General features: G+C 62.6%; 51 protein-coding genes. 19 read left to right on the top strand and 32 right to left on the bottom strand.

Annotation, left to right across the window (positions count from 1 at the left end; genetic code table 11):
* The first annotated feature begins 86 nt into the window (after window positions 1–86).
* The 3 genes from ectA to ACJO3T_RS15900 all read left to right on the top strand — a co-directional run bounded on the left by ectA (window position 87) and on the right by ACJO3T_RS15900 (window position 3,523).
* Window positions 87–602, top strand: a complete 516-nt coding sequence (gene ectA / locus ACJO3T_RS15910; RefSeq protein ID WP_406962779.1) for a diaminobutyrate acetyltransferase — start codon at window positions 87–89, stop codon at window positions 600–602.
* A gap of 156 nt (window positions 603–758) precedes the next feature.
* On the top strand, window positions 759–2,027 hold the full coding sequence (gene ectB / locus ACJO3T_RS15905; protein WP_406979103.1) for a diaminobutyrate--2-oxoglutarate transaminase: 1,269 nt from the start codon (window positions 759–761) through the stop codon (window positions 2,025–2,027).
* A gap of 53 nt (window positions 2,028–2,080) precedes the next feature.
* Window positions 2,081–3,523 carry an aspartate kinase gene (locus ACJO3T_RS15900; RefSeq protein ID WP_406962783.1) on the top strand — a complete coding sequence of 481 codons (1,443 nt, stop codon included), beginning with the start codon at window positions 2,081–2,083 and terminating at the stop codon, window positions 3,521–3,523.
* A 221-nt stretch (window positions 3,524–3,744) separates the two neighbouring features.
* Here the strand turns inward: ACJO3T_RS15900 and ACJO3T_RS15895 are convergent, their stop codons facing one another.
* From ACJO3T_RS15895 to pdxH, 5 genes are all read right to left on the bottom strand, one after another.
* Window positions 3,745–4,191, bottom strand: coding sequence for a DUF3429 domain-containing protein (locus ACJO3T_RS15895; protein ID WP_406979102.1), 447 nt, complete (start codon window positions 4,189–4,191; stop codon window positions 3,745–3,747).
* Window positions 4,188–4,493: a DUF6482 family protein gene (locus ACJO3T_RS15890; RefSeq protein WP_406979101.1), complete on the bottom strand. Its 306-nt coding sequence runs from the start codon at window positions 4,491–4,493 to the stop codon at window positions 4,188–4,190. The genes ACJO3T_RS15895 and ACJO3T_RS15890 overlap by 4 nt, the downstream gene beginning before the upstream one ends.
* Window positions 4,494–4,573: 80 nt before the next feature.
* Window positions 4,574–5,179 carry a DNA-3-methyladenine glycosylase I gene (locus ACJO3T_RS15885; protein ID WP_406979100.1) on the bottom strand — a complete coding sequence of 202 codons (606 nt, stop codon included), beginning with the start codon at window positions 5,177–5,179 and terminating at the stop codon, window positions 4,574–4,576.
* Window positions 5,180–5,184: 5 nt separating this feature from the next.
* Window positions 5,185–5,967 (bottom strand): 4'-phosphopantetheinyl transferase family protein, encoded by a 783-nt coding sequence (locus tag ACJO3T_RS15880; RefSeq protein ID WP_406979098.1) that lies wholly within the window; start codon window positions 5,965–5,967, stop codon window positions 5,185–5,187.
* Window positions 5,936–6,571: a pyridoxamine 5'-phosphate oxidase gene (gene pdxH / locus ACJO3T_RS15875; protein WP_406979097.1), complete on the bottom strand. Its 636-nt coding sequence runs from the start codon at window positions 6,569–6,571 to the stop codon at window positions 5,936–5,938. Before pdxH ends, ACJO3T_RS15880 begins: the two co-directional genes overlap by 32 nt.
* A gap of 93 nt (window positions 6,572–6,664) precedes the next feature.
* Between pdxH and ACJO3T_RS15870 the strand changes: the two genes are divergently transcribed.
* Window positions 6,665–9,424: a DUF748 domain-containing protein gene (locus ACJO3T_RS15870; RefSeq protein WP_406979096.1), complete on the top strand. Its 2,760-nt coding sequence runs from the start codon at window positions 6,665–6,667 to the stop codon at window positions 9,422–9,424.
* Window positions 9,421–10,026 carry a 5'-deoxynucleotidase gene (gene yfbR, locus ACJO3T_RS15865; RefSeq protein WP_406962794.1) on the top strand — a complete coding sequence of 202 codons (606 nt, stop codon included), beginning with the start codon at window positions 9,421–9,423 and terminating at the stop codon, window positions 10,024–10,026. Before ACJO3T_RS15870 ends, yfbR begins: the two co-directional genes overlap by 4 nt.
* A 34-nt stretch (window positions 10,027–10,060) precedes the next feature.
* On the opposite strand, the gene ACJO3T_RS15860 is transcribed toward yfbR, so the two are convergent.
* The 7 genes from ACJO3T_RS15860 to ACJO3T_RS15830 all read right to left on the bottom strand — a co-directional run bounded on the left by ACJO3T_RS15860 (window position 10,061) and on the right by ACJO3T_RS15830 (window position 19,546).
* A complete protein-coding gene (locus ACJO3T_RS15860) occupies window positions 10,061–11,167 on the bottom strand; it encodes a GGDEF domain-containing protein (RefSeq protein WP_406962796.1) in 1,107 nt (368 codons plus the stop codon).
* 330 nt (window positions 11,168–11,497) lie between these two features.
* The gene (gene nirD / locus ACJO3T_RS15855) at window positions 11,498–11,866 is read right to left on the bottom strand and encodes a nitrite reductase small subunit NirD (protein ID WP_406962798.1); all 369 of its coding nucleotides are present in this window, start codon (window positions 11,864–11,866) and stop codon (window positions 11,498–11,500) included.
* Between the two features lie 170 nt (window positions 11,867–12,036).
* Window positions 12,037–14,544: a nitrite reductase large subunit NirB gene (gene nirB, locus ACJO3T_RS15850; RefSeq protein ID WP_406979095.1), complete on the bottom strand. Its 2,508-nt coding sequence runs from the start codon at window positions 14,542–14,544 to the stop codon at window positions 12,037–12,039.
* Window positions 14,545–14,580: 36 nt separating this feature from the next.
* Entirely contained in the window at window positions 14,581–15,804 is a 1,224-nt protein-coding gene (locus ACJO3T_RS15845; protein ID WP_406979093.1) for an NAD(P)/FAD-dependent oxidoreductase, read from the bottom strand.
* A gap of 332 nt (window positions 15,805–16,136) precedes the next feature.
* Window positions 16,137–16,973 carry an ABC transporter ATP-binding protein gene (locus ACJO3T_RS15840; RefSeq protein WP_406962814.1) on the bottom strand — a complete coding sequence of 279 codons (837 nt, stop codon included), beginning with the start codon at window positions 16,971–16,973 and terminating at the stop codon, window positions 16,137–16,139.
* A 192-nt stretch (window positions 16,974–17,165) separates the two neighbouring features.
* Entirely contained in the window at window positions 17,166–18,161 is a 996-nt protein-coding gene (locus ACJO3T_RS15835; protein WP_406962819.1) for an ABC transporter permease, read from the bottom strand.
* Window positions 18,162–18,190: 29 nt separating this feature from the next.
* Window positions 18,191–19,546 (bottom strand): CmpA/NrtA family ABC transporter substrate-binding protein, encoded by a 1,356-nt coding sequence (locus ACJO3T_RS15830; protein WP_406962821.1) that lies wholly within the window; start codon window positions 19,544–19,546, stop codon window positions 18,191–18,193.
* Between the two features lie 634 nt (window positions 19,547–20,180).
* Between ACJO3T_RS15830 and ACJO3T_RS15825 the strand changes: the two genes are divergently transcribed.
* Entirely contained in the window at window positions 20,181–22,874 is a 2,694-nt protein-coding gene (locus ACJO3T_RS15825; protein WP_406979092.1) for a nitrate reductase, read from the top strand.
* A 4-nt stretch (window positions 22,875–22,878) separates the two neighbouring features.
* On the opposite strand, the gene ACJO3T_RS15820 is transcribed toward ACJO3T_RS15825, so the two are convergent.
* Genes ACJO3T_RS15820 through ACJO3T_RS15800 form a run of 5 tightly spaced genes read right to left on the bottom strand, consistent with a single transcriptional unit; the run spans window position 22,879 to window position 25,984 of the window.
* Window positions 22,879–23,577: a hypothetical protein gene (locus ACJO3T_RS15820; RefSeq protein ID WP_406979091.1), complete on the bottom strand. Its 699-nt coding sequence runs from the start codon at window positions 23,575–23,577 to the stop codon at window positions 22,879–22,881.
* Between the two features lie 23 nt (window positions 23,578–23,600).
* Window positions 23,601–24,419 (bottom strand): energy transducer TonB, encoded by an 819-nt coding sequence (locus tag ACJO3T_RS15815; RefSeq protein WP_406962827.1) that lies wholly within the window; start codon window positions 24,417–24,419, stop codon window positions 23,601–23,603.
* Window positions 24,416–24,829, bottom strand: a complete 414-nt coding sequence (locus ACJO3T_RS15810) for an ExbD/TolR family protein (protein ID WP_406962829.1) — start codon at window positions 24,827–24,829, stop codon at window positions 24,416–24,418. Before ACJO3T_RS15810 ends, ACJO3T_RS15815 begins: the two co-directional genes overlap by 4 nt.
* Window positions 24,826–25,203, bottom strand: a complete 378-nt coding sequence (locus ACJO3T_RS15805; protein WP_406979090.1) for an ExbD/TolR family protein — start codon at window positions 25,201–25,203, stop codon at window positions 24,826–24,828. Before ACJO3T_RS15805 ends, ACJO3T_RS15810 begins: the two co-directional genes overlap by 4 nt.
* A gap of 19 nt (window positions 25,204–25,222) precedes the next feature.
* Window positions 25,223–25,984 (bottom strand): MotA/TolQ/ExbB proton channel family protein, encoded by a 762-nt coding sequence (locus ACJO3T_RS15800; protein ID WP_406979088.1) that lies wholly within the window; start codon window positions 25,982–25,984, stop codon window positions 25,223–25,225.
* Between the two features lie 198 nt (window positions 25,985–26,182).
* Here ACJO3T_RS15800 and ACJO3T_RS15795 point away from each other — a divergent pair, with 198 nt between their 5' ends.
* Window positions 26,183–28,147 (top strand): sensor domain-containing diguanylate cyclase, encoded by a 1,965-nt coding sequence (locus ACJO3T_RS15795; RefSeq protein ID WP_406979087.1) that lies wholly within the window; start codon window positions 26,183–26,185, stop codon window positions 28,145–28,147.
* Between the two features lie 13 nt (window positions 28,148–28,160).
* Here the strand turns inward: ACJO3T_RS15795 and ACJO3T_RS15790 are convergent, their stop codons facing one another.
* Window positions 28,161–28,868 (bottom strand): TSUP family transporter, encoded by a 708-nt coding sequence (locus ACJO3T_RS15790; protein ID WP_406962881.1) that lies wholly within the window; start codon window positions 28,866–28,868, stop codon window positions 28,161–28,163.
* Between the two features lie 69 nt (window positions 28,869–28,937).
* Window positions 28,938–30,059, bottom strand: a complete 1,122-nt coding sequence (locus tag ACJO3T_RS15785) for a lytic transglycosylase domain-containing protein (protein ID WP_406962837.1) — start codon at window positions 30,057–30,059, stop codon at window positions 28,938–28,940.
* Window positions 30,060–30,192: 133 nt separating this feature from the next.
* Here ACJO3T_RS15785 and ACJO3T_RS15780 point away from each other — a divergent pair, with 133 nt between their 5' ends.
* Window positions 30,193–31,689: an amidase gene (locus ACJO3T_RS15780; RefSeq protein WP_406979085.1), complete on the top strand. Its 1,497-nt coding sequence runs from the start codon at window positions 30,193–30,195 to the stop codon at window positions 31,687–31,689.
* A gap of 208 nt (window positions 31,690–31,897) precedes the next feature.
* Complete coding sequence (locus ACJO3T_RS15775) at window positions 31,898–32,485, top strand: hypothetical protein (RefSeq protein ID WP_406962841.1); 588 nt, start codon at window positions 31,898–31,900, stop codon at window positions 32,483–32,485.
* Between the two features lie 24 nt (window positions 32,486–32,509).
* On the opposite strand, the gene ACJO3T_RS15770 is transcribed toward ACJO3T_RS15775, so the two are convergent.
* Window positions 32,510–33,922 (bottom strand): HDOD domain-containing protein, encoded by a 1,413-nt coding sequence (locus ACJO3T_RS15770; protein ID WP_406979084.1) that lies wholly within the window; start codon window positions 33,920–33,922, stop codon window positions 32,510–32,512.
* A gap of 224 nt (window positions 33,923–34,146) precedes the next feature.
* On the opposite strand from ACJO3T_RS15770, the gene ACJO3T_RS15765 reads away from it, so the two are divergent.
* From ACJO3T_RS15765 to ACJO3T_RS15755, 3 genes are all read left to right on the top strand, one after another.
* Window positions 34,147–35,154: a methionine ABC transporter ATP-binding protein gene (locus tag ACJO3T_RS15765; protein WP_406962845.1), complete on the top strand. Its 1,008-nt coding sequence runs from the start codon at window positions 34,147–34,149 to the stop codon at window positions 35,152–35,154.
* Window positions 35,154–35,819, top strand: coding sequence for a methionine ABC transporter permease (locus ACJO3T_RS15760; RefSeq protein ID WP_406962883.1), 666 nt, complete (start codon window positions 35,154–35,156; stop codon window positions 35,817–35,819). Before ACJO3T_RS15765 ends, ACJO3T_RS15760 begins: the two co-directional genes overlap by 1 nt.
* A gap of 249 nt (window positions 35,820–36,068) precedes the next feature.
* A complete protein-coding gene (locus tag ACJO3T_RS15755) occupies window positions 36,069–36,851 on the top strand; it encodes a MetQ/NlpA family ABC transporter substrate-binding protein (RefSeq protein WP_406962847.1) in 783 nt (260 codons plus the stop codon).
* 134 nt (window positions 36,852–36,985) lie between these two features.
* Here ACJO3T_RS15755 and ACJO3T_RS15750 read toward each other — a convergent pair whose 3' ends face one another.
* Both ACJO3T_RS15750 and ACJO3T_RS15745 read right to left on the bottom strand, forming a co-directional pair.
* Entirely contained in the window at window positions 36,986–37,639 is a 654-nt protein-coding gene (locus ACJO3T_RS15750) for a peroxiredoxin (protein WP_406979082.1), read from the bottom strand.
* A gap of 221 nt (window positions 37,640–37,860) precedes the next feature.
* Complete coding sequence (locus ACJO3T_RS15745; RefSeq protein ID WP_406979081.1) at window positions 37,861–39,219, bottom strand: alanine/glycine:cation symporter family protein; 1,359 nt, start codon at window positions 39,217–39,219, stop codon at window positions 37,861–37,863.
* A 329-nt stretch (window positions 39,220–39,548) separates the two neighbouring features.
* On the opposite strand from ACJO3T_RS15745, the gene ACJO3T_RS15740 reads away from it, so the two are divergent.
* Complete coding sequence (locus ACJO3T_RS15740) at window positions 39,549–39,977, top strand: CBS domain-containing protein (RefSeq protein WP_406962885.1); 429 nt, start codon at window positions 39,549–39,551, stop codon at window positions 39,975–39,977.
* Window positions 39,978–40,092: 115 nt separating this feature from the next.
* On the opposite strand, the gene ACJO3T_RS15735 is transcribed toward ACJO3T_RS15740, so the two are convergent.
* The 3 genes from ACJO3T_RS15735 to ACJO3T_RS15725 are packed head-to-tail and all read right to left on the bottom strand — an operon-like array spanning window position 40,093 to window position 42,676.
* A complete protein-coding gene (locus tag ACJO3T_RS15735; RefSeq protein ID WP_406962853.1) occupies window positions 40,093–41,058 on the bottom strand; it encodes an NAD(P)H-quinone oxidoreductase in 966 nt (321 codons plus the stop codon).
* 27 nt (window positions 41,059–41,085) lie between these two features.
* Entirely contained in the window at window positions 41,086–42,246 is a 1,161-nt protein-coding gene (locus tag ACJO3T_RS15730) for an HD-GYP domain-containing protein (RefSeq protein ID WP_406962855.1), read from the bottom strand.
* Window positions 42,233–42,676, bottom strand: a complete 444-nt coding sequence (locus ACJO3T_RS15725) for an acyl-CoA thioesterase (RefSeq protein WP_406962857.1) — start codon at window positions 42,674–42,676, stop codon at window positions 42,233–42,235. Before ACJO3T_RS15725 ends, ACJO3T_RS15730 begins: the two co-directional genes overlap by 14 nt.
* Window positions 42,677–42,864: 188 nt before the next feature.
* Here ACJO3T_RS15725 and ACJO3T_RS15720 point away from each other — a divergent pair, with 188 nt between their 5' ends.
* Window positions 42,865–43,500 carry an HPP family protein gene (locus tag ACJO3T_RS15720; RefSeq protein ID WP_406962859.1) on the top strand — a complete coding sequence of 212 codons (636 nt, stop codon included), beginning with the start codon at window positions 42,865–42,867 and terminating at the stop codon, window positions 43,498–43,500.
* A 65-nt stretch (window positions 43,501–43,565) separates the two neighbouring features.
* Here the strand turns inward: ACJO3T_RS15720 and ACJO3T_RS15715 are convergent, their stop codons facing one another.
* From ACJO3T_RS15715 to ACJO3T_RS15705, 3 genes are all read right to left on the bottom strand, one after another.
* Window positions 43,566–44,327 (bottom strand): transporter substrate-binding domain-containing protein, encoded by a 762-nt coding sequence (locus ACJO3T_RS15715; protein ID WP_406979080.1) that lies wholly within the window; start codon window positions 44,325–44,327, stop codon window positions 43,566–43,568.
* 150 nt (window positions 44,328–44,477) lie between these two features.
* A complete protein-coding gene (locus ACJO3T_RS15710; RefSeq protein WP_406962887.1) occupies window positions 44,478–45,887 on the bottom strand; it encodes an MATE family efflux transporter in 1,410 nt (469 codons plus the stop codon).
* Between the two features lie 88 nt (window positions 45,888–45,975).
* Window positions 45,976–46,854 (bottom strand): DUF6279 family lipoprotein, encoded by an 879-nt coding sequence (locus tag ACJO3T_RS15705; protein WP_406979078.1) that lies wholly within the window; start codon window positions 46,852–46,854, stop codon window positions 45,976–45,978.
* 175 nt (window positions 46,855–47,029) lie between these two features.
* Here ACJO3T_RS15705 and ACJO3T_RS15700 point away from each other — a divergent pair, with 175 nt between their 5' ends.
* Together ACJO3T_RS15700 and ACJO3T_RS15695 are read left to right on the top strand one after the other, a co-directional pair.
* The gene (locus tag ACJO3T_RS15700) at window positions 47,030–47,272 is read left to right on the top strand and encodes a DUF2798 domain-containing protein (protein WP_406962865.1); all 243 of its coding nucleotides are present in this window, start codon (window positions 47,030–47,032) and stop codon (window positions 47,270–47,272) included.
* 247 nt (window positions 47,273–47,519) lie between these two features.
* Window positions 47,520–48,929 (top strand): DUF4397 domain-containing protein, encoded by a 1,410-nt coding sequence (locus ACJO3T_RS15695; RefSeq protein ID WP_406979077.1) that lies wholly within the window; start codon window positions 47,520–47,522, stop codon window positions 48,927–48,929.
* 45 nt (window positions 48,930–48,974) lie between these two features.
* Here the strand turns inward: ACJO3T_RS15695 and modC are convergent, their stop codons facing one another.
* From modC to ACJO3T_RS15675, 4 genes are all read right to left on the bottom strand, one after another.
* Window positions 48,975–50,057 carry a molybdenum ABC transporter ATP-binding protein gene (gene modC / locus ACJO3T_RS15690; RefSeq protein WP_406962868.1) on the bottom strand — a complete coding sequence of 361 codons (1,083 nt, stop codon included), beginning with the start codon at window positions 50,055–50,057 and terminating at the stop codon, window positions 48,975–48,977.
* Complete coding sequence (gene modB / locus ACJO3T_RS15685) at window positions 50,054–50,740, bottom strand: molybdate ABC transporter permease subunit (RefSeq protein WP_406962870.1); 687 nt, start codon at window positions 50,738–50,740, stop codon at window positions 50,054–50,056. Before modB ends, modC begins: the two co-directional genes overlap by 4 nt.
* 4 nt (window positions 50,741–50,744) lie before the next feature.
* Window positions 50,745–51,494 carry a molybdate ABC transporter substrate-binding protein gene (modA, locus tag ACJO3T_RS15680; protein ID WP_406979076.1) on the bottom strand — a complete coding sequence of 250 codons (750 nt, stop codon included), beginning with the start codon at window positions 51,492–51,494 and terminating at the stop codon, window positions 50,745–50,747.
* A gap of 68 nt (window positions 51,495–51,562) precedes the next feature.
* A complete protein-coding gene (locus ACJO3T_RS15675) occupies window positions 51,563–52,114 on the bottom strand; it encodes a DUF1415 domain-containing protein (protein WP_406962874.1) in 552 nt (183 codons plus the stop codon).
* Window positions 52,115–52,198: 84 nt separating this feature from the next.
* Between ACJO3T_RS15675 and ACJO3T_RS15670 the strand changes: the two genes are divergently transcribed.
* The 3 genes from ACJO3T_RS15670 to ACJO3T_RS15660 all read left to right on the top strand — a co-directional run bounded on the left by ACJO3T_RS15670 (window position 52,199) and on the right by ACJO3T_RS15660 (window position 56,442).
* On the top strand, window positions 52,199–53,071 hold the full coding sequence (locus tag ACJO3T_RS15670) for an EamA family transporter (protein WP_406979075.1): 873 nt from the start codon (window positions 52,199–52,201) through the stop codon (window positions 53,069–53,071).
* A gap of 190 nt (window positions 53,072–53,261) precedes the next feature.
* Window positions 53,262–54,833 carry a methyl-accepting chemotaxis protein gene (locus ACJO3T_RS15665; RefSeq protein ID WP_406962877.1) on the top strand — a complete coding sequence of 524 codons (1,572 nt, stop codon included), beginning with the start codon at window positions 53,262–53,264 and terminating at the stop codon, window positions 54,831–54,833.
* Between the two features lie 235 nt (window positions 54,834–55,068).
* Window positions 55,069–56,442 carry a sodium-dependent transporter gene (locus ACJO3T_RS15660; protein ID WP_406979074.1) on the top strand — a complete coding sequence of 458 codons (1,374 nt, stop codon included), beginning with the start codon at window positions 55,069–55,071 and terminating at the stop codon, window positions 56,440–56,442.
* Window positions 56,443–56,490: the final 48 nt, after the last annotated feature.

Below are 56,490 nucleotides of genomic sequence, written 5' to 3'. Positions count from 1 at the left end.
GGGTTTGTGGCCGCAGGGCATCCGGTTGATTTTTCTTTTGTGGTCTATATAATTCACCACTAACGTTTGCAGCGAAAAGGCTGAGCATGACAACCGAAGGTTCAAATACCACCGCCATCACCCTCCGCAAACCGGTGAAGGATGATGGCTACCGGCTTCACCGGCTGGTGGCGGAATGCCCCCCGCTGGACCCCAACTCGATTTACTGCAACCTCCTGCAGTGCAGCCACTTTGCCGACACCGGCGTGGCGGCGGAGATAAACGGCGAACTGGTCGGCTTCATCTCCGGTTATATTCCTCCCCAGCAGCCCGATACCGTTTTTGTCTGGCAGGTGGCCGTGCATGAGAAAGGTCGCGGCAAGGGGCTCGCCAAGAAAATGCTCAAGGAAATCGTGGGCCGCGACGAGTGTCGCCGGGTAACCCATATGGAAACCACGATTACCGAGGACAACGAAGCCTCCTGGGCGCTGTTCCGTTCCTTCGCCCGGGATATGGGTGCTGAAGTGAAGTATCACGAGCATTTCGAGAAGGAAATGCACTTCGGCGGCCAGCACGACTCCGAGTTCCTGCTTCGTATCGGGCCCTTTACCCAGAAGGGCTGAGTCGACCGCAACCACACCGTTTCAACGGGCCGGCAGAGGGTTAGAGGAACCTCTGCCAATGATGCCCCTGACACTGTGCGAACTGCCGGTCGCGACCGATCCCCGTCCGGCAGCCGCATTTCCACCTCGAACCTATACATGCTAAGAGGCAAGACAATGGAAATCTTCAAGTCTACTGAATCCGAAGTACGCGTTTATTCACGGGCTTTTCCGGTGATCTTCAACCGGGCCAAGAACGCGCACCTGTACACCGAAGACGGCAAGGAATACTTGGACTTCCTCGCCGGCGCCGGTTCCCTGAACTACGGCCACAACAACGACGTGCTCAAGAAGGCACTGCTCGAATATGTTGAATCCGACGGTGTGAGCCAGGGCCTGGATCTGTTTACCACCGCCAAGCACGACTTCATCGAGTCCTACAAGAAGCACATCCTTGAGCCTCGTGGCCTGAACTACAAAATGCAGTTCACCGGTCCCACCGGCACCAACTGCGTGGAAGCGGCCATGAAGCTGGCCCGCAAGGTGAAAGGCCGCACCGGCATCATCTCCTTCACCAACGGTTTCCACGGGGTGACCACCGGCGCCGTTGCTGCCACCGGTAACAAGCACCATCGCGGTGGCGTGGGTATGCCGCTTGGTAATGTGGATTTCATGTTCTACGACGGCTACCTGGGCGAAAATGTCGATACTCTGGCCATTATGGACAAGGTACTCTCCGACGGTTCCTCCGGTATCGAGACCCCGGCGGCGGTCATTGTGGAAGCGGTACAGGGCGAAGGTGGCCTGAATGTGGCCCGCGCCGAGTGGCTCCAGGGTCTTGAGAAGCTCTGCGAAAAGCACGACATGCTGCTGATCCTGGACGATATCCAGGCCGGTAACGGCCGTACCGGTGAGTTCTTCAGCTTTGAGTTTGCCGGCATCAAGCCGGATATGGTCACCGTGTCCAAGTCCCTGAGCGGCTACGGCCTGCCCATGGCGCTGGTGCTGTTCAAGCCGGAACTGGACATCTGGGCTTCCGGTGAGCACAACGGTACCTTCCGGGGTAACAACATGGCGTTTGTGACCGCCCGTGCCGCGGTGGAAACCTACTGGAAGGACGACGCTTTCGCCAACGAGGTGAAAGCCAAGACCCAGGTGCTGGGCGACGCCCTGCAGGCCATCTGCGACAAGTATCCGGGTGAGTTCCACGTCAAGGGCCGTGGCCTGATGCGGGGTATCGAGGCGAAGAACGCCGAGCTGACCGACGCGATCACCGGCCGCGCTTTCGAGAAGGGGCTGATCATCGAGACCAGCGGTCCCAACGATGAGGTCATCAAGTGCCTGATGCCCCTCACCACCAGTGAGGATGACCTGAAAAAAGGTGCTAAGATTCTGGCTGAGAGTGTGGACGAAATCATGCAGGAAGGGATCAGCGAGGCGTCGTAAGATACCTCCAACCTCCCTGGCCATTCATTCTGCAGGTTAATGACGGAAACACCATGACTAGCCAATTGCATACCGTTGAGAAGATCGGCGGTACCTCCATGAGCAACTACGAGGCGGTCCGCGATAACATCATCATCGGTGGCCGCAAGAAGGATGAGCTGTACCAGCGCATCTTCGTGGTGTCTGCCTACGGTGGCGTCACCAACGAGCTCCTGGAACACAAGAAGACCGGCGAGCCGGGCGTTTACGCCCTGTTTGCCGATGCCGAGTCCGACTGGGCCTGGGGCGACGATCTCACCAAGCTGGTGAAGTTCCTCACCGATATCAACGGCGAGCTGTTCGCCGATCCCATGCTCAAGCAGCAGGCGGACCAGTTCATCACCGATCGTATTGAAGGGGTCCGCGGCTGCCTGATCGATCTGCAGCGGCTGTGTTCCTACGGCCAGTTCCAGCTTGAGGAACACCTGCTGACTGTGCGCGAAATGCTGGCAGGTATCGGTGAGGCTCACAGCGCTTTCAACACCGCGCTGAAGCTTCAGCAGGAAGGCATCAACGCCCGCTTCGTGGATCTCACCGGCTGGCGCGACAACGAACTGCTGCCCCTGGATGAGAAGCTCAAGCAGGCTTTCGATGCGGTCGACCTGACCCGCGAACTGCCCATCGTGACCGGTTATGCCCAGTGCAAGGAAGGTCTGATGCGCACCTTCGACCGGGGCTACAGCGAGATGACCTTCAGCCGTGTTGCGGTGATCACCGAAGCCCGCGAAGCGGTTATCCACAAGGAATATCACCTGAGTTCCGCCGACCCCAACATCGTCGGTGCCGATAAGGTGGTCCCCCTGGGGCGCACCAACTACGACGTGGCGGACCAGTTGGCCAACCTGGGCATGGAGGCCATCCATCCCCGGGCCGGCAAGGGCATGCGCCAGAACGAAATTCCCCTGCGGGTAATGAACACTTTCGAGCCGGAGCATACCGGCACCCTGATCACCGGCGACTACGTCAGTGAGAAGGCCCGGGTGGAAATCATCGCCGGCGCCAAGGGCATCTTCGCCATCGAGGTGTTCGATCAGGACATGCAGGGGGAGCCGGGCTGTGATCGGCGGATCCTGGATATCCTGACCCGCTTCAAGGTGCGCTTCGTGTCCAAGGACACCAACGCCAACACCATCACCCACTACGTGGACAGCACCCTGAAACACGTCAAGCGTGTGGTGAAGGCCTTGGAGGAAGAGTTCCCCAATGCCGAACTCAGCACCCGCAAGGTGGCCCTGGTGTCCGCCATTGGCAGTGACATGAAGGTGCCGGGCATTCTGGCCCGCTCGGTGAAGGCGCTGGCCGATGAGGAAATCAGTGTGCTGGCCCTGCACCAGTGCATGCGCCAGGTGGATATCCAGTTCGTGGTGGACGAGGATCACTACGAGAAGGCCATCGTGGCCCTCCACGGTGTGCTGATCGAGCCCCATAATCACGAATACGCCATCGTGGCGGCCTGAGTGCCCCTCCTCGGGCGGACGGGTTATTGGCGGGTGGAACCGGTCGCTTCACCCGCTGGTAAGGGAGGATGTCTTGCCTCCTGACCAGGACACCCGGTACCAATGTGCCGGGTGTCCTCTGGTCCCTCTACCCTTCCCGCCATACCCTGACAGCACAGTCCTTTGACCCGCGCCCCCGTTGTGCCGCTTCGATAGAGTGCCCGAACGTCGTGATCCTGCTCTCAGAGAAGACGGGCCCCTGCCAGCACCATCAGTTGACAGATAACCACCACCGCCGTCAGCAACAGCCTTAGCTGGCGATACCATTGTGGCCAGTAGTTGTAGAGCCAGCGTACATCGATCAGGCACAGGGCGATGTAGAGCAGTGGGTAGATGATCGCCCGCCAGCCCAGGGGGAGCAGCAGCGTCAGGCTCCCGGTGAGGAACAGCACCTGGCTGATCATCAGCGTGACCATGGGCGACAGGGGGTAGCAGCGGTTTTCCAGTTGCATTGCCACCGGCCAGTAGACCCCCGACATGAAGGCCAGGATGCCGGCACTGTAGATGTAGAACCACTTCATCAGCCAGTCGCTGTAGGCCGGTACGAGGAACAGTCCGAAGGCGCCGATAAGGAACGGGATCAGGCCTGCCAGCCCCACCAGGATGGCCAGGCGCTTGACGGCAATCACCGGTCCTGCCTCTGCAACCGGATGCGCAGGGGAGCCACCGGGGACGGTGCCATACCCACCATTTCGTTGTAGGCCGAGGCGTGTACCACCTCGGTGCGGGCAATGGGGATCTCCCTCAGGGTATCCTGGACTTCCCAGCTACTGCGGAACAGCCGGGTGCGGCCTTTCGGGTCGGACAGTATCAGGGTCTGGTCTCCGATCCGCAGGCGAGCCATATAGCGCTGGCCCTCCAGGGACAGGATTTCCATTAGCGTGACCGGGCCGATATCGGCCCGGTAGAGTTCGGCGAGGGTAATACGCACAGGCAGATCCCCGGTGGTGAAGGAACGGTTCCATATGCGGGTTTGTACGGGAACGGGTCAGGTGGGGATCATCCGGCGGCTCAGAAAAGGGGTGCTTTCGTCCCCAGCTCGCGGCAGGGCCCGTGGGCCGGGCACTGCACCAGGTGATCGTTGACCATGCCGGTGGCCTGCATGAAGGCGTAGACAATGGTCGGCCCGACAAAATTGAACCCCTGTTTCTTCAGTGCCTTTGACATGGACTCGGCCTCGCCGGTGGTCACCGGAACCTCCTCGAATGCCCGCCACTGGTTCTGGATGGGACGGTAGTCCACGAAGGACCACAGAAATTCGGCGAAGGATTCGTCCCGTTCCCGGAATGCGAGGAAACCGCGGGCGTTACGGATGATGGACTCCACCTTGAGCCGGTTGCGGATAATGCCGGGATTGGCCAGCAGTTCCGCCACCTTTGCGTCATCGTAGCGAACGATCTTCTCGGGATCGAAGTGATCGTAGGCCTCCCGGTAGCCCTGCTGCTTGCGCAGGATGGTGATCCAGCTCAGGCCCGCCTGCTGGCCATCCAGGCACAGCTTCTCGAACAGGGCCAGGTCGTCGGTCTCCGGTCGGCCCCAGACGGTGTCGTGATAATCCACATAGAGCGGGTCGGTACCGCACCAGGGGCAGCGTTCATCGTCGTTTGTCTGATTCATGACCGTCACTGTCCGTTCTCCTTTGCCGCTGCTGTCTGCTGCAGCGGGCAGATCACCCAGGGCTGTTCCCCCACTCGCTCCAGTTCCGCCGGCTGCATGTGGGCTTCGTCGTTGTTGTGGACCAGGTGGAGCTGGGGCGCCGCCTCGGCGGATTCGTCTTGCCAGACTACCGCAATCATGAAGCCTTCCGCCTCGGTCAGGGCAGCGTGCCAGTTCTCTCCGGGCCGGTCTCCGGTCAGTTCCAGGTCCGCGGTGACCTCCAGGGTGCGAAGGTTGTTGGCAATGCCCCGCCCGGTGGCCTTCAGCCAGGCCTCCTTCAGGGTCCAGGCCTTGAGGAACGACTCCTGGCTGGACTGGGCCAGCAGCCAGTCCTGTTCCTTTTCCGTGAACCAGCGGCGTACGATCCGGCGCCAGTTGGAATCCCGGAACACGGGTTCGATGTCCACGCCGATACCCCGGTGGGAGGATATCCCGCAGGCGGACATGCCGTGACTGTGGCTGAGGGACAGGAACCAGCCCTCCGGGTCGGCAGAGGCCACCGGTCGGCCATGCACCGGCCGGCACAGATGGGGTGCCTTGCCACTGACGCCGTAGAGGGACTGGCGAATCAGCCATCGGCTGTGGACGTATTCCATGAGCCGCCCGGTGGCCATGCTGGAGGCCACCTCACGCTCATACTCGCCCAGCCAGTCGGGGAAGTCGTACGGCTCCAGGGGCTGGCGGCCCAGCCACACGGAAACGCTGGCGCGCACCGGCTCAGGGTTGGAGTCGTTGGATGTTCCAGCCATCGGGGCTCCTGAGGTATTCGAAACGGTCGTGCAGGCGGCTTGGTCGCCCCTGCCAGAATTCAATGCGGTGGGGAACGACCCGGTAGCCGCCCCAGAACGAGGGTAGCGGCACTTCCCCTTCTCCGAACCTGCGTTTGATTTCGGCCACCTTCTGTTCCAGCAACCCACGGGAACGAATCACCCGGCTCTGTTCGGAGACCCAGGCCCCGAGCTGACTGCCCCGGGGGCGGCTGGCGAAGTAACGCAGGGACTCCGCCTTGCTGACGCGACTGACCTCGCCCTGGACAATCACCTGCCGGTTGAGGCCGATCCACGGGAACAATAACGCAGCCTTCGGGTTTTCTTCCAGTTCCCTGGCCTTGCGGCTGCCGTAGTTGGTATAGAATACGAAGCCTTCGTGATCGAAGTATTTCAGCAGCACCGTGCGCAGGTCCGGCTGCAGGTCCGACCCGGTGGTGGCCAGGGACATGGCATTGGGTTCCAGGATGCCGGCTTTGCGGGCATCGTCGAACCAGTGCTCGAACTGGCGGACAGGATCGCTGTCCAGGTGCTCGCGATCAAGGCCTTCACTCTCGAAATCGCGGCGCATATCACCTATGTCCATCGGGCTTTCCTGCTATAAAGGTTGGGTTCGGATCGTCGGTTCTATATTCTTTCAGGATCAGGTGCACTTGAGAACCGCAAAGGAGTCGATGCATTGACCGAAACTGCCCAACGCAAGCCCGCCTACCGCCGGTGGTGGTTCTGGTTGCTGGTTCTGGGGCTGGTCTATCTGGTGACAGGCTTCGGCCTGATCCCCCTGTACCTTTCCTCGGCCCTTCCCGAGCGGTTGCAGCAGCACCTGGGCTGGACCGCCGGTTTCGACGAGGTGGGCTTCAATCCGTTTACCTTTTCCTTCTCGGTTCAGGAACTCTCCGCCACCGACCCGGAGGGTGAACGGGTACTGGCGGTTGAGGAACTCCAGCTCAACCTGGGGCTGATCGACCTGATACGGGGGACGATCCACGTGGAGCACCTGGAACTGGATAACCCGTTCCTGCGTGTGGACCTGTTGGAGGGCAACCGGCTCAACCTTATCGAGGACTGGCGTAATCAGCAACAGGCGACTGACGACGGTGACGGCGACGAGGACGCGGAACAGCCTGTGCCCTACCACGTGGTGCTGGATGAAGCCCTGATCAATGGGGGGCGCCTGCGGTTCCGGGACTTTACCGATGGCGCCAACGGCAGATCCCGGGAAATCGTCATCGAGTCCCTGGGGCTCACCCTGTCGGACGTGACCAGCCGCGAGCGTGAGGAGCAGGAGCCCGGAGAATACACCGTGCAGGCGGTCATGGGTGAGCAGGTGCTGGACTGGAGTGGCACTCTCAACCTGGTGCCGTTGTGGTCCAACGGTCGCCTGTCTCTCTCCAATGTGTCAGCGGAGACCCTGCAGCAGTGGCTTGGGCACCATCTGCCCTGGTCGTTGCAGGATGGGCGACTTTCCCTGTCCACCGCCTTCCAGTTCGCCTATGACGACCAGGGGGCGGCCCTTGCCACCCGCAATGGCCAGGTGACGGCCCGCCGACTGGCACTGGCGGACCCGGACACGCCGGAGGAGACCCTGGCGAGTGCCGGCCACCTGACCCTGGACAGCGTGGCCTTTAATCTGGAGGGCCCCGAGCTGGTGGTGTCCATGATCCAGGGGGAAGAGCTGCACCTGAACGCCGTCATGGACCAGGAAGGGCAGTTGAACCTCACCAGGCCATTACAGGTCATGTCCGGGGACGAGGACGATGGCGGACGTGCTGGCAGTGGCTTTCGCTGGTCGGTGGGCAACCTCGCCATCAGCAACAGCACCGTGGACTGGCGGGACAATCGTCCGGACTCGCCGGTGGAGCTGACCCTGCAGGAGCTGGAGCTCAACCTCGGCGCCATGACCGAACAACTGGAGGAACCCATCAGTTACCAACTCCGGACGGCGCTCGCCGGGGGTGGTAGTGCCTCAGCCAATGGCCAGTTCACCCTGCACCCGCTGACCTTCGAGGGCGGCGTCAACCTGGACCAGGTGGTGCTGGCTCCCTTCAACGGCTATATGCAACAGGGCAGTCAGCTGCAGATTAACGACGGCACCCTGAACCTGGCCGGCAATATCGATATCGATGTGCAGGATGACCCCCTGACAGGTACCTTCAGTGGCCGTGGCAGCATCAGCCATTTCAACGGCCAGTTCCCGGATGAGGACGAACCGGTGGTGGTGTGGCGGGAACTGCGCCTGGATCCCATCGAATACAACTTTGCACCGGCACGCCTGGAAATTGGCAGCGTCACGGTATCCGAACCGGAACTGAGCGTGATCAACTATCGCGACAGACCTCACAATGTCACCCGTCTGCTGCAGCCGGTGGTCCCTGACAATGGTGTTGCCGCGGATGGGGAAGCTGCGGCTGACGGGACCGACGCCCCCGATGCGGGGCTGATATTCCGGCTGGGGCAACTGGAACTGGCCAATGCCGAGATCCGGTACACCGACTACGTTTCGCAGCCGGCGTTCAGTGGCAGGGTCCATGACCTGGAAGCGTCGGTCTCCAATCTCAGCAACATCACCCCCCAGGAAGGGCAATTCAACCTCAGGGCCACCGTCAGCGACTCCGGCGAGTTGCAGGCGGACGGCACTATAGCCACCCTGGGTACCGACAACCCCTCACGCCTGTCCGTGACCATGGACGGCCTGTCCATGCCGGTGCTGAACCCCTACTTTGCCTTCTATCTGGGTTATCGGGTCGACGGTGGCAAGCTGTCCTCGGACGGTAACTACACACTCCGGGGAACCCGGCTTGAATCCGATACCACCCTGACCCTCGATCGGCTGGAGTTGGGAGAGGCCGTGCAGAGTGACAGCTCGGTAACGGCCCCGGTCAAGCTGGGCCTGACCTTGCTGCGTGATGACGATAACCGGGTCACCCTGGATCTGCCGGTCAACGGCGACCTGGCGGACCCGGAGTTCGATCTGGGGCCGGTGATGATGAGAACCTTCCGCAGTGTGCTGGTTAAGACGGCCATGTCACCGTTCAGCCTGTTGGGCTCCGTGGTCGACCTGGCGGGCTTTTCCCCGGATGAACTGGGTGAGGTGGCGTTCCTGCCGGGGGAGACCACACTGGTGATGGGTGAATACACCAAAATGGAAACGGTTGCCGAGGCGCTCAAGGCCCGTGAGGGGCTGGTTCTGGCTATTCGTGGCCGGGCCCTGGAATCCGTTGACCTGCCCGCCCTGGAAGCCGGACTGGCCGAAGATGAAACCCTGCAGGAGGGGGCCCTGGAAGGTCTGGCCGAGCAGCGGGGGCAGACACTCAGGCGATTGCTGACAGACGAATACGACGTGCCCGCCGAGCAGATTTTCCTGCGGGCCCACAGGGTGGAGCCGGGCGAGGATGAGGCTGACCAGGTGGCCATCGAGTTCCAGCTGGAGGCAAGATGAGCGGGCGGCGCGCCAGCCATTTTTTCGCCTACATTGGTCGCCTGCGGTGGATTCGCCGCTGGGGGTTGATGCGCAACGCCATCGAGGAAAACGTGGCCACCCATTCCTGGGAAGTGGCTACCATCGCCCATGCCCTGGCCGTCATCCGCAACCGGGTGTGTGGCGGCAGCGTCAACCCGGAGACAGTAGCCACAGCGGCCCTTTATCATGATGCCACGGAAGTGATCACCGGTGACATGCCAACACCGGTGAAGTATCACTCTGCGGTCATGCGGGAGGCATTCCGGGACATTGAACACAAGGCGTCGGACGAACTGCTGGCCCTGCTGCCGGAGCATCTGCGGGGGGACTTCGCGCCCTATATCCAGGAATCCCGGTGGGACAGTGATGTCACGGAACTGGTCAAGGCTGCCGACCGCCTGTCCGCGCTGCTCAAGTGCGAGGCGGAGATACAGGCGGGCAACCGCGAATTTGAACCCGCCGCCCAGCAGATACGGCAACGACTCGAAGAGGAGAACCTGCCGGAGGTGGATTACTTTCTGGAGGTGTTCGCGCCGGGCTATAGCCAGCCACTGGATCACTTGCTGGGTGGTGAGCAATAGCGTCCGTGCCATGAATGTCCTGGAATGGTCACGCTCAGGCCGCCAGCACCTGGTTGCGACCGCTGTTCTTGGCCTGGTAGAGGGCTTCGTCGGCCCGCTTGAAGGTGATCTCCAGGGATTCCCCGGGCTGATGCAGGGCCACGCCCTGGGAGACGGTCACCCGGTAGCCTTCCGGCAGGGCATCGAACCTCAGGGCCTCCACCGCGCGACGGATACGCTCCGCGGCGGGCACGGTAATATCGGGTGAGGTTTCCGGGAAGATGATCAGGAACTCCTCGCCGCCAATCCGACCGATGTAGTCCCCCTTGCGGATGGTGGCCTCGATGGTGCGGCTGACCTTGCGCAGTATTTCATCCCCCGCCTGATGCCCGTAGGTGTCATTGATACGCTTGAAGTGGTCGATATCCAGCACGCTGATACCCAGGGCCTTGGGGCCGGCGGTCTGCCGGTCGCTGCGGGCGACTTCCCGTTCGAACTGTTCCATCACGGTACGGCGGTTGGGCAGGCTGGTGAGGGGGTCACGGGTGGCCAGTTCCACCAGTTCCAGGTTGGCATGCTTGAGCTCCCGGTTGCGGGTCCCGAGCTGTTGGCGAAGGTGGGAGATGAAACTGCCCAGGTAAGCGATGATGGAGAGTACCGAACCATAGGCAAACAGGGTGACGGCTTCCAGTGGCCAATAGACGTAATCCGGCCTCAGCCAGGTGAGCAGGAGAACCAGCGACAGGTAGCCGAGCCAGAACAACCACGCGATGGTCAGCATCTGGCGACGGTTCAGGGCAAGGGTGCCGAACATCAGTCCGCCCACCGCCAGTAGCAGGAAAACCAGGCGCCCCTGGGGCAGGGCCACGAAAAACATGACATAGAGCGAGGGCACCACGGGCCAGAGGATCTGGAACATGGTCATACTCGGGTCGCGGAAGCGGAGGTTGATGCCGAACTGCAATACCAGCACCAACAGTGTGCCGATCAGTATGCTGCTGGCAAAGAACACCATCACTGGAGCCAGCGGCAGGAAGCCCCCCAGATAAAGGCCGGTGACGGCCAGGGCGGTGCAGGCGTGATTGGCAAACCCCCAGATCATGCGTTTCAGGCGGAGGGACTGGGCACGCTGAATCCTTTGTTCGATGCTTTCTGCCGACATGTTTCGAACGATTTTTATACAGTTGTTTTAAAGTGCGCCAAGATTATCACGAAATCGGACCATTGAGACGCCAGCGCATTACAAATATCGCCTGCAACCCTACAGGTCCATTAATTCGGGGATAGATGAGGTCCTTATGGGTTGGCCGCTACAGAACACCGCTTTAACTGTAGCAGAATCATGCTGGTATTGACGGTTTTGTTTCCGGCTTGAGGGGCGTTGACGATCAGGTAAGTAAAAGGCCGGGGCGGGTGTGATTTCCACCCCGGCATAAGGGGAACAGCGGGGTTGTGTCCAGGGAGGTCAGGAACCGTTCCGGCAATAATGCTTTCAGGCCGCTTCGTAGTCGGCCCTGGCCTTGCTGACTTCCAGCCGTACCGCGTTGCCATCCAGCAGTACCTGATAGGTTTTTACTTTGACGTCCTCGTCTTCCAGGCATTGGCCGGTGACCAGGTTGAAGTGTTGCTTGTACAGGGGCGATGCCACCACGGGCTGACCTTTCAGGTCGCCGGTGATTCCCCGGGCCAGTACATTGGCGCCGCTGAACGGGTCGGTGTGGCTGATGGCGAATAGCGCTGGCAGGCGGTGCGGAATATAGAAAATGGCGACCGGCCCATCCTGGGTCCAGACGGCGATGCCGGATTCAGGCACCAGGTCATCCACGGTACAGACGATGTTCCATTGACTGGTGGTTTTCATGGTATCTCTCCTTCGATCAATCGTAATAGGTCATGCGGTCTATCCAGGAGTTGTGGTGGCGCTGGGAGCTATTTCTGCAGGGAATCGTTGTCTGAGCGCAGCGAGTTTTCGATTTCCGGAAGAAATAGCTCCCAGGGTCGCCACAACGGTGTCACGACGAACCTGAATGTTCAGGCCGGCTCCAGCAACGGACGGCGCTGCTCCCGCTCGGTGGTCCACTGTTGCACCGGGTCCTTCTTTTCGGGCGCGTTAACGAACTCGCGGAAGCGCTTACGCTTCTCCGGATCCTCGACGGCGGTCTTCCACTCGCACTGGTAGGTGCCGACCAGGTCCGCCATGTGCTGTTCCAGTTCCTCACCGATGCCCAGGCTGTCTTCCAGTACCACCTTCTGCAGGTATTCCAGGCCGTCCTCCATGTTCTCCATCCACACGCTGGTGCGTTGCAGGCGGTCGGCGGTACGGACGTAGAACATCAGCACCCGGTCAATGGCCCGGATCAGTTCCTCGTCACTGAGGTCGGTGGCGAACAAATCCGCGTGGCGGGGGCGCATGCCGCCGTTGCCGCAGACGTACAGGTTCCAGCCGTTCTCGGTGGCGATCACGCCAATGTCCTTGCTCTGGGCCTCGGCGCACTCGCGGGTACAGCCGGACACCGCCATCTTGATCTTGTGTGGGGAGCGCAGGCCCTTGTAGCGGTTCTCCAGGAAGATCGCCATGCCCACGCTGTCCTGCACCCCGTAACGGCACCAGGTGCTGCCAACGCAGGACTTCACCGTGCGCAGGGACTTGCCGTAGGCGTGGCCGGTCTCGAAGCCGGCGGCGATCAGTTTTTCCCAGATCTCCGGCAGTTCGCTCAGGGTGGCGCCGAACAGGTCCACCCGCTGGCCGCCGGTGATCTTGGTGTACAGGTTGTAGTCCCTGGCCACCTCACCCAGCACGATCAGCTTCTCCGGGGTGATCTCGCCTCCGGGCACCCGGGGCACGATGGAGTAGGTGCCGTTCTTCTGCATGTTGGCCATAAAGGTGTCGTTGGTGTCCTGCAGGGGCACATGGTCCGTGGCCAGGATATGGTCGTTCCAGCAGGTGGCCAGGATGGAGGCCACCGCCGGCTTGCAGATATCGCAGCCATGGCCGCGACCATGCTGTTCGATCAGCGTGCGGAAGGTGCGGATACCGTTCACCTTGACGATGTTGAACAGGTCCTGACGACTGTAGGGGAAGTGCTCGCAGATGTCCTTGCTGACTTCCACGCCACGTTTCTCCAGTTCACTGTCCACCACATTCTTGAGCAGGGCGGCACAGCCACCACAGCCGGTGCTGGCCCTGGTGTCCGCTTTCACGGCACCCAGGTCGGTAGCACCAGCGTCGATGGAGCAGCAGATATCACCTTTGGTAACGTTGTGACAGGAACAGATGGAGGCTGTTTCCGGCAGGGCATCCGGCCCAAGGGCCGGGGCGCCGCCCTGGCTCTCAGGCAGGATCAGGGATTCCGGATTGTCCGGCAGGTCGATGCCGTTGAGGGCGTATTGCAGCAGGGTATCGTAGTGGCTGTTGTCGCCCACCAGAATGGCACCCAGCACTTTCTTGCCGTCCTCACTGACCACCATACGGCGGTAGTGTCCCGCTTTCTCGTCATTGAAGCGGATGTTGCGAGCACCAGGAGTCCTGGCGTGTGCATCACCGATGGAGCCCACGTCCACGCCCAGCAGCTTGAGCTTGGTGCTCATGTCGGCGCCGGTGAAGGCGGCCTCGCTGTCGTTGTTCAGGGCTGCTGCCAGAGTACGGGCCATGGTGTAGCCCGGTGCTACCAGGCCGAAGATCTGCTGGTTCCACAGGGCGCACTCACCAATGGCGTGGATATGCGGGTCGGAGGTGGTGCACTGGTTGTTGATCACGATGCCGCCACGTTCACCGATCTCCAGGTCGCAGGACCGGGCCAGGGCATCCTGGGGGCGGATGCCGGCGGAGAACACGATCAGGTCCGTTTCCAGGAAGGACTCGTCGCTGAAGTTCATGCGCAGGCGGCAGTCTTCGCCGTCGACAATGCCGGTGGTGGCCTTTTCGGTGTGTACCTGAACGCCCAGCTCCTCGATCTTGTGGCGCAGCACGGCACCGCCGTCCTCATCCAGCTGCACCGGCATCAGGCGCGGGGCGAATTCCACCACATGGGCACTCAGGCCCAGGCTCTTGAGGGCATTGGCGGCTTCCAGGCCCAGCAGGCCACCGCCCACCACCACGCCGGTTTTCGCACCGGCGGCACAGGCACGGATGGCGTCCAGATCGTCCAGGGTGCGGTAGACAAAGCAGTTGTCATTGTCCTTGCCATCAATGGGCGGCACGAACGGATAGGAGCCGGTAGCCAGCACCAGCTCGTCGTAGGCGTAGCTGCCCTTGGGCGTGGTGACGGTACGGGCCTGTCGGTCGATGCCGGTGACCTGCTCGTGCAGGTGCAGGTCGATGTCGTTGTCCGCATACCAGTCGGCGGTGCCCATGGCCAGGTCGGCGTGGGTGGAGCCGCCGAAGTATTCGGACAGGTGGACGCGATCGTAGGCGAGCTGCTTTTCCTCGCCGAAGACGATGACGTTGTACTCGTCCGCCGCCGGGGTCGCCATGAACTGCTCCAGGAAGTGGTGGCCCACCATGCCGTTGCCGATGACGATCAGGGTCTTGTTACTCATGGTCTGTTTCCTCTCTCAAATCTTTTAATCCGGTAATCAGGCTGCCTGTTCGCAGTAATCGGGGCCGAAGGCGAGGGTGGCCCGCCAGGGCGTCATATCGCGGCCCTGCTGGATCTGCTCCGCGTACCAGGGGCCATCGGTGGTGTCGCCGAAAAGCACCGTGCCCACCAGGCGGCCGTCCTTCAGCAGCAGGCGGCAGTAGCGATCCTGTTCGTAGTCCTGCCAGACGATGGACTCGGTCTGGCCGTTGTCGTCGTCGGTCTGACCGCAGGAGAAAATGGGGATGCCGCTGATCTTCAGTCGGGTGGGCTGGCTGGCGGTATGGAAAGCCTGCCCGGTGGCCGGGTCCCCGAGCACGTCCGCCAGTACCTGGGCCTGCTGGTAACCCGGGTCGACCAGGCCGAAGGTCTGGCCGTCGATCTCGCAGCACTCGCCCAGGGCGAAGATGGCCGGGTCGCTGGTGCGCAGTTGCCGGTCCACCTGGACACCCCGGCCGCAATCCAGCCCGGCGGAACGGGCCAGCTCGGCGTTGGGGGTGATGCCGGCGGCGGTAATCACCAGGTCGGTGCTGATCAGGGTGTCGTCGTCCAGTTGCACGGCACGCACACAGCGTTTGCCCAGCAGCGTGGTCGGAGAACGGCCGGTACGGATGGTCAGGCCCCGCTCCTCCAGGCCGTCGGCCAGCAACTGACTGCCGGTGGTATCCAACTGACGGTTCAGCAGGTAGGGGTTGCGGTGCAACACGGTTACCGCCATGCCCCGGCAGCGCAGGCCTTCGGCGGCCTCCAGGCCCAGGAAACCGCCGCCGATCACCACGGCTCGACCATGGCGCTGGCTGAGTTCGATCAGCCGGCGGGTATCCCGCAGGTCCCGGAACGTCAGCACGCCCTCCAGGTCCTCGCCGTCAATGCCGAGGGGCGCCGGACGGGCGCCGGTGGCCAGTACCAGGGCGTCGTAGTGGAAACGATGGCCGTTGGCGGTCTCCACCTGCTGGTTGTCACGGTCAATGCTGACCACCGGGTCGCCATAATGGCGCTCGATGCCCGCCTCCTCGAACCAGTTGTCTTCCTTGAGCCGGATCTGCTCCATGGTGGCCTCACCAGCCAGCACGGATGACAGCAGTACGCGGTTATAGGCCGGATCCGGTTCCGCACCCAGTACCACGATCCGGCTGAACGGATGGCCACCATCGTGCAACCGTTCCAGCAGCCGCTGGGCGACCATGCCGTGTCCGCAGATGACCAGTGTGTTCGAGTCCATGTGGCTGCTCCTGTCTGTCCGGGTTGGCATCGGCGGGACGAAAAAAAGCCGGAGCATCATGCCTCCCGAAGGAGAACGATGGTCCGGCGCCAATGCCAACAACGATGTTCTGTGAAGTCCTTAGGCCCGATGGCCCCGTGACTTCCTGATGGTCCAGCCAATCCATGGCCGGGACGATCATCCGTACGTTAGATAAAGCGAGTACCGTGCCAGCATGGAATAATCCATGAAATTCATGTGGATAAGGTATTTTCGGGGTTATCGGTCCGGAGTGGGAATGCCCTGTAAGCGTTCACCACCCCGGATTTCTGCACCGACATTGCACACAATGCTCAGGCGATGGCCTGAAGATCGCGCCGCTCGTCGTCGGTGACTTCGCCGTCCTGGCCGTCATCCTTCTGCTGCGGTTCCTCCTGACCGGGGAAACGCTGCTTCTCATAGAGGAACGACAGCACCGCCTGCCGGTAATGCACATAGTCGGGATCATCCGCCAGGGTCACCCGATCCCGCGGCCGCGGCAGGTCAATGGCCAGGTCCTCGCCCACCGTGGCGGCGGGGCCATTGGTCATCATGATGATGCGATCCGACAGCAGCACGGCCTCATCCACATCGTGGGTAATCATGATCACCGTGTTGTTCAGATCCTTCTGGATCTCCATCAACGAATCCTGCAGGTGCGCCCGTGTCAGCGCATCCAGCGCCCCGAACGGCTCGTCCATCAACAGCACGCTGGGTTTCATGGCCAGGGCCCGGGCAATGCCCACCCGCTGAGCCATCCCGCCGGAAATCTCCCCGGGGCGCTTGTCGATGGCATGGTCCATATGCACCAGCGCCAGGTTATGGAGAATCCACTCCTTGCGTTCCTTCTTGCTCATGGACTTGCGGAACACCTGCTGCACCGCCAGCTCCACGTTCTCGTACACCGTCAGCCAGGGCATCAGCGAGTGATTCTGGAACACCACCGCCCGCTCCGGCCCTGGTGTGTTCACCTCCTGCCCGTCCAGCACACAACCACCCTGGCTGGCCTTCAGCAGCCCGGCGACGATGTTCAGCACGGTGGACTTGCCGCAGCCGGAGTGGCCGATCAGGGAGACAAACTCCCCCTTTTTGATCTTCAGGTTCAGATTGTCCAGGGCAATAAAGGGCCCAGACGGGGTATCGAAAGCCATCTGGACGCCGGTCAGTTCAAGATGTGATTTACTCATGGTTGTTCTCCCCATAGTTGGAGGAGCAGTGGGTGGGGGAGCCGGTTGCCGGACCGTCGAAAAGAGGGACCTTTTCGACGAGCCTACATGGACGTATTAACGGTGTGTCCGGCAACCTGCTCCCCCACTCACTGCGGCGTGCTCCATAACAAAAAACTATTCGTTCCAGGCCACCTTGCGCTGAATCAGCAACATCCCCCGATCCAGCAGAAACCCAATAAACCCGATGGCCAGCACCGCCACCATGATCCGACTAAGGGACTCGCTGCTGCCATTCTGGAACTCATCCCAGACGAACTTGCCGAGCCCCGGATTCTGCGCCAGCATCTCCGCCGCAATCAGCACCATCCAGGCAATGCCCAACGACACCCGCAGACCGGTAAAAATCATCGGAATCGAAGACGGCAGCACCACCTTGCGCACATGGGTCCAGAACGACAGGCGCAAAACCTTGGATACATTCACCAGGTCCGGATTCACCGCTGCCACCCCGAAACTGGTATTGATCAGCGTCGGCCACAGACTGCACAGGGTTACCGTGAACATCGAGGTCAGGAAGGCCTTCTCGAACATCGGATCGTCACTGACATAGGTGGCCGATACCACCATGGTCACCAGCGGTAGCCAGGCCAGTGGCGACACCGGCTTGAACACCTGGATCAGCGGATTGATGGCCGCATTCACATGGCGGTTCAGCCCGATCACAATGCCCAGGGGCACCGCAATGACCGTGGCCAGGGCAAACCCCGCCAGCACCGTCACCAGACTGGTACCGATCTGATCGATAAAGGTGGGAGCGCCGGGATAGTCGCGAATCTTCACCACCGCATCCGGATTGTCCGCCAGGATGCGTTCGTTACGCTGCTCCTGCATGGTGATGAACTTGTCCGCCCGGGCTCGCTGGTCCTGGTGCTCCTGCCAGAGGGCGCCGGCCTGCTCCGTCACATCCGCCGGCCCCGGGAAAGCGCCCAGGGACGTCTGAACCTGTGGAGCGGCCAGGTGCCAGAACCCGAGGAATAGCAGAATGCCCAGCAGCGGCAACAGCAGTTGCTGCGCTTTCGATGCCAGTTGGCGCGGGTTGAAAAGCTCCGCCAGGGCGGCCAGCCATCGGCTGCCCCCCGTGGATGGACTGGTTTGGCTCAGGGTGCTCATAGCCGTTCTCCCTCATTGTCGTTCCGGCGTCAGGGCGTGTCGTCGCCCTTCAGGCCGATCTCGAAACTGTCGATGTAAGCGTTGGGCTCACGGGGGGTGAAGGCGACACCGTCGATCAGTTCACCCTGGTGAGGCCGCTCGAAGTTCTCCGCCTCCAGGTCCGGGAAGTCATCCGCAGAAAGCATGCCGTCCTCAATCAGCGAACGGGCGGCCTCTGCATAGATGTCGGCCCGATAGACTTCCTTCGCGGTCTTCATATACCAGTCATCCGGCTTGGCCTCGGGAATCTGCCCCCAGCGGCGCATCTGGGTCAGGTACCAGATGGCGTCCGACGGATAGGGATAGGTGGCGTAGTAGCGGAAGAACACGTTGAAGTCCGGTACTTTCCGTACGTCGCCTTTTTCGTACTCGAAGGTGCCGGTCATGGAGTTGGCGATGACGTCCTCATCCGCACCCACGTACTGGGAGCGGGCCAGGATCTCCACCGCCTCATCCCGGTTGGCGTTGTCGTTCTCATCCAGCCAGTGGGCAGCACGGATCAGCGCCCGCAGCAGACGCAGGTGAGTATTCGGATTCTCCTCGGCCCACTGTTCGGTGACACCGAAGACTTTCTCCGGATTGTTGGGCCAGATCTCGTAGTCGGTGATCACCGGCACGCCGATGCCCTTGAACACCGCCTGCTGGTTCCAGGGTTCGCCCACGCAGTACCCCTGGATAGTGCCGGCCTCGAGAGTGGAGGGCATTTGCGGCGGCGGGGTCACGGACAGGTGCACGTCTGCCTCCAGGGTGCCACTGGTGTCACCCCGTTGCGGGGCATAGAAACCGGGATTCAGGCCGCCTGCCGCCAGCCAGTAACGCAGTTCATAGTTGTGGGTGGACACCGGGAACACCATGCCCATGCGGAAGCGCTCGCCGTTGTCCCGGTACTGCTCAACCACGGGCAACAGGGTGCTGGCGCTGATGGGATGTTGCGGATTGCCATTGGCATTGTCGGGGATCTGCGGCTGCATCATCTCCCAGACATCGTTGGAAACGGTGATACCGTTGCCGTTCAGATCCATACTGAACGCGGTAATAATGTCGGCCTGGGTGCCGTAGCCGATGCTGGCGCCCAGCGGCTGGCCCGCCAGCATGTGAGCGCCGTCCAGCTCACCAGTGATGACTCCGTCCAGCAGCACCTTCCAGTTGGCCTGGGCCTCCAGCTCCACGAACAGCCCTTCGTCCATGAAGAAGCCCTGCTCCCAGGCCACTGCCAGGGGGGCCATATCCGTCAGCTTGATGAAGCCCAGTTTCAGGTCCGGCTTTTCCGCCGGGCCGATTTCGGCGTGGGCGGTGCCCGTCAGTCCGAGGACCAGGGACGCTGCCAGTATCAGATTCCGTTTCATTATTGCTTCCCCCAAACGTCTTTCACTCGATTCTTCGCCCAAAAAAAAGCGCCTGTCCCCCGGTTTCCAGGGAGACAGACGCCAATGTCTGCAGATCAGTCAGAATGTCAGTGGGATCCCCGGGACATGCGCGGGGACTCCCGGAACAGGCCACGCCATTGGGCCTGCTCTTGCCCAGGACATTGCAGAACCTGTGCCAGTTCTGAATTCCCTTGTAAAACAGAGCCGTGCAAATTTCCGGCAGTTTTCTGGCGGGATCATCGCGGGGATCGGCGGTGCATTTTCGAGCGCTACGCACCAGTCATGTGCGGCAAGTGGCGAGGATCGGGCCGGGGTCGGGCCTTACGCCCTTCCTTATAGGGTGGATCGACTTCCGTAATGACCTGATGCCACGGGCATTTACCGATATGGGCCTTCCGGAAGAGTGCTCAAAGCGGGCTGTGGAACCATTCTTGCTTGATATTGAGGGCAAGCAATTTGATGTTCCGCCAGTGATACCAAGCTCGGGCGGGATGAGAGCGGGCAACGAAGCCCGACGGAGCTGTTCCCGGAGTCAGACCAGACTCCCTGAGGGTACAGGGCCGTCGGGCTTTTTTTGTCCGGCCACTGGACACAGGGAATTTGCGGAGCGACCGTGAGCAACCAGAACCTCCAACAACCGCGTCGGACCACCTGCCCATACTGTGGTGTGGGTTGCGGCGTGCTGGCCACACCCCATTCCGACGACCAGGCGGCAGGCGGACCCCCGGTGGCGGGTGATACCTCGCACCCGGCGAACTACGGCCGGCTTTGCGTCAAGGGCTCCAGCCTGCACGAAACCACCGGCAGCCAGGGACAGACCCTCTACCCCCGGGTCCTGGGCAGTCGGGTCACCTGGGACCGGGCGCTGGACGAGGTTGCCGGCGCCATTCGCGCGGCGGTAGAAAACCACGGTCCGGAATCGGTGGCCTTCTACCTGTCCGGCCAGTTGCTGACCGAGGACTACTACGCCGCCAACAAGCTGGCCAAGGGCTTTATCGGTACCCCCCACGTGGACACCAATTCCCGACTGTGCATGTCCTCGGCGGTAGCCGCTCACAAGCGGGCCTTTGGTGAGGATGTGGTGCCGGGCTGCTACGAGGACTTGGAACTGGCGGACCTGCTGGTACTTACCGGCAGCAACGCCGCCTGGAACCATCCGGTGCTCTACCAGCGCATGAAGGCTGCGGACCGTCCGGGGCGGCGGGTGGTGGTCATCGACCCCAGGCGCACCGCCACCGCCGAGCTGGCAGACCTGCACCTGGCCCTGAAACCGGGTACTGATACCGTGCTTTTCAACGGCCTGCTGGTGTGGCTGGCGGATACCGGGGGACTGGACAGCCATTACATCGGACAGCACTGCAATGGTTTTGACGAGGCCCTGGCGGCGGCGCGGGCCAGCGCCTTCGCGCCCCAGCAGGTGGCGGAGATCTGTGACCTGCCGGAACAGGACGTGGTGACCTTCTACCGCTGGTTTGCCGATACCGAGCGTACCGTGACTGCCTTCTCCCAGGGCGTTAACCAGAGCTCGGCGGGTACCGACAAGGGCAACGGGATCATCAACTGCCACCTGGCCACCGGGCGCATCGGTCGCTCCGGTGCCAGCCCCTTCTCCCTGACCGGCCAGCCCAATGCCATGGGCGGACGTGAGGTAGGCGGGCTGGCCAATACCCTGGCAGCGCATATGGAATACGATACCCCCGGTGCCCGGGAGCGGATCGGTCGGTTCTGGGGTTCCGACCGGATTCCCGAGGCTCCGGGACACAAGGCCGTGGAGCTGTTTGACGCGGTGCACCGTGGTGAGATCAAGGTACTCTGGGTGATGGGTACCAACCCGGCGGTGAGCCTGCCGGATTCCCCCCGGATCCGCGAGGCCATGAAACACTGCCCGGTGGTGATCGTCTCAGACTGTATTGCCCGGACTGATACCACCGAGCTGGCGGATGTGCTGTTGCCGGCGGAAGGTTGGGGCGAGAAGGATGGCACCGTCACCAATTCGGAACGGCGTGTGTCGCGCCAGCGCCGGTTCCTGCCCGCTGCCGGCGAGGCCCGCCCCGACTGGCGCATACTGGCGGAGGTGGGGCAGCGCCTGGGTTACCGGGATGCCTTCCGCTGGACCAACGCGGCGGACGTGTTTCGGGAGCATGCCCGGTTATCGGCGCTGGACAATCAGGGCGAGCGCCAGTTCAACCTGTCGGCCCTGGCCGACCTCACCGATGAGGGGTATGAGGAACTGGCCCCCATCCAATGGCCGGTCACCGAGGCCAATCCGACCGGGCGCCCCCGGCTGTTCACCGACGGTCGTTTCAGCACCACTGATGGCCGCGCCCGTTTCGTGCCGGTGCAGCCGAGACTGCCGGACGCCAGGCCGGAGCGGGTCCGGGAAATGATCATCAATACCGGTCGCATCCGCGACCAATGGCACACCATGACCCGCACGGCCCGCTCCCCGCGCCTGGTGCAGCACCGTTCCGAGCCCTTTATCGACCTGCATCCGGATGACCTGGATCGCCTGGGACTGAGTGCGGGCGGACTGGCACGCCTGGCCAGCCGTGATGGTAGTGGCGACTTCCTGGGGCGGGTGCGGGCCGAACCGGGCCAGCGCCCCGGTGAAGTGTTCGTGCCTATCCACTGGAACAACCAGTTTAGCCAAAGCGCCCTGGCCAGCTCGCTGATTGCCCCGGTCACCGATCCGGTCTCCGGGCAGCCGGAATCCAAGTATGGCGTGGTGTCGGTCAGGCCGGTACAGGCCACCTGGCACGGTCGCCTGCTTCGGCCCCGTAATGCTCCCGGCGGCTGGCAGGCGGACTACTGGACCCGGGTGCCCATGGAACATTGCGACGCCTGGTGGGTGGCCGGCTGTGAACCCGTGGCCTGGCAACGTCAGGTAACCCGATGGCTTGGTGGCGTGCCCGACCTGGTACTGGAGGACAGCGCCTCCGGCGTCTATCGGGCGGCCAGGCTGGTGGACGGACGTCTCCAGGGCGTGCTTGTGGTGGCCCGTGACGCCAACGACCTGCCGGATGTGGGCTGGCTGTCGTCGCTGTTCGATAGCCGCACCCTGAGCCGCCAGGAACGGCGGGGGCTGCTGTCCGCCCGGGATGTGGAGGTGGCCGATGTCGGGCCGCTGGTATGTAGCTGTTTCGGGGTGGGTGAGCGACAGATCGAGGCGGCGATCCGGGACGGGGCCGCCGACGTGGAAGCCCTAGGCCGGCAACTGAAGTGCGGCACCAACTGTGGCTCCTGTATACCGGAACTCAAGGCGTGCCTGGCCGCCGGTGCGCCGGAACCCGCCGGGGCGGCGTCCTGACGCTTTACTCCATCGTCTCCAGCATGACAAAGGGCACCCGGAACCTCAGGCCCCTGGAGGCGCCGGTGCCTTCCACCGTGCAGGTCTTGCGGTTGACCCGAAGGATCCGCCCCTCCCGGGCTGAACGACCCTCCCCGAAGCGCACCGGGTCTCCCGGCTGCCACTGCGATGCCTGGGTTTGCTGGCAGGGCATGACCATGGGGCCGTCATCCAGGGCCAGGCCCTGGCGTTGGGCCAGGTCGGCCAGGCGTTCGCGGGTCCGGGTTGCCAGGCCATCCTCGTTGAGCTGATCCAGTAAACGATAGAAATCCTGGTTGTGGACCGAGCCGTGGTACCGCTTGCCGGCGTGCTGCTGTAACAGGTGGGCAAACTCGTGGGTACAGGTATGGGCCAGCAGGTTCAGCACCGATACTTCACCACCGAAATAGCCCCGGCTGCGGATCTCGCGGGTGGAGAGCCAGCTGGCGGCGGTTTCCGGCGCCTGCTTGGCCATGACCATGCCTACACCATAGGTAATCAGGTGGTGCTGGTTGCGGTGATCGTAGCGGTGATAGGTGGCGCGACCGCTGCCGGTGCGGCACTCCAGGTGGCTGCGCGGGCGGGTCTGGCGCAACCGGTCACGGTAGCTGGACCAGAGGATGTCGCGGGTGGTGGTGCACATCAGCCGGGCAATGGCCCGGCCGGTTATGGGATCAAGCGTCATGGGGGATGAAATCGCGTTACGGATTAACGCAACTTGTACCCTACCGGGAGGGTGTAGGTAAAGCTCTTGCCGACCATGGAATCGGGCACTTCCGGTAACGGGCTGGCGTCCCGCAGTAGCTGGATGGCGGCCTGATCCAGCAGCCGGTGAGACGATGAGTCCCGCAGGCGGGCTTCCAGCAGCTTGCCGTTGCGGTCAAACTCGAACTCCACCACCGGGGTGCCCTCCTGGCCCAGACGTCGGGCCCGACGGGGATACTCCCGGTACCGGGACAGATGCCGGCTCAGGTCGCTCAGGTACTGATCCACGGACTCGTCGTCGCCAGCCACCAGTTCCACCTGCTCCTGCTGGGTTGCCAGATCGGCTCCGGCGTCAGGGGCTGGTGTGTTAACCGCGGCTTCCGCTTCGACCGTAGCGGTGACGGTGCTATCGGAAACCTCCGTTTCCCTGGGCTCCTCCGGTTGCGGTTGGGGTTCGGGGGGAGGCTCCGGCTTTGGTTCAGGTTGAGGCTTCGGTTCCGGCTCAGGTTCGGGCTCCGGTTCCGGTTCGGGCTCAGGTTCGGGTTCGGGCTCAGGTTCGGGTTCGGGCTCAGGTTCGGGTTCCGGCTCCGGTTGGGGGTCCGGCACGGGCTCGGGAACCGGAGCGGGCTGAGGGGGCTCCTCCACCGGCTCGGGTGCCGGGGTGCCCCCGGCAAGCGACACTTTCAGGGCCGGTGTGGTGACATCGGCATTGCCCCGGGTTTTCAGTTCCAGGGTGGGCACCGACGGCATGGCCAGCCACAGGGTGATGGCGGTGAGCACCAGTGCCGTGGCCAGGATCAGGGCGCGGGCGGTATGGTTCATTCCGCCGGCTCCGTCAGCAGGATCACTTCCTCATGGCCCTGCTCCTCCAGGGCGCGGAAGAGTTTCTCCAGTTCATCCATGGCTGTTTCGCCGGAGGCGCCGATACGCAGGGGGTCTTCGGTTTCGTCCGGTACCGGTAACACGCCGGCGAGTTGATCCAGGGTGACCGGTTCGTTGGCCACCAGGAACTGGCCTTTATCGTTGACCACCAGGTCCGCTTCAGGCTCTTCGCCGGCTTCCGATGAGGCCATTTCCGGCAGTTCCGGCAGGGAGGTATCCGTCAGTTGTCCCGCCACGATAAAGAACATCAGCAGCAGGAAAACCAGGTTGATCAACGGCAGCAGGCTGTCTTCCACCCTTTCCAGCAGCGACTTGCTGTCCTCGAAGGGTTCCGGGGTCAATGGCGTCATGGTTGCGGCGTTGTCTTGCTTTCGGGCGTTGAGCGTTTCCACTGGGCGTTGATGCCGGCGTTGTCCAGTGTGCTCAGGGTGAGGGTAAAGCGCTCCAGGGGAACATCACCGTCGGTGGCCAGCCTGACATCCCGCTGGCCGGTGCTGACCAGTTGCCGGCTGAGTTCGTCCACCTGCCAGTCCTGGTCCTGCCAGCGGATTTCACCACCGGCCAGCAGTTGCAGTTGCGGTAATGGCTCACCGTCGGCGCCCCGGCTGGTCGAGGTGTCGTTCTCCAGCTCCAGATAGCCGGTGGGCAACAGGTAGCTGGTCACCATGAAGAACACCAGCAGGATGAACACCACGTCGATCAGCGGCGTCATCCGTATGGGCATGGGGCGTGCGGGCCTGGGTTTAACCAGCGGCATGGGCAACCCGGGTCGGCTGGTAGGACTCCCGGGTTTCCTCCGGGGACCTGCCAGTCTGCCGTGAAGGTTCCTTGTCAGCCTGGTCCGGCACGGCCACGGTGGCTGCATTGAGGATATCCAGCAGGCGCTCATTCATATGACTGTTGAGCCGGCGCAGGCGGAACTCCGCCCAGGCGGCGATAGCAGCAAAGGGAATGGCAATGACCAGGCCGGCGGCGGTGGTGGTCAGGGCTTCGTAGATACCGCCACTGAGCTGGCTGGCACTGGCGCGGCCCTCGGTGGTTGCCATGGCGCTGAACGCCTCCATCATGCCCATGACCGTGCCCAGCAGGCCCAGCAGCGGGGCCAGGGCGGCAATCACTTCAATGATCTTGAGGGGGGCTTCAAACGGTTGCAGTGCTTTCTGGGCGCCCTGGGCGAGGTTTTCCCTCAGTGCGTCAGTGGGTTCGCCATTGCTGACACCCGCCATGGCCCGTTGTGTCAGCGAGACCATGGGATTGCAGCGGGCCAGGAATGAGCCGGACGGGCGGGGTGGTTGGCCGCCCCCGGCCTGCTTCCACTGTGCCACGTCCCGACGGACCCGGCCTCCGGAGCGTGGCGCGAACAGGGCACCGGTGAGGGTCAGGTAAAAGAACGTCAGCAGCCCCAGAACCGCCAGTGCGATCAGCACGTACATGACCGGGCCGCCCATGGCGACCAGGTTTTCCAGCGGGGACCCCAGGGCAGTCAGGTCTGGATGTTCAGGCATGGTCACTATCCTGATGGGAAGAAGATTGAACGCAAACGATAACAATTTTTATTGGTGGCATCCAGTGAAACCCGCTTTACCCGGCAGGCAGACCTGCGTTGCTCTGATAGACTGTTGATACCACGTCAGGATTTCACAGGGGTTATGTTCTACCGACGATGTTTATGACGCCGCCGATACCAACTGGGGAACGTTTCAATGCGGGCATGGTTTGATCGACTGGCCAACCGTGGCGTTGTCCTGTTCGTTGGCGCCATCGTACTGACGGTGGTGTTGGTCACGCTGTTCAATATGGTGATCAGCCGGGAAGAGCTCGAAAGGCAGGCCCGCAATCAGGTGGAAACGGTCGCCAGGATGGTGGCCTATGAGTTGGATCGCAAACTGATCGTGCGCTTCAATGTGCTTACCGAGGCGGCGGATACCATGAGCATGGACAGTGCCTCGTTCCGCAATTTTTCCTCATTGCTGATGGAGCGCCAGCAACCCCTGCGCCACCTGTTCCGGAACATATTCCTGGTGGATGAGGAAGGTGTCCTGCTGGAGGAATACCCGAACATGGTCGACCTGGTGGGCATGAACCTGTCCGATCGCGCCTATTTCCGGGATACCGTGGCCCAGTTGGCGCCGCAGATCTCCGAGCCCTTCACCTCCCACGCCACCGGGCACCCCAGCGTGGTGATGACCGCCCCGGTATTCGATCACAACAGGAGTTTTGTCGGCCTGTTTGCGGGGTTTATCGACCTGACATCCAGCAACTTTCTCAGTGAGGTCAGCAGGACTGCCATCGGCAACGATGGCTATATCATCGTGGCCAGCCGTTCCGGGTTGCTGCTCGCGCAGGAGGATAAGGTCAAGGGCATCCAGTCGGTTTCCATGGTAAACCAGGCTACCATGGGTGCCATGGACGGTTTCGAGGGGGTGGTCCATACCCGGAACCGGCACGGTAAGGAAGTGATGGTGGCGGTGCAGCAGCTCAACATGGCGCCCTGGTTCGTGGCGGTCACATGGCCGCTGGACGACGCCTATGCACCGGCCAACCGACTGCGGGAAGCCCTGGCACTGACGGCCGCCGTGGCGGTACTGATCCTGCTACCCCTGGCTGTCTGGCTGTTCCGGCGTTATCTCAACCCCCTGGGGGAAGTGGCGGACCAGATCCGCGACCGCCACCTGGGGTTGCGAGACAGTCCGGTTGACGCTGGTGGTTACCGGGAAATTCGTGATCTGGCAGAAGCCTTCAACCGGGTATTCTCCGACCGTACCGAAGTGGAAGCCCGTCTGCGGGCGGAGCGACAGCGGGCCGAGAGCATCCTGGGTGCCCTGTACGAAGGCATCATCATGACCGACACCCTCGGCAATATCCGCTACGCAAACCCGGCAACGGAAACCTTTATCGGTACTTCCGGACGTCTTGAGGGACAATCGCTTTTCCAACTGGTGTCCTTCGAGACCGAGCAGGAGGAGTGGAGCGCCGCCCACTTCCTGGCCAGTGACGAGATCCAGGGCATGGACGGTGTGCTGAGAAATAAACAGCAACAGGCGTTCGATGTGGAGGTCACTACGCTCCATGTCAGCCGTGGAGAGCCGGATGAGCGACTGGTGTTTGTCATCAGGGATGACAGCGAACGCCGCCGTCAGGAAAAGCAGCTCTCCTGGCAGGCCACCCATGACGGCCTGACCTCCCTGCTCAACCGCAGGGCTTTTGCAGCGGAACTGGTGAAATGGCTGGGGCAGGCCCCCAGCCTGCAGACACACTCTGTGGTGATGATGATCGACCTGGACCATTTCAAGCCAGTGAACGATCAGGGCGGGCATCTGCTCGGTGATGAGTTGCTACGCAGGCTTGCGGATATCCTTCGCCAGTCGGTTCGCCAGTCGGATGTGGTCGCGCGTCTTGGCGGTGATGAATTTGCCATTCTGCTGCCGGCCTGTGGTCTGGACCGGGCCAGGGCGTTGGCGGAACAGGTGCGGAGGGACATCGAAGCACTGCGGCTTTATCAGGACGGTAAGAGCTTCGGAGTCACCGCCAGTATTGGTCTCACCGAACTGACCGCCGGCGACAATGGTCCCAAGGAGTTGATGGCGAGGGCCGACGAGGGCGCCTATGCCGCCAAGGCCCAGGGGCGTAACCAGGTGGTGACGGTGTCCGCACCGAAGGATGACTGATCGGTTGACGGTTTCATCCTGCCCACTGTAGCCAGGCCAGCCACAGCAGGCGCATTGCCAGCAGTGTCAGCAGGATATTGAAGAACTGGCCGAAGGCCCGGTTGCCCAGCCGGTTCAGCAGCCGCAGTCCCAGCCAGGTGCCGGCAAAGCCGCAGGCGATCATTGCGGCGAGGAATCCGATCCAGTCCCGGAACACAAAGCCCGCGAACCCGAACACCACGGCCTTGGGCAGGTGCTGCAGGGTCATGGCGGTGGCAAACGTGGCCACGGTGGTGAAGCGTTCCGTGTGAATCTGCTTGATGAACGCCGCTACCAGCGGGCCGGTGGCCCCCACAAAAAGGGAGATGAAACTGGTCAGCGCCGAGGCCGCCAGGATCCCGCCCCGGCCCAGTGCCAGGGCAGGTAGTTTCGGACCCCAGCAAAGATAGAGCACAAACAGGGCGATGGTCACCTGCCAGGCCCAGGGAGGCAGTTGTACCAGCACCAGACTGCCCGCCACGGCGCCCAGGACCACGCCCGGCGCGAAAGCGGCGATCACCCGCCAGTCAATATGGCGCCAGGCCAGGGTCATGCGCCCGGCGTTGGAACCCAGCTGGATCATACCGTGCACCGGAATGACCGCCGCCGGCGGTATCCACATGGCCATCAGCGCCAGCAGCATGACACCGCCTCCGGCGCCCAGGGCCGCCGTCACCATGGAGGTGAACGCGGAGCAGGCCATCAGCAATATGGCAATATCGGGGCTCAGCCCCGGAGGCAGGAATGGCGGCAAGACATCCTCCGGACAGGGTCAGGGCGATTGGCAGAACGGGGTTTGGGCCAGGTCCGGTTCCTCGCAGATGGCCTGGGTCGCCAGTTCCACATCCGCCACATAATACAGGGATGCCAGACCCAGTCGATCCCGACCCAGGTTATGGAAGATCATGCCGAAGGCGATATCACCGGCGGTGAAGCGTTCGTGGTGCCCGGCGAAGTACCGGGCGGGGCCGTTCAGGTCGTCATCCTCCAGCAGCCGGAGGACGCGAGTGGCACCGCCGTGGTAGGCCTGGATCAGCAGCAGGGTGAACAGTCGCTGGCGCTTTGCCTGGGGCAGCTCCGCAAAGGCCGTGTTGATGGCCGGCTCCAGGATGCGGGCGTTCTGGCTCATCAGCTTCATGGCGCAGTCCAGTTGGGCCAGGCGGTGCCAGTGGTTACGGGGGGCCACGCCACAGTCCGACAATACCTGGGGTGTCAGTTGCATGATGCCCTTGGCGTCGGCGGCGGAATGGGCCCGGGTACGCCCACCACTTTCAATCATCATCATACCGGCCAGGTAGCGGGGCAGTTCGGGCGGCAGTGACTGTTGCTGCTGGCGGCTGCGGGTGCCATGGACATAAACCAGGGCGTCGTGGAGGGCGCCGGGGTTCTCCTGCGTGGCGAAATCCAGGTTATCCCACCGCCCCCAGAGCCTGGCATCGGTGTCTTTTCCCAGGTAGCGGTTGCGGGCCTCGTCCAGGCGGGCATGGGGCTGGTCGCAGGCCAGGGCGAAGGGGTAACCGGTGGTGGTGGCATCACCGGGGGTCCAGCCGGTGGCGCGACCTTGCCGCGCCAGCTTCTCCCGTTGCTCATTCAGGCGTTTCTGGGTTTCCGCACGGGTTGCACCATCGCTGGTATAGCCAATGAACCGCCCCCGGTGATCAAACAGCAGGTGCCGCTCCTGGTTGGTGCAGTAGCCGGACTCCTCCAGTACCCAGCGGCGGATGTCGAGGATATTGCTGTAGACTCCCTGGCTGTCCCAGTAAGGCGTATCGCGGATGATGGCCTGCCAGTCTTCCACCGGGGCGGTGGTGCCATAGGATGTTATGGGCAGGACATACAGGATCATCAGCCCCACAACCATGGAAAAGCGGCTCTGTCGGTAAGGGTGATGCATAAATGGGCCTTACGTTATCCAGCGGTGTGCTTGGTTTATCGGCGTATCGCATAACTACTGATAAACTCATTGACGTAGTGCGCAAGGTATACCCTAACGGTTTTTCAAATCCCAATAACAACGGATTAACTCCATGACACCTTCCGAATACCTGCAGTACGATGCCACCGGCCTGGCGGACCTGGTGCGACGGGGAGAACTAAAGCGGTCCGAGGTGATAGAGGCGGCAGTTTCCCGTGCGGAGGAACAGAATCCTGGCCTCAATGCCATCTGTCTGCCCCAGTACGAGGAAGCCCGACAGCAGCCTGAAGCCGAGGGGGTGTTCGGGGGTGTCCCGATGTTACTCAAGGACCTGGGCCAGGAGCAGGCCGGGCAGCCCTGTACCATGGGCAGCCGGGGTCTTCGTCGCCGGGTGATGGCGGAGGATTCGGACTATGTGATCCGGGCCCGGGAGGCGGGGCTGGTCTTCCTTGGCCGCACCGCCACCCCGGAATTCGGTCTCAAGGCCATTACCGAATCGGAACTGTGGGGGCCAAGCAGGAACCCCTGGAGCCGTGACCACACCCCCGGGGGTTCCAGTGGTGGTTCCGGGGCGGCCGTGGCCGCGGGTATCGTGCCGGTAGCCGGCGCCAATGACGGTGGCGGTTCCATCCGTATTCCCGCCGCCTACAACGGTCTGGTGGGGTTGAAGCCGTCCCGGGGGCGGGTGTCCTGGGGGCCCCACACCGGGGAAAGCTGGCTGGGGGCGGCGGACAACCACGTGCTGACCCGTACCGTCCGGGACTGTGCCGGCACGCTGGACGTGCTGGCTGGCCCTGCCGTTGGCGATCCGTTCCGCATCGAGGCGTCTGGACGGCCATGGAGCGAGTTGGCCAGTGAGCCGCCGGGCAAGCTTCGTATCGGTCTGTTTACCCGTTCCCCGTACGGGGATGACGTGCATCCGGACTGCGTGGCGGCGGTGGAGGAATCCGCACGCCTGCTGGAGTCGTTGGGTCACGAGGTGGAAGAAGCCAGCCCTGATATCGATGGTCAGGCCCTGGCCCGTTGTTATCTGGGTATCTATTTTGGTGAGGTGCCGGCATTCATCGATATGGCGCTGACAGAGGGGGCCTCGAAGGACGACTTCGAGCTGGACAGCCGCGTACTGGCCATGCTCGGTCGCAGTTTCCCGCTGCCGGAATATGTGCGCATGCGTCAGCAGTGGAACGATTTTGCCCGTGCCCTGGGTGATTATTTCAGCCGGTACGATCTCTATCTGTGCCCGACCACGGCCCAGCCGCCGGCCCGGATTGGTGAGTTGGACCTGCCGCCGGCCATGAAGGTCATGTCGAAGCTGCTGGTGAAGGCCCATGCCGGAAAGCTGCTCCATCGCACCGGCATGATCGACCAGCTCGCCATGGAGAGCCTGGCGCGAACGCCGTTCACGCAACTGGCAAATCTCACCGGGACGCCGGCCATGTCCCTGCCCCTGGGGTGGGACCCGAAAGGTATGCCGGTGGGCGTCCAGTTCGGGGCGCCCCACGGGGCAGAGGGCCGCCTGCTGCAACTGGCGGCACAGCTCGAGGAGGCGGCGCCGTGGTATGGCCGTTACGAGCAGCTATGGCAAACCGCCCCTGAAAAGGAAAGGTAACGGTCGGACTTGTGATCCGCTCCCGCAAACTCCACGTTTATTTTTGAGGCCGGAACAGGCTATGCTGTGAATGAGTACTCCGGGCACGGAAGGCTTTGCAGGGCTGGTCCGGAGGCTCCCCAACGGGTGACGGCTGCGACTGCCCCGTTCTCCGGGGCCGGTTTCCGGACCGGTTCCCCTTTCTGATGGCATCGAGGAGGCGAGTACCATGAACCAACCGATGGCAATCGAAGAACTGGTGTCTGTAGCACAGGCGGAAGCCATGGGCGAGCTGGATGCGCCGATTATGGCCATAGTCCTTTCCAGCGAGCAGAGCTACGACCTTCCCATCAACTCCCTTGAAACCGATGCCGACAAGGCCCGGTGGGCCTTGATCCTGCGCGCTGCCCGTGAACACGTTGAAGCAGACGCGGTGGCATTGCTGTACCCGGCCTGGACCACAATCCGTCAGCGCAATCCCGAGACGGAAGTGCGCAAGGAGCAGGAGGATGGCCCCGAACCCATCGATACCCTGTTTGTTCAGCTACACACCCGCGACCGGATCTACTGGCGTGGATTCGAGCAGATCCGCGATCCCCGTCACCAGCGGATCGTGGGCTTTCGCACCATTGGAGCCCTGTCCAACGAGTATGAGCGTGAGGAGGCGCCCTCGGTGACCTCCTGGCTCAACACCCTGTTCGAGCCGCTGCCCGAAGAGGGGGAGGAGACCGACGTGGACCGGGAACTGGCGGACCTGCTGGAGGAGCCGGAGGTGAGCGCCGCGCTCTACCCGCGGCAGATGCGGGCGTTGCACTGAATCGGAAGGCTGCTCCCCGGAAGGTCACTTTCCGGAGAGCAGCGTCAGGCAGAGCTGGGCGTGTTGCAGGAAGTGGCTGAACGCCTGCAGGTGTTCGTCGCCGGGCTCGCTGCCGTTGGCTCCGAAATCGGCGTAGAACATCCCCAGGGCACGACCGTTGGTGACCAATGGACCAATCAGGGCGGGTACCCGGCCCAGCCAGGGGTCAAAGTCCTGTTCCAGCGCCTTTGCATCTGGCTGGTAGATGGTGCAGCCGTCCCGGGGCAGTAGGTGGCCGAGGGCACCGCTACCGTTACGTGGCACCACAAAATGGTTGCGCCAGCCCTCGGTCTGCGGGCCGGTACAGGTCCGCAGTATCAGGCTGCGTCCTTCCCGGTCCGGCATCAGAAGGGCCACCCGTTTCAGCCCGATCCCCCGCTGGATACCCTCCATCACTAACTGGAACACGGTGTTCAGGTCCGGCTTTTCGGTCAGGCTCTGGGCCAGTTCCCGCAGGATGCGAAGTTGCAGGTCCGTATCCATGTCCGGAGGTGGTGGTGCTTCGATTTCGCCGGATCCGTCGGGCAACAGGGACTGTACCTGGGGGATGCCCAGGGACACGGCCACCTCTCCCGCTTCCCCCGCATTCAGCCGGGCACGGTCACGGACCGCCGCCGGCGATTCGTCCAGTTCCCGCCCCAGGGTATCCATCAGCTGGTCCATTTCCGCCGTTCGCCAGCCGTCTTCCGCCAGTCGCGCCATTTCCACCGCATGACGGGCAAGCCGGCTGGCGTCGGATCCCGGGCGTCCGGAGGACACCACATCGCGAATAAAGGGCCCCAGGGCCCAGGTCTCCGCCAGGCCACGGCTGATCTCGGGGAAGGTGCTGTGGAGGATCTCCTTCTGGGCCTCCACGTCGGGTGTGCCCGCCCGCAGGCTGTGCTCCAGCTCTGCGGCCTGTTCCGTGTCGCAGGACCAGAAGGCCAGCTCGCCGATGTTCATCAGCAGGGCGCCGATGAAGACTTCCTCCAGGGCCTGGTCGTTGCCCTTGGGCAACAGGTTGCGGGCCTGGACGGCGGCGTGGATGGCGCGGGCCAGGCACTTGAGCAGATGGGGGCGGGAGGAGCGCTTGAGCAGGGAATCCACGATCAGGGATGAAATCGCCATGGATTTCACCGAATCAAACCCGATCAGGGTAATGGCCCGGCTGACGGTGCTGACCTGCACCCGGGTCTGGTTGTAGAACACGGTGTTGGACAGCCGCAGTACCTGGGAGGTGAGCTGGGCATCGTTGATAATGACTGCGGCCAACTGGTTGACGGTACTGCTGTCACTGTCGGTCAGCTCATTGATCCGGCGTAGCGTGTTGGCCAGCACCGGCAGTTCGACGCGGCTGAGGTAGGCGACCCATTCCTGGGTGGAGTTCATCCTTGTGGCTGGGGATGCGGGATCGCTCACGATGGTTGCTGCCTCCGGAGGAAAGGTGCATGTGTAAACTAAATAATCATACTACACTTCCTGCCCGAACCCCTGCACCCGGACACGAACGGATACAAAATCCAACATTCGGGTTTGCCGGGTGATTGCGTTATAATCAGCGGCTTTTCGTGCCGGGCCCACAAGGTGTCGGCCAATGCCTTGGGAGCGGATTCAGAGGCTTCCTTACGTAAGGTTTGTGACTTGTGATTGAACTTGACCAGGTTCAGAAATCCTACCAGGTGGGCGACCGGGCGATCCCCGCGTTGGAGGCCACCGACCTGACCATCGACACCGGCGAGGTGTTCGGTATTGTCGGCCATTCCGGTGCCGGCAAGTCGACCCTGGTGCGGCTGATCAACCTGCTGGAGCGTCCCAGCGGTGGCCGGGTGCTGGTGGATGGTGAGAATGTGACCCACTACGATGCCGCCGAGCTGCGAGCCTTCCGACGCAAGGTGGGCATGATCTTCCAGCACTTCAATCTACTCTCGTCACGGACGGTGGCGGACAACATTGCCTTTCCCATGAAGCTTGCCGGCATCTACTCGAAAGAGGAGATCCGTTCACGGGTGGCGGAATTGCTGGAGCTGGTCAGCCTCACCGACCAGGGCAGCAAGTATCCGTCGCAGCTCTCTGGTGGTCAGAAGCAGCGGGTGGGCATTGCCCGTGCACTGGCCTGCCGCCCCACTATCCTGCTGTGTGACGAGGCCACCAGTGCCCTGGATCCGCAGACCACCCAGTCGGTGCTGCGCCTGCTGGCGGACATCAACCGGGAACTGGGACTGACTATTGTGCTGATCACCCATGAGATGGATGTGGTGCGCCGTATCTGCGACCGGGTGGCGGTGATGGATGCCGGTCGGATCGTGGAGAGCGGTCCGGTGACGGACGTGTTCCTGCATCCCGAACACCCCACCACCCGGGACTTTGTCTTTGAGAGCGAAAACATCGATCGGGAGGAAATGGAGCAGGACTACCAGCAGGCCAGCGGTCGCATCCTGCGGCTGACGTTCCGGGGCGAGAGCACCTACCAGCCTCTACTGGGCCATGTGGCCCGGGCTTCGGGGGTGGACTTCAGCATCCTGTCCGGCCGTATCGATCACATCAAGGACACACCCTATGGCCAGTTGACCCTGTCCCTGGTGGGGGGTGACCTGGAGAAGGCGATGGCGGAGTTCGATGCCGCGGATGTCCATGTGGAGGTGGTGCGATGATGGAATCACTGCTGGGTAACGTGGACTGGATGGAGATCGGCTGGGCGAGCTGGGACACCCTGGTGATGGTGGGTATGTCGCTGCTGTTCAGTGTGCTGATCGGTCTGCCGGTGGGGGTGTTGCTGTTCCTGACCGGCAAGCGCCAGTTGCTGGAACAGCCGGTGGCCTATGCCATCCTGTCGTTTGTGGTGAATGTGTTGCGGTCGGTGCCGTTCATTATCCTGCTGATTGTGATGATTCCGGTGACGGTGATGATCATTGGTACGTCGCTGGGTGTTGCCGGGGCCATTCCGCCGCTGGTGGCGGGGGGCGCGCCTTTCTTTGCCCGGCTGGTGGAGACGTCCCTGCGAGAGGTGGACCGGGGCATTATCGAGGCGACCCAGGCGATGGGTGCCAATGTCCGCCAGATCGTCATGGGGGCCCTGCTGCCGGAGGCGTTGCCGGGGATCATCGCGGGCATCACGGTGACGGCGATTACTCTGGTGTCCTACGCGGCCATGTCCGGTGTCGTTGGCGGCGGCGGTCTGGGTGATCTGGCGATACGTTTCGGTTATCAACGGTTTCAGACGGATGTCATGGTGATTACTGTGGCTCTGTTGGTGGTGTTTGTGCAGTTGTTGCAGATGCTGGGGGATCGGCTTGTTCTTTACTTCAGCCGCAAGTAATGAAATGACTTGGGTGGAGGCGTCTCCGGGTCGGTAAGCTTTCTCCGGACACGCCTCGCAAGTACGTCCGTGGCCGGTTTTTGCTCCTGCATAATCGGCACTTCCGCCATCCATGGCGGTCGTAGAGCTTGCGTCGAGCCATCCCCGGCGCTCCAGGGTCCGGAGAAAACTTCCCCACCCGGAGACGCCCAAACCTGGGAGTTGTTTTCCGATTACTGAATTTCTCAATCTGAAACTCGGGAGAGTTCTATGAACCTTAAGAAAACCCTGATTGGCCTGACCGCTTTCGCGGCCTTTTCCGGCGCCCAAGCCGAGGAAACCCTGTCCGTGGCGGCGACTGCCGTGCCGCACGCGGAGATCCTGGAGTTTGTCCAGCCCAGCCTGAAGGAGCAGGGTGTGGATCTGCAGGTGAAGGTGTTCACCGACTACGTGCAGCCCAACATCCAGGTGGACCAGAAACGGATGGATGCCAATTTCTTCCAGCACCAGCCGTACCTGGATGAGTTCAACGATGGCAAGGGCACTGATCTGGTGACCGTGACCGGTGTCCATGTTGAGCCGTTTGGTGCCTATTCCCAGAAGGTGGATTCCCTGGAAGCGCTTGAGGACGGTGCCACCGTGGCCATTCCCAACGATCCCACCAATGGTGGTCGTGCCCTCCTGCTGCTGCAGGACGCCGGTCTGATCACCCTGAAGGATGAGAGCAAGATCACCGCGACACCCCGTGACATTGCCGAGAACCCGAAGGATCTGGACTTCAAGGAGCTGGAAGCCGCCACCCTGCCCCGTATCCTGAACCAGGTGGACCTGGCTCTGATCAACACCAACTACGCCCTGGAAGCCGGTCTGAACCCGTCCGAGGATGCGCTGGTGATTGAGGGTGCCAACTCTCCCTACGTGAACATCCTGGTGGCCCGTCCGGATAACAAGGACTCGGAAGCCATGCAGAAGCTGGCGGATGCGCTGAATTCCGAAGCGGTTCGCGAATTCATCAATGAGAACTACGAAGGCGCGGTTGTACCGGCATTCTGAAGCCGGTCCCCGTCAACGGCTCCAGCAGGTCGGAGCAGACAGTAAAAAGCCGGCCAGGGAAACCTGGCCGGCTTTTTTGTGCGCCAGTAACGGCGCTGCCATCCCTGGCGAGTCGAATGGGTAAGCCGTTGGCTTTACTCGCCAGACCAGTTGGATTTGGGATCCGGGGTCATGCGCAGGTAGGACCGGACCGCCTTGTAGCCTTTCGGGAAGCGCTCCCTGATCTCGTCCTCGTCCTGCAGGGAGGGCACGATAACCACGTCTTCGCCACGCTCCCAGTTGCCCGGGGTGGCCACCTTATGGCTGTCGGTCAGTTGCAGGGAATCCACCACCCGCAGCACTTCGTTGAAGTTGCGTCCGGTGCTGGCCGGGTAGGTGATGATCAGGCGGATCTTCTTGTTCGGGTCGATCACGAACAGGGAGCGAACCGTCATGCTGTCATCGGCGTTGGGATGGATCATGTTGTACAGCTCGGACACCTTGCGGTCCTGGTCCGCGATGATCGGGAAGTTGACCTCGCAGCCCTGGGTGTCGTTGATGTCCTTGATCCATTCCCGGTGGGAATCCGCCGGGTCCACGCTCAGGGCGATGGCCTTGACGTTGCGCTTGGCGAACTCGTCCTTCAGCTTCGCGGTCAGGCCCAGTTCCGTGGTGCACACCGGGGTGAAGTCCGCCGGGTGTGAAAACAGGATGCCCCAACCGTCGCCCAGCCACTCGTGAAAGCGGATGGTGCCTTCGCTGCTGTCCTGTTCAAAATCCGGTGCGGTGTCACCTAGACGTAAACTCATACCTTCTCCTCCATTGGTGGTACTGCGACCAGCAGGTATCTGCATGGTCCATCGTGTTGGCGATGTTCAGGCTTCCGTCCTTGTCCGGTTCAGGGATTGTTTCCGGAAGTCTCTGGTTTACTGAAGAGTTATGGGACCGGCACGTCCATTCAACAAGGGTATGGACGTGCCGGTTTTATATCATTTGGTAATGTTCATAGTTAATGCGCCCGGATAACGGATCATCCGCCTACCCGGCGCTGGTTCTCGAAATGTTCCCGGGTCAGCCGGAACACCACCGGGCTGAGCAGCACCAGGGCGATCAGGTTGGGAAGGGCCATCATGGCGTTGAGGGTATCGGCCAGCAGCCAGACAAAGCCCAGGTTCAGGGTGGCACCAACGGGGATGGCAATGATCCAGAGTACCCGATAAGGCACGATGGCTTTCACGCCGAACAGGAACTCGACACTGCGTTCGCCGTAGAAGGACCAGCCGAGGATGGTGGTGAACGCGAAGATGGCGAGGGCAACCGCCACCACGTAGTTGCCACCGGGAATGCCGAGGGCAAAGGCGTTGGACGTCAGGGCCGCGCCGGATTCGCCACTGCTCCAGGCACCGGAGGTGATGATCACCATGCCGGTGATGGTGCACACGATAATGGTATCGATGAAGGTGCCCAGCATGGCCACCATGCCCTGGTTGATGGGCTGGCGGGTCTGTGCCGCCGCGTGGGCGATGGGGGCCGAGCCCAGGCCGGCCTCGTTGGAGAACACGCCCCGGGCGACGCCAAAGCGGATGGCGGCCCACACCGCTGCCCCGGCAAAGCCACCCTCGGCGGCGGTGCCGGTAAAGGCATCGGTGAACACCATGGCGAAGGCGCCCGGCAGTTCAGTGGCATTGACGGCGAGCGCCGCCAGGCCGATGACCACGTAGGAAATGGCCATCAATGGCACCAGTGCGCTGGCCACCTGGCCAATACGGCGGATGCCGCCGATCAGTACCAGACCCACCAGCACCATCAGGATCAGGCCGGTGGCCCAGTGGGGTAGGGCAAAGTTGGTCTGCAGGACATCCGCCACCGAGTTGGCCTGCACGGTGTTGCCGATGCCGAAGCCGGCAATGGCCGCGAAAATGGCAAACAGTACCCCCAGCCAGGCCCATTTCTTGCCCAGGCCATTGCGGATGTAGTACATCGGGCCGCCCACGTGGGCGCCACGTTCATCCACTTCCCGGAAGTTCACCGCCAGTACCGCCTCGGAATATTTGGTGGCCATGCCCACCAGGGCTGTGAGCCACATCCAGAACAGCGCCCCCGGTCCACCCAGGAACACGGCGGTGGCGACGCCGGCGATATTACCGGTACCGATGGTGGCGGACAGGGCGGTCATCAGCGCCTGGAACGGGGGAATCTCCCCTTCCTCGACCGCATCGCCGCCGGTACGGCCCTGCCACATCAGCCGGAAACCTTCGCCGAGGCGGAGGATGGGCATGAGTTTCAGGCCCAGGCTGAGGAATAGCCCGACCCCGAGGATAAGGACCAGCATGGGCGGCCCCCACACAAGGCCGTTGATAAAGGACACAGCGTTGCTGATTGCTTCCATGGTGTGCTCCGTAACCGATCCCCGCGTATCGCGGTTCTGTCGCGGGGTTATATGACAGTTTGAAATCCTCCTGAAGTTTAGTCTCTGATTAACGGATGTAAATGTTTCAAATCAGCAAGTTGGCCGATCGGAATAAATGGGTGAGAAAATGACATTTCGTTTTGGTCTGTTCTTGCCTAAGGTAAAGGGATAAGGGAGTGTTTGAGCGGCGACAACCGATCGGTCGTGGCCCGTTCACAACGCCCGACAGAAAAAGGCGCCGTGAGGTACCGGTCGATGGTATTGGCGTCAGGACAACAGGACGGAAAAGGAACAGGAGGACGTTCATGATGCGCTCACTGAAAGCGTCGGACATCATGTGGAACCACATCGAACCGGTTCGGCTGGGTACGCCCCTGCCAGCGGTGGTGAAGCACCTGCTGCAGAACCACGTCACCGGTTTACCGGTGGTGGATGACCATCGCAAGGTGGTGGGTTTCGTGTCCGAACAGGACTGTATCCATGCCTTGCTGGTCAGCAGCTATCACAGTGAGGGGGAGCCCTCGGTGGACGATGTGATGATGCGTGAGCCGGTGATGATCAGCCCGGAAATGTCGGTGGTGGATCTGGCCCAGGCCCTGGGACGTGGTAAACCCAAGGTCTATCCGGTACAGGAACATGGCCGCCTGCTGGGTATCGTGACCCGCACGTCGATCCTGGCGGAACTGGCCCGTGTCGGCGCGGGCATCGATGTTGGCCGTTTTGCCGAGACAGACTGACATTCCCTTCGCCGGGTTCACGACGTGCTTTATCGACGACCATGTGGAGCATTGTACCCGGCCCTGGGGGCTGCGTTGAGCCGCAGGGCCTATTGGTGGCTCGGGCAATGGCCGGTCAGTCGCTGACTTCGAGCAGCACCTTGCCAGTGCTTTCGTTGCTGGCGAGGTAGGCCAGGGCATCGTTGGCCTCCGCGATGGGCCAGGTCCGGTCAATCACGGGTTTGATCTCGCCACTGGCCAGCCGGGGCCAGACCTGCTCATAAAGGGCGTCCATCACCTCGCCTTTCACGCTGACCGGCTGGGCCCGCAGCGTGGAGCCGATGACCCGCTGGCGTTTCATCAGCATGGCGCCGGTGTTCAGTTTGGCATCCATGCCTCCCATCAGGCCGATCAGCACGATGCGGCCTTCCACGTTCAGGCATTTCTGGTTCTCGGCGATGTAGTCGCCGCCCACCGGGTCCAGCACCATATCGGCGCCGCCCCAATCCTTCACCGCGTCGGCGAAGGAGCCGTGATGGCGGTTCCAGGTGCCAGTGGCTCCCAGCTCACGGCAATAGGCCAGCTTGTCATCACTGCCGGCGGTGGCGAAGACCTCGTTACCCATGGCCACGGCCAGCTGGATGGTGGCGGTACCCAGGCCGCTGGCGGCGGCATGCACCAGCACCCGCTCCCCGGGTTTCACCCCGGCGACCATGTACAGGTTCATCCAGGCGGTGGCCAGCACCTCCGGCAGGGCGGCGGCCTGCTTCAGGGTCAGGCCCGGGGGCAGTGGCAGTACCTGGGCCGACGGCACGTTGACCCGGGTGGCGTAGCCGCCGCCGGTGAGCAGGGCGCAGACCTCGTTGCCCGGCTCCAGGTGGGAGACATTGTCGCCCACGGCGGCAACCCGGCCGCTGACTTCCAGGCCCAGAATGTCCGACGCGCCGGGGGGCGGCGGGTAGGCGCCTTTGCTCTGCATCAGGTCAGCCCGGTTCATGCCGGCCCAGGCAACGTCAATGGCTACCTCGTCCGGGCCGAGGTCGGGCAGGTCCGGATGGTCGGTCCATGTCAGGACCTGGTCGTTTACCGTAATCGCTTTCATGGGGACTCCTACGTCGTATGTTGCGGATCAGTGGTGCTCGTAGTCCCACAATGCCTGGAAATCCATGGGGGGCATCATGTCGACCACTTCCACTGCCCGGATGTTGAAATCCAGTAGCTCGGTATCGCGCTCGAAGCCGCTGGCATAGGCACTGCCCATGGGGTCGCTGATGGCCTTGACCCGGTGCCCGCCCATGGGGGCCGGGCGATGGGTGACCACGGCAATCTCATTGCTGGCCAGCCGCACCAGTGCACCCGGCGGATAGGGGGTCAGGGCGTTCAGCAGTGCTCGGAACAGGGCAGGCCTGGGGCTGTCCTGGGCCGCATCGGCCAGGGCTTTGCGGGCCTGGGTGATACTGTACCGTGAACGATAGCCACGGCGGCTGATCAGCGCAACGTAGTGTTCCGCCAGGGCCATAATATGGGCTTCCGGCAGTATGGCGTCGCCGGTCAGCCCCTCGGGATAACCGCTGCCGTCGGCGCGCTCATGGTGCTGCAGTACTATCTTCAGCAACAGGCGGTTTTCAATGCCGGCCTCATGCAGTGCCCTGGCGGCCAGCTGTGGATGGCGGTGGATAATGGACCGCTGCTGGTCGTTGAGGCCGTGGCTGGAGGCATTGAGCTTGTCGAGGATGGGCATCAGCGCCAGGTTGGCGGACAGGGCCGCCGCCATCAGCACCACGATACGTCCGTCGTCCAGGTGCAGTTCCCGGCCGGCAAAGTGGCAGACGATGGCATGGAACAGAGACTGTTCCGTTGCCGTGGGTTCCACGGAATAAAGGTGGACCAGGGACAGGGTGGCGTCCGGCGCCTCCCGGCAGATGCGGTCGATGAGCCGGGCCAGCCCCAGCAGTTTCAGGCGGGCGTCCGGGTCCCGGGTGGAGATGGCATCGTAGGTCCGGTTCAGGGTCTTGAGCAGGGCCCGGTAGTCAGCAAACGGGTTGCGTTGCCCCTCGGCGACCTCTTCCGCCACTTCCTCGTCGGGGTTCTCCGCCTGATGGGGGTAGAACATGCCCCGGTTGTAGAGCTGCTCCAGCTGACTCTCGCTCTGGATGACGTAACCCTGGGCCAACAGCACTTCCCCATGGGCATCGAACACCGGCCATGGCAGGGGTTTGCCCACCACCAGGACGCCGGGAGACACCCGAACCAGATTCTGGGTGGAGGCCGTGGGCTTATTCTCCGGCATGGCTGATCACGGTGCCACGGCCGGCGGTCTGCATCCTGTCCCGCAGGTCGTCGGGGATGGGCTTCTTGCCGAGGGTGTCCGGATCCACCAGCACATAGACCACTTCCGCCCGGGCGATGGGGGTGTCGTCGGGATAGCGGACAAACTGCACTTCCAGGGTGAAGGAGGTATTGCCCAGATGCTTGACTGTCACCCGGCCGCACAGCACGTCATCGAAGTGGGCGGGCGCGGACCAGTTGAGGGTCATGCTGACCACCTGCATGTCCATGCCCTGCTTCAACATGTCCCGGTAGTCACCGAACAGTGCCCGGATGTATTCGTTAATGGTGATGTCCACGTAATCCGCGTAACGGGCGTTGAAGACCACCTGCTGGGCATCGCATTCGGCATAGCGGACCCGGAAGCGGAATTCCATCGGTTTGTCAGTCATGGAGGCTCCTGTTGTTATCATTGCCCCAAGTGTACCCGGACCGGCGCTTTTGTCACCCGTTGGATGCGGATAAGGGGCCTTCGATCGGGAGCTGGACAGCGCTCGATAACCGTTATCGATTTTTGATGTTTGTCAGGTCACGAATCGCTCCTTACCATTGCGCCCTATTTTGGTGCGCGGAGGGCGCTGTGGGTGCCAGGAACGAACGATTACGGTGGCAACTGACGTCCGGGGTATTGCGGGCGTTGCATCTTGAGCGACTCGCCGACCGCTATAGCCGCCGGACGGTCATGGCAGGCTTCAGTCTGATCAACGGCGGTTTCAGCATTGCCCTGGTGGCGTTTGTGGCCCTGATGACCCAGGAGGCCTTTATCTTCCCCTCCCTGGGGGCCACGGCGTTTATCCTGTTCCATGTGCCCATGGCGGAACCGGCCTCGCCCCGTAACACCCTGTGCGGCCATTTACTGGGGGCGTTGATGGGACTGTTGAGCCTTTATGTGTTTGGTTTGCAGGACCATCCCTCAGCCTTCCTGGAAGGTGTGCATGGCGCCCGTGTGGGGGCGGCGGCGCTGTCACTGGGGCTGACCGGCTGCCTGATGGTGTTGTTCCGGGTGCCCCACCCGCCCGCCGGTGCCACAGCCCTGATCGTGTCCCTGGGACTGATGCCGGACCCGGCCCAGTTGCCGGTGCTGATGGCGGGGGTTCTGATCCTGCTGATCCATGCGTTCGTGATGAACCGGCTGTCGGGGATTCCCTACCCGCTGTGGCGGAGCCGTCCGCCGGTATCGGAGGCCGGAAACCTGAGCAGGTCCCGCCCCCTGTGATCGTCACCAGCGCCTGTCAACGTCGGGCGCAATGACAGTAGGCCGTTGTTGTCGGGCCTGGGGCCTTATTCAGGGTTATCCGATGCCGGCTCGCCAGACTCCGCCCCGGCCCTGAGTCGCTCCAGGATCCGTGCCTTTTCACCAGTTTGCTCGAGCTGTTCCAGTACTGTGGCAAGGGGGTCGGCCAGTCCGGCATGGCGGCGATGGAGGTAGTGGTAGAGGGTGAAGTCCGTGACCGTTTCCGGGAACACATAGATGCTGTCCCAGATGTCGTCGTTCAGCGGTGAGAAACCTTCGATGCCGGAGACCAGGGCCAGGTCCACCCGCTGCCATTCCAGCATGGCCAATATCTGACCATAGCTGTCGGTGCGTACCGGCGTCATGCCGAGGGCTTCCGCAGTCTGCTCGGCAACAATCACACCCCGCCGCACCGCGACCCGCAGGTCGGTGGTCGTTAACTGGCCCAGGCTCTGCAAGCCGACCAGGCCGGGGTTATTGGTGACGGCATGGAGCCGTCCCTCCAATAGCGGATAGGGAACCCGGACCAGGTTGGGATACTGGTCGCCGACATCGGCAATCCGGAACAGGTCACCGTCCACCTCTCCGATATCCGCCATCAGCAGGGCCCGGCGGGAAGGCACCAGTCGGGTAACAACGTTGATACCAAGCTGGCCATAGGCGGTGCGTAACAACTCAAGTGCCAGGGGTGTGCTGGGCACGTCCGCGATCACCGCAAAGCGAAGCTCCGTCGGCGTGTCTTCCGCAGCGGAATCGGCGAAGGCGGCATTGCCAAGCAGTAGTGAGATAAGCAGTATTCGAGCCCACATGGCGGTTTCCTGGCCGATTAAAAGTACCTGACAGCGTAGATCGAAATGCACGGTTTTACGCTATCGAAATGTAAATTCTGCATAACAGGCATGGAGCCCGGTGGTTTCTTAAGGGCGGAGAAGTCATTCGTTTCCTGGAATGGGCCAACGTCAGGACGGATTGGTGGCGGACGTCACTGGAGGGCGCGTATACAGAAACAATCGCCACCCCAGCAACAAGGCCGCTGACGCCAGCCCGGCGGTAATGCCTGCCCAGAAGCCCGGTGCTCCCATGGCCTCCACGATCAGGTCGGTGAAGGTGAGCACATAGCCCAGGGGCAGGCCGACGCCCCAGAACGAGAACAGCATGATGAACATGGGGATGCGGGTGTCCTTGTAGCCCCGCAGGGCGCTGATGCAGGTGACCTGGATGACGTCGGCGATCTGGAACGCGGCGGCGAATTTTACCAGCAGGATGGTGGCGGCCTGCACTTCCGGATCGCTGGTGTACAGCCGGGCGATGGCTCCGGCGAAGCCGTACAGCAGCGAGGCAAAGACGAGGGCCGTGCCCGCTGCCAGGATCAACGAACTGCGGGACAGCAGGTGAGCCGTGCCGGACGTGCCGGCCCCCACCAGGAAGGCCACCCGCAGGGTCAGCGCCATGCCGATGCTCAGCGGGACCATGAAGGTCAGCGAGGTGACGTTCAGGGCAATCTGGTGTCCGGCCACCACGACCGGGCCCAGCGAGGCCAGGAACAGGGCGATCACGCAGAACATGCTGGCTTCCACAAAGATGGTAAACCCGATGGGCAGGCCGATACGCAGGATATAGCGCAGGTTTTCCGGGTCCGGCCTGGCACGGTCCGCGATCAGGTGGAACGACCGGTAGACCGGGCTGCGGTTCAGGTAGAACACCATGGCAAAGGCGGCGATTACGTTGGAGATGGCCGTGGCCCAGCCACAGCCCACGCCGCCCAGTTCCGGCAGCCCGAACTTGCCGTAGATCAGCATCCAGTTCAGGGGCAGGTTGATCAGGGTGCCGAGCACCGAAAAAGCCATGATCACCCTGGTATGGCCCAGGCCGTCGGTCAGGCCCCGCAGCGCCACCATCAGCAGCATGAAGGGTATGCCCCAGGCAAAGGCGTCCAGGTAGCCATCGGCCACCCCGGCGGTTTGCGAGTCCAGTCCCATCAGGCTGAACACGGGGTGCACGTTGACCACCAGCAGGATCATCAGCAGGGCGCTGGCGGCCGCGATGTAGAGACCCTGCCAGGTGGCCGGCATGATCCGGTCGAGGGCTCTGGAGCCGTTGTAGCCGGAAATAATGGGCTGCAGGGCGCTCAGCACGCCCATGAAGAACAGGAACACCGGCATCCAGATGGCGCTGCCGATGCCCACGGCGGCCAGGTCTTCGGCGCTGGCATGGCCGGCCATGACGGTGTCGATCACGCCGTTGGCCATCTGGGCGATCTGGGCCACCAGGATGGGGCCGCCCAGCAGGGCCAGGGTGCGCCATTCGGCGAGCACCCGTGGCACCAGGGGTGCCCGGGTATCGGGAACTGGTTGGTGTTCTTCGTCCAGCATGGTTCGGAAGCTACCTGAAACCGCGTGAGGGCGGCCTACTATACACCTCGTGCCCGGAATGCGGGAACGGCGGTAGCGGAATTCCCTACCGGGCGGCGGTAGCCGGCTCCGCCGGACAGGCCAGGGCCACCATATCCTGTCTCAGGTCGCTGGTTTCCTCCTGCAGGTGCCGCCAGTGCCGGTCATCGGCGGCCACCAGCAGTTTGTGGGTCAACTGCACGATGTCATCGGCATTCCGCCCGGCCCGGGCCTGGTAGGCTTCACCCTGGTAGCGCTGGTAGTGGATGATCATGTCCCGTAACCGGTCCTCAAAGTCCGCCTGCCGGCGTTGCTCCAGCAGACTGGAAAAGGCAGCCTGCCAGTTACCCCGGCCGTCCAGCCAGGCTTCGGTGGCGCCTTCCCGGTCGGCCAACCATTGGCGGATGATGGCCACCTGGCGGTCATTGAGGTCGCCGAGCCACCGTTCCGTGCGCTCCACCACCCGCTCTACGGCTTCCTGCGGGGTGTCCTCGTCCAGGTATTCCCGTCGGTACTCGGCCTGCTGCTCTTCCATACTGGCGACCAGTTCCCGTACCTGTTCATCGGTGAGGCTTTTCAGCAGCCGGCTGGCCACGGGGACTGCCCGGGCGCTCAGGGGTTCCAGGAACGCCGCCAACTGCTGGCGGTGGTAGCGGATGTGTTCCGGGGGCAGTTCCCCCCGGGCGGTTTCCCGGCGCAGTTCCGCCAGCCAGTCGGAATAGCGGGGGAGCTGGGTCTGGCAGTGCCATTCCCGCATCTGTCGCAGGTCCTGTAGCAGGGCGTCTTCCTGGGTGCCGGTCAGGTCCACGTAATCCTCCACCCACCAGACGACGCCGCGGTCGGCAAACTGGTAGGACAGGCGGGTCGAACTGCAGGCACCAAGCTGGAGCGCGAGCAGGGAAAATAGTAGGATCCTTGTCACTTGTCCGGGCAGGCGATGTTTCATGGGTGCAAGTCCTTTTAGAATGTCGTTACCCTGTACGGCGTTTCTTGCATCGATGGTTCGGTCAGCCGTGCAGCCATCAACGGGTCTTATCCGTTCTGTTACGACCCGATGGTTTCACCGGATGTTCCCGGTTTTCCACCCATTACCAGGAGTCACTGCCTTGGCCAGGTCCAGGATGCCACGTCCTCGTCAGCTTATCTTTGCCTTCTATATGTCCTGCCTGATGTCGTTCCTGATGTCCGGTGTGATCACGGTGATCAATACCGGTGTGGATGGCCCGTTCTACCAGCGCTGGCTGGCCGCCTGGCTGGTGGCGTGGGCTGTCGCCTACCCCCTGGTGGTGTTCATCGCGCCGCTGGCCGGTCGGCTGACGGAAGCCACCCTGAGGCGGTTTGGCGCAGGCGATACGCCGGAATGAATCCAGCCCCCTGCCCCTGACGACTCTGTCCGCCAGTGACGGAACGCGAGTGACAGGATGTGGCTTCCGGCGGCGCAGCGGGTAACGTGTGTCGCCATTATTGTCAAAAAGTGTCAAACCTCCTGAATCCGTTTTGTCCTGCTCCCCGTAAACCGCTTTGACACACAGGTCAGGGAATCAACCTGTGCAGGTTCGAACCAGTGTCAACCGGTTATAAATTGTTCTCTGCAATTGAGGAGCAGATACCATGCACCGTTTCCTGACTCTACCCCTTGTGGCTACCGGCGCCCTGGTGCTTGCCGGATGCAGTAACAGCGACAGTTCCAGCGATGACGATCCGGGCCCTGTTTCTGAAGTCCGGATCATCCACGCCTCTCCGGACGCGCCGCCGGTCAATATCCTGGTGGATGGCAGTGCCGCAGTGGAGGCCGCCGATTACAAGGACGCGGCATTGCTGTCGCCGGCCCCCGGAGATTACGACATCACCGTCCAGGGTATCCTGCCGGATGGTACAACGGACGTGATCGGTCCCGCGCCGTTCTCTTTTGAAGAAAATGTCCGCTACAACGTGGTGGCGGTGAACAGCCTGGCCTCCATCGAACCGCTGGTATTCACTGACGATGACCCCGACTTCTCATCGTCTGACCAGGTTCGCGTCCGAATCGGGCACCTGGCCCCCAACGCCCCGAGCGTGGATGTCTATGTGACGGCAGCCGGCGAGGGGAATGACCTGTCCACCACCGATCCGCTGCTGTCGGATGTTGCGTTCAAGGACGTCGCTGACGCTGTGGAAGTGCCGGCCGGCAATTATCGCATCCAGGTGGCCGCCGCCGGGGGCACCACCGCCGTGTTCGACAGTGGTGATGTGTCTCTGCCCGCCGGCGCCGACCTGTTCGTGGGGGCGGTGACCAACACCGGTGCCAATTCGTCCCTGGCGGGGGCCAGCCCGGTCAGCCTGATCGTGGTCAATGGTGAAGACGTGGCCCAGATCTACGATGCGGACCAGGATGCGGGAGTACGTGTGGTCCACGGTTCCGCTGATGCGCCGGCAGTGGATGTGCTGGTGGATGATATGGCCACGCCGTTGAGCAACCTGGAATTCGGCGATGTGGCACCGTTTGACACCCTGGATGGCTACGCCGAACTGCCCGCCGGGATGACCAACCTCAAGGTGGCGGCTTCCGCGGACAATAGCGTGGTGGCCATCGAAGCGGACGTGAATCTGGTCAATGGGCAGGGCTATTCCGTGCTGGCGGTGGGACTGCTGAACGATGCCAACTTCCCCGTTGAAGGGCTGGTGCTGGAGGACAGCGTGCGCAGTATTGCCACCCAGGCGTCCCTGCGGATTGTTCATGCCGCCACCGCCGCCGGAAACGTGGACATCTACCTGTTGCCCGGTAGCCAGACCAGTATCGGCAACTCGGACCCGACCCTGGCGGACGTGCCTTTCAAGGCGGTTACGGATTACCTTCCGGTGCCGGACGGCACCTACAACGTGAGGATCACGCCCGCCGGCACCGGTACCGTGGCCATCCAGGCGGACGGGGTGGCCCTTGATGCCGGCGGTGTCTATACCGTGATTGCCCGGGACGCCAAGCCGGGCGCTCCGGCGCCACTGGACAGCCTCGGGCTGATCCTGCTGGACGATTTCAACTGATCCTGAGCAGCAATGGCAGGCGCCCGTCCGGCGGGCGTCTGCCCCTTATTCCATCAACACCGCGGACTTCACCAGGGCATAGACCGTCTGCCCGTTTTCCAGTCCCAGTTCCTTTGCTGATGTCTGTGTAACCCTCGATAGCAGTACCTGCCCGTCCGACAGCCGACAGGTAATGGTGCAGCGGTGTTCATCGGTCTCATCCATGCGCTCGATGCGCACCGGCATCCGGTTGCGGATGCTGATGCCGGCGGGTTCCTCCGTGGCCAGACTGACGTCGCTGGCCAGAATGCGCAGCCGGTGGAGGCTGGTCTGATGGCTGGAATAACCACTGACCTGGAAGGCAATGGACGGGCGGCCTTCACCACCCTCGGTCACGAACTGCCATTCGCCGTCGGGCAGGCTGGTCAGCCGGCCCCGAAGCACCGAGGCGGGGCCCTCATCGCTGAACAGGGGGGAATCCGGTCGGGCCAGGGTTTCCCGCAGGGGCTCGATGCGTTCCAGGCGACCGTTGGCCATGAAGGCGACGTGATCAGCCAGCTGTTCCACCTCCCGGGCGGAATGGGTAACCAGCAGGATGGGGACGCCGGTAGTGGTCGGCAGGTCCGCCAGGAACGGCAGGATCTCCCGTTTGGCGTCGGCATCCAGTGCGGACAGGGGTTCATCCAGCAACATCAGTTGGGGGCTGGTGAGCAGCGCCCGGCCCAGGGCGACACGCTGGCGCTGGCCCCCGGACAGGGTGTGCACCGGCTGCTCCAGCAGGTGGTCCAGATCCAGCAGTGTGCGGATGGTTTCCGGGTGCAGGCGTCGTTGGTCCTTCGGCGTTCGCCGGTAGCCATACAGCAGGTTGGCTTCCACCGACAGGTGGGGCAGCAGGCTGGACTCCTGGAATACCAGGCCGAGCCGACGTTTGCTCAGTGGCACCTGCTGTCGGCCGGACTGCCACTGCTGATCCCGGAAGCGGACCTGTCCACGACGCAGGCGTTCGAGGCCGGCAATCACCCGCAACAGGGTGGTCTTGCCGCAACCGGAGCGACCGTAGAGGGCGGTAATGCCCTCTGTGGGCAGTGAACCGTCCACCACCAGGGCGAAGTCGCCCTTGTGCAGGCGCACGTTGATGGACAGGGTCATGGTTTCACCCCACCGGGGTGTCGGTTCAGGCTGTATACCGTTACCAGCACCACGAAAGCGAACACCAGCAGTCCCAGGGACAGCCGGTGGGCCGCGTCATAGTCCATGGCCTCAGCGTAGTCATAGATGAGTACCGACAGCACCTGGGTCTCGCCGGGGATGCTGCCGCCCAGCATCAGGATCACGCCGAATTCCCCCAGGGTGTGGGCGAAGGTCAGGGTGGCGGCCACGATAAAGCCGCCCTTGCACAGGGGCAGGATCACCGTCAGGAACCGGTCCAGGGGGCCGGCGCCGAGGGAAGCAGCGACCTCCACCGGTCTTGTGCCCAGGGCGCGGAAGGCTTCCATCAGCGGTTGCACGGCAAACGGCAGCGAGTAGATCACCGACGCCACCAGGATGCCTTCAAAGGTAAAGGCCAGGTGGGTCAGTCCCATGGCTTCCAGGCTCTGACCGACGGGCCCACGGGGCCCCAGCACGATCAGCAGGTAGAAGCCCAGTACCGTCGGCGGCAGCACCAGTGGCAGCGCCACCAGCGCCTGTACGACGGTGCGGGAGGTGGAACGTCGATGGGCCAGCCACCAGGCCAGCGGGGTGGCCAGCACCAGCAGGATCACCGTGGTCAGCCCACACAGTCGGAGGGTAACCTGGATGGCCTGCCAGTCCTGGGGGCTCAGCTCAGGCATGAAATCAATGCCCCTTGGGAGCTTCGAATCCGAACCGGCCGAGGATGGCGGCGGCAGCCTCCGATACCATGAAGGACCGGAACTGCCGTGCTTCCTCGCTGGAACCGCCCCGGCCGGTGATGACCATGGCCATGGCCAACGGCTGGTGGAGTCTGTCATCGATCAGGGTGAACTCCCGCCCGGCCAGGTCGGGGGCGAAGGTGAGTGACCAGGCGATCAGCCCCGCATCGGCGGCGCCGGATTCCACCATGGCGGCGGTCTGGCCGATGTTCTCGCCATACACCAGTTTGGGCTGTAGCGGTTCCCACAACGCCAGTGCCTGTAGTGCTTCCTTCGCCCGCTGCCCGTAGGGGGCGTGGCGGGGCTGGGCGATGGCAATCCGCCGGATATCGTCACCAGTCAGGTCCGGGGGTGTCAGGGCTTCACGCTGCGGGTCATGGTGCCACAGCACCAGCCGCCCCTCGGCATAGGTCTCGGGATCGGTGGCAGTGACACCTTCGCCGGCCAGGCGCTCCGGATAACCGGTGTCGGCGGACAGGAAGAGGTCGTAAGGGGCGCCGTTGAGTACCTGGGAGGCCAGCTTGCCGGAGGCGCCGAACACCACCGTGACGGAGGCGTCCGGATACTGTTGCTCAAAGGCCTGGGTCAGCTCCGGCATGGCCAGGCGCAGGCTGGAGGCGGCGGCGATGGTCAGGGCATGGGCCGGGGAGGCCAGGCTCAGCAACAGCAGGCAAGCGGTCAGAACGATTCGCATGATCAGGGGCTTCTCCACGTGTCCGCCAGATTATCCCATTTCAACGCGCTATAAAACCTGACGCCAGCTCAGTGATCGCCTGGCAGGCAGGCGGCCAGCAGTGCCGCCATGGCGGGGCGGCCCAGGGCAGTCACGTGCTGGATGTTGCGTTGGGGGATGGTGTCGGTGCCCGGGTAGCTGTCGATGGCCCGCTCCAGGCTGGCTTCCCGCAGCAGGTGCAGCATGGGATAGGGTGAGCGGTTGGTGTAGTTCTCGGCGGCATCGGCGTCCGTATCGGCGAACTGGTACTGTGGGTGAAAGCTGGCGATCTGGATAATACCTTCCAGGTCGAGCACCTGGATCAGGCCGTCCGCCACCGCCAGGAAGTCGTTATAGTCAGGGAAATCCTGAAGCACGGCGGGATGCACGAGCAAGGTCGTCTCAATGCTGTCGTCATCGGTCAGTTGCAGCAGTTCCCGTTGAAGGTCAGCCAGCAGCGAGTCTTCGGTTTGCGCTTCGCTCACCGAAAAGCGAATACGGTCATTGACCAGTTCACGACGGGCGAAGGGGCACAGGTTGAGGTCAATCACCACATCCTGCACCCAGCGTCGGGTGGCCTGGACAACCTTTTGTGGGTTCATGGGCTCCGGGGTCCTGACAGTCAGGTCATTTCATTAGTCAGCTATGATACAGTGCCCGGCCGCAAAAAGGGTGGGTGGATATCAATGGCACTGCTGATTCTGGTAACGGTTCTCTGGGCATTTTCCTTCAGTCTGATCGGCGAGTTCCTGGCCGGTCATGTGGACAGCGATTTTGCGGTACTCAGCCGGGTACTCCTGGCGGCGCTGCTGTTCCTGCCGGTGACCCGCTGGGCCGGGGTGCCCGGACGCCTGAAGCTGGGGATCATGGTCACCGGCGCACTGCAATTCGGCATTACCTACCTTTGCCTCTATCGTTCCTTCAGCTACCTGACCGTGCCGGAAGTGCTGCTGTTCACGGTATTCACGCCGCTGTATGTCACCCTGGTGGACGATGCGCTGTATCGCCGGTTCTCGCCGGTGGCCTTGCTGGCGGCGGCGGTGGCCACCCTGGGCGCGGGTATTATCCGTTATGACGGGCTCAGCCAGGACTACCTGACCGGGTTCCTGCTGCTGCAACTGGCCAACCTGACCTTTGCCGCTGGTCAGGTGGGGTACAAACACCTGATGCGGGCCTACCCGCTGCCGGTGCCCGCCTGGCGGACTTTCGGCTACTTCTTCCTGGGTGCTCTGACCATTGCCCTGCCGTCGTTCCTGATCTTTGGTGATCATACCAGGCTGCCGTCCACGGGCCTGCAGTGGGGTGTGCTGGCCTGGTTGGGGCTGGCGGCCTCCGGCCTGGGACTTTACCTGTGGAACCGGGGAGCGTGCCTGGTGGACGCCGGTACCCTGGCGGTCATGAACAATGCCCTGGTGCCCGCCGGCCTGGTGGTCAACCTGCTGATCTGGAACCGGGAGGCGGATCTGTTGCGTCTTGCCATTGGCGGTGCGGTGATTGCCCTTTCCCTGTGGCTGAACGCCCGCTTCCACCCCCGTGCTCAACTTCAGGGTACGGCGTGACCGGGCATGATGGACGAAACCCGATCCCGGATGACTATCCCACAATATTGGTAGGGTTTCTTTTTGTTAATTACCCTACTGTTTACTAAAGTCAGGAGTTAACGCGCCGATACTCCTGAAGCCCGGGTTTGTCCCGGAGCCTGACGGACAGTTATCCGCTTTATGCCATGATCCGGGAACCAGAATAACCATGCGCAATAACGGGCCCGTTACCCAGAAAGAAGTCAGAATGAAGCCGGGCAGCCGGCTGATCACCACCACCACGCTCAAGGGCGTGATTACCTACTGCAACCGGGATTTTGCCGAAATCAGTGGTTTCAGCCGCGACGAACTGATCGGACAGGCCCACAATATTATCCGCCATCCGGATATGCCCCCCAGTGTGTTCAAGCTGATGTGGGACACCATCAACGCGGGCAAGCCCTGGATGGGAGTGGTCAAGAACCGCAGCAGGAATGGCGACCACTACTGGGTCAGTGCCTATGTCACGCCAATCCTCGAGAACGGCAAGGTCACCGGTTACGAGTCGGTCCGGGTGGAGCCGACCCGGGAACAGGTCGAGCGGGCGGGGCATCTCTATCGCCGGCTGTCCGCGGGTCGGGGCGCCTTTGGAACCGGTACCCGTCTGCAGTCGGTGGTGCGATCCGGCTGGCCGATGCTGATCCCGCTGGTTGCCAGCCTGGTGGCGGTGTCTCTGGACGCCTTCTGGCCGGCGGTTGCCCTGGTGGTTGCGGGCTTCCTGATGGGATGCGGGCTGCAGGCCTCGTCCATCACCCGCAGGTTACGGGCACTGATTGATCTGCGTCCGGATGCGTTCCATGATCCGCTGGTGGCCCAGACCTATACCAGTGAAACCGGGCTGTTTGCGGAGCTGGGTATGGTGCTGTTGAGCGAGGAAGCCCGCATCCGGACGGCCCTGACGCGGATCGAGGATAGCTCCGAAATGCTGTCCCGGACGGCCCGGGAAGGGCTGGAAATGATTGCCGAGGGCGCCCGGGCCATTGAGGACCAGCGGCAGGAGACGGAGCAGACCGCATCCGCCATGAACGAAATGAGCGCCTCCATCCAGGAGGTGACCGACAGCGTTACCCGCAATACCGAAGGGGCTTCCCAGGCCAGCGAGCTGGCGAGGAATGGGGGCCGCCTCAGTGCCGAGGCGCTGCAGTCCATTGAGCACCTGGTGTCCCAGGGCAGTACGGTCGGGGAGACGGTTACCCGTCTCGGGGAATCCACCGAAAAGATCGGCGAAGCGGCGCGACTGATTTCCGAAATTGCCGACCAGACCAACCTGCTGGCCCTGAATGCCGCCATCGAGGCGGCCCGGGCCGGCGAACAGGGGCGTGGTTTTGCGGTGGTGGCGGATGAGGTCCGCTCCCTGGCGCAGCGTACACGCCAGTCCACCGTCTCGATCCATGAGGTGATCGACAGCTTTCGTTCCCAGGTGGACAAGGCTGTACAGGCCACGCGGGATGGCGAGGAGATCGGGCAGCACGGCCTGACCAAGGTGCGGGAAACGGAGGCCGCATTAAAGGACATTGTGCACACCATCCAGGAGATTTCTGACAGCTTTGTCAGCATGTCGGCAGCTTTCGAGGAGCAGAGCCAGGTGTCGGAGGAAATCAACCAGCAGGTTGTGCGTATCTCCGGCCTGGCCGATACCAGTACCGAAAAGGCCGACGGTGCCCGCCAGGCCAGCGAGGAAATCAGTCAGCAGGCCCGGGGGCTCAATGATCTGGTGGCGCGGTTTGTCAGTCGGCAGTAAGTCCCTGAACTGACGATCGTTTCCTGAGTTTACCGGCACAGCAGGCCAGCCCCGGGCTGCTGTGCCGGTACAGTACCTGACCCGCCGTTGCACACTTTCTGTGCGACCAAGGTGGCATCACCCGCCCGACACTGGCACAATCCGCCGCCAATTGCTGGTTTCCGGCAGGGAACACCGCGACCAGCTATTCTCTATTCCACTCCTAATGACAACTGTACCAGTACAGGGTTTAACTATGTCTGAAAAAGCTATGGTCGGTCGGGGCAACTGGTCGTCCCGTATGGCCTTTATCCTGGCTGCGGCGGGTTCCGCCGTGGGCCTGGGCAATATCTGGAAGTTCCCCTATATGACGGGCGAAAATGGCGGTGGCGCCTTCGTGATCGTCTATCTCGCCTGTATCGCCGTGATCGGCGTTCCCATCATGATGGCGGAGGTGTTTGTGGGCCGTAACGGCGGCCGCAACCCGGTTGCCAGCATGCGGATCGTGGCCGAACGCAATCTCAGCAACCCCGCCTGGCGGGTGTCCGCCATTATTGGTGTGCTGGCGGCGTTCATGATCCTCTCCTTTTATTCCGTCATTGGCGGCTGGTCTGCGTCCTACGTGGTGCACTCCGGCATGGGCGACTTTATGGGGCAGGATGCGGACGCCGTTGGCAGCATCTTCAGTGCCCTGCTGGCGAGCCCCGGCATCCTGCTGTTCTGGCACACGGTGTTTATGGCGCTTGTGATCCTCGTGGTCTCCCGGGGCCTGAAAGGCGGCCTGGAGCGGGCGGCGAAGATCCTGATGCCGACTCTGTTCGTGCTGTTGCTGCTGGTGGTGGGCTACGCCACCACCACCGGGCACTTCGGTCAGGCACTGGACTTCCTGTTTACCCCGGACTTCAGCAAGCTGACCTGGGATGCCGCGCTGCAGGCACTGGGGCAGGCCTTCTTCACCATGAGTCTGGGTATGGCCATCATGATGGCCTATGGTTCCTACCTGGGTAAGGACGTGTCCATTGGCCGGGCAGCCGTGGGTGTGGGCATCATGGATACCCTGGTGGCCCTGCTGGCCGGCCTGGCGATCTTCCCGTTCGTCTTCGCCAACGGTCTGGAAGCGGGTCAGGGCCCCGGCCTGATCTTCGTCACCCTGCCGCTGGCCTTTGGACAGATGCCCCTGGGTGTGGTGTTCGCCACGGCCTTCTTCGTACTGCTGCTGTTCGCCGCCTGGACCTCCGGTATTTCGCTGCTGGAGCCGGTCACCGAGTGGGTGGAGGAGAAAATGGCCATCACCCGCACCTCGGCGGCGATCCTGGCGGGCGTCGCCTGCTGGTTGTTGGGCGTTGCCTCCATCCTGTCCCTGAACGTCTGGTCCGATGTTTACCTGCTGGGCATGTTCGAGCGTTTCGAGCAGACCGCGATCCTGGATCTGCTGGACTTCTTCACCGCCAATATCATGCTGCCTCTGTCCGGTCTGCTGACGGCCCTGTTCGTGGGCTGGTGCGTGGCGAAGGAATCCCTGCAGGCGGATATGGCCATGTCCAACGGGATGTTCAATCTGTGGCGGAACCTGCTGCGTTACGTAACACCCATCGCAGTACTGGCCGTGTTCATCTACAACCTGATGTAGAAAAGCGACCAGTACAGAACCAGAAAGCCGGAGGCCGGGTGCTCCTTC

This window comes from Marinobacter shunpengi (assembly GCF_045449715.1).
Classification (GTDB): Bacteria; Pseudomonadota; Gammaproteobacteria; order Pseudomonadales; family Oleiphilaceae; genus Marinobacter.
The sequence above is the reverse complement of the archived record's forward strand: the minus strand, read 5'-3'. Positions and strand labels throughout refer to the sequence as shown.

Bases quoted from the DNA above. Each gene is read 5' to 3' on its own strand.
- ectA (WP_406962779.1), top strand. From the start codon at position 87: ATGACAACCGAAGGTTCAAATACCACCGCCATCACCCTCCGCAAACCG.
- ectB (WP_406979103.1), top strand. From the start codon at position 759: ATGGAAATCTTCAAGTCTACTGAATCCGAAGTACGCGTTTATTCACGG.
- ACJO3T_RS15900 (WP_406962783.1), top strand. From the start codon at position 2,081: ATGACTAGCCAATTGCATACCGTTGAGAAGATCGGCGGTACCTCCATG.
- ACJO3T_RS15885 (WP_406979100.1), bottom strand. From the start codon at position 5,179: ATGAATCAGACAAACGACGATGAACGCTGCCCCTGGTGCGGTACCGAC.
- ACJO3T_RS15880 (WP_406979098.1), bottom strand. From the start codon at position 5,967: ATGGCTGGAACATCCAACGACTCCAACCCTGAGCCGGTGCGCGCCAGC.
- pdxH (WP_406979097.1), bottom strand. From the start codon at position 6,571: ATGGACATAGGTGATATGCGCCGCGATTTCGAGAGTGAAGGCCTTGAT.
- yfbR (WP_406962794.1), top strand. From the start codon at position 9,421: ATGAGCGGGCGGCGCGCCAGCCATTTTTTCGCCTACATTGGTCGCCTG.
- ACJO3T_RS15860 (WP_406962796.1), bottom strand. From the start codon at position 11,167: ATGTCGGCAGAAAGCATCGAACAAAGGATTCAGCGTGCCCAGTCCCTC.
- nirD (WP_406962798.1), bottom strand. From the start codon at position 11,866: ATGAAAACCACCAGTCAATGGAACATCGTCTGTACCGTGGATGACCTG.
- nirB (WP_406979095.1), bottom strand. From the start codon at position 14,544: ATGAGTAACAAGACCCTGATCGTCATCGGCAACGGCATGGTGGGCCAC.
- ACJO3T_RS15845 (WP_406979093.1), bottom strand. From the start codon at position 15,804: ATGGACTCGAACACACTGGTCATCTGCGGACACGGCATGGTCGCCCAG.
- ACJO3T_RS15840 (WP_406962814.1), bottom strand. From the start codon at position 16,973: ATGGCTTTCGATACCCCGTCTGGGCCCTTTATTGCCCTGGACAATCTG.
- ACJO3T_RS15835 (WP_406962819.1), bottom strand. From the start codon at position 18,161: ATGAGCACCCTGAGCCAAACCAGTCCATCCACGGGGGGCAGCCGATGG.
- ACJO3T_RS15830 (WP_406962821.1), bottom strand. From the start codon at position 19,546: ATGAAACGGAATCTGATACTGGCAGCGTCCCTGGTCCTCGGACTGACG.
- ACJO3T_RS15820 (WP_406979091.1), bottom strand. From the start codon at position 23,577: ATGACGCTTGATCCCATAACCGGCCGGGCCATTGCCCGGCTGATGTGC.
- ACJO3T_RS15815 (WP_406962827.1), bottom strand. From the start codon at position 24,419: ATGAACCATACCGCCCGCGCCCTGATCCTGGCCACGGCACTGGTGCTC.
- ACJO3T_RS15810 (WP_406962829.1), bottom strand. From the start codon at position 24,829: ATGACGCCATTGACCCCGGAACCCTTCGAGGACAGCAAGTCGCTGCTG.
- ACJO3T_RS15805 (WP_406979090.1), bottom strand. From the start codon at position 25,203: ATGCCCATACGGATGACGCCGCTGATCGACGTGGTGTTCATCCTGCTG.
- ACJO3T_RS15800 (WP_406979088.1), bottom strand. From the start codon at position 25,984: ATGCCTGAACATCCAGACCTGACTGCCCTGGGGTCCCCGCTGGAAAAC.
- ACJO3T_RS15795 (WP_406979087.1), top strand. From the start codon at position 26,183: ATGCGGGCATGGTTTGATCGACTGGCCAACCGTGGCGTTGTCCTGTTC.
- ACJO3T_RS15790 (WP_406962881.1), bottom strand. From the start codon at position 28,868: ATGGCCTGCTCCGCGTTCACCTCCATGGTGACGGCGGCCCTGGGCGCC.
- ACJO3T_RS15785 (WP_406962837.1), bottom strand. From the start codon at position 30,059: ATGCATCACCCTTACCGACAGAGCCGCTTTTCCATGGTTGTGGGGCTG.
- ACJO3T_RS15780 (WP_406979085.1), top strand. From the start codon at position 30,193: ATGACACCTTCCGAATACCTGCAGTACGATGCCACCGGCCTGGCGGAC.
- ACJO3T_RS15775 (WP_406962841.1), top strand. From the start codon at position 31,898: ATGAACCAACCGATGGCAATCGAAGAACTGGTGTCTGTAGCACAGGCG.
- ACJO3T_RS15760 (WP_406962883.1), top strand. From the start codon at position 35,154: ATGGAATCACTGCTGGGTAACGTGGACTGGATGGAGATCGGCTGGGCG.
- ACJO3T_RS15755 (WP_406962847.1), top strand. From the start codon at position 36,069: ATGAACCTTAAGAAAACCCTGATTGGCCTGACCGCTTTCGCGGCCTTT.
- ACJO3T_RS15750 (WP_406979082.1), bottom strand. From the start codon at position 37,639: ATGAGTTTACGTCTAGGTGACACCGCACCGGATTTTGAACAGGACAGC.
- ACJO3T_RS15745 (WP_406979081.1), bottom strand. From the start codon at position 39,219: ATGGAAGCAATCAGCAACGCTGTGTCCTTTATCAACGGCCTTGTGTGG.
- ACJO3T_RS15740 (WP_406962885.1), top strand. From the start codon at position 39,549: ATGCGCTCACTGAAAGCGTCGGACATCATGTGGAACCACATCGAACCG.
- ACJO3T_RS15735 (WP_406962853.1), bottom strand. From the start codon at position 41,058: ATGAAAGCGATTACGGTAAACGACCAGGTCCTGACATGGACCGACCAT.
- ACJO3T_RS15730 (WP_406962855.1), bottom strand. From the start codon at position 42,246: ATGCCGGAGAATAAGCCCACGGCCTCCACCCAGAATCTGGTTCGGGTG.
- ACJO3T_RS15725 (WP_406962857.1), bottom strand. From the start codon at position 42,676: ATGACTGACAAACCGATGGAATTCCGCTTCCGGGTCCGCTATGCCGAA.
- ACJO3T_RS15715 (WP_406979080.1), bottom strand. From the start codon at position 44,327: ATGTGGGCTCGAATACTGCTTATCTCACTACTGCTTGGCAATGCCGCC.
- ACJO3T_RS15705 (WP_406979078.1), bottom strand. From the start codon at position 46,854: ATGAAACATCGCCTGCCCGGACAAGTGACAAGGATCCTACTATTTTCC.
- ACJO3T_RS15700 (WP_406962865.1), top strand. From the start codon at position 47,030: ATGCCACGTCCTCGTCAGCTTATCTTTGCCTTCTATATGTCCTGCCTG.
- ACJO3T_RS15695 (WP_406979077.1), top strand. From the start codon at position 47,520: ATGCACCGTTTCCTGACTCTACCCCTTGTGGCTACCGGCGCCCTGGTG.
- modC (WP_406962868.1), bottom strand. From the start codon at position 50,057: ATGACCCTGTCCATCAACGTGCGCCTGCACAAGGGCGACTTCGCCCTG.
- modB (WP_406962870.1), bottom strand. From the start codon at position 50,740: ATGCCTGAGCTGAGCCCCCAGGACTGGCAGGCCATCCAGGTTACCCTC.
- modA (WP_406979076.1), bottom strand. From the start codon at position 51,494: ATGCGAATCGTTCTGACCGCTTGCCTGCTGTTGCTGAGCCTGGCCTCC.
- ACJO3T_RS15675 (WP_406962874.1), bottom strand. From the start codon at position 52,114: ATGAACCCACAAAAGGTTGTCCAGGCCACCCGACGCTGGGTGCAGGAT.
- ACJO3T_RS15670 (WP_406979075.1), top strand. From the start codon at position 52,199: ATGGCACTGCTGATTCTGGTAACGGTTCTCTGGGCATTTTCCTTCAGT.
- ACJO3T_RS15665 (WP_406962877.1), top strand. From the start codon at position 53,262: ATGCGCAATAACGGGCCCGTTACCCAGAAAGAAGTCAGAATGAAGCCG.
- ACJO3T_RS15660 (WP_406979074.1), top strand. From the start codon at position 55,069: ATGTCTGAAAAAGCTATGGTCGGTCGGGGCAACTGGTCGTCCCGTATG.